At 37.8% G+C, this 44,264-nt stretch carries 32 protein-coding genes; 14 read left to right on the top strand and 18 right to left on the bottom strand.

Going from position 1 to position 44,264, the window contains the following annotated elements:
- The first annotated feature begins 308 nt into the window (after positions 1-308).
- The 10 genes from I215_RS12880 (at position 309) to I215_RS12835 (ending at position 17,332) form a co-directional block, all read left to right on the top strand.
- On the top strand, positions 309-1,277 hold the full coding sequence (locus I215_RS12880; RefSeq protein ID WP_008992417.1) for a helix-turn-helix transcriptional regulator: 969 nt from the start codon (positions 309-311) through the stop codon (positions 1,275-1,277).
- A gap of 284 nt (positions 1,278-1,561) precedes the next feature.
- Positions 1,562-2,053, top strand: a complete 492-nt coding sequence (locus tag I215_RS12875) for a VOC family protein (RefSeq protein WP_040460424.1) — start codon at positions 1,562-1,564, stop codon at positions 2,051-2,053.
- 465 nt (positions 2,054-2,518) lie between these two features.
- Positions 2,519-5,500 (top strand): SusC/RagA family TonB-linked outer membrane protein, encoded by a 2,982-nt coding sequence (locus tag I215_RS12870; RefSeq protein ID WP_156800278.1) that lies wholly within the window; start codon positions 2,519-2,521, stop codon positions 5,498-5,500.
- A 33-nt stretch (positions 5,501-5,533) separates the two neighbouring features.
- Positions 5,534-7,141 carry a RagB/SusD family nutrient uptake outer membrane protein gene (locus I215_RS12865; protein WP_008992414.1) on the top strand — a complete coding sequence of 536 codons (1,608 nt, stop codon included), beginning with the start codon at positions 5,534-5,536 and terminating at the stop codon, positions 7,139-7,141.
- A gap of 26 nt (positions 7,142-7,167) precedes the next feature.
- Positions 7,168-9,174 (top strand): DUF2264 domain-containing protein, encoded by a 2,007-nt coding sequence (locus I215_RS12860; RefSeq protein WP_008992413.1) that lies wholly within the window; start codon positions 7,168-7,170, stop codon positions 9,172-9,174.
- The gene (locus I215_RS12855) at positions 9,167-10,453 is read left to right on the top strand and encodes a BNR repeat-containing protein (RefSeq protein WP_008992412.1); all 1,287 of its coding nucleotides are present in this window, start codon (positions 9,167-9,169) and stop codon (positions 10,451-10,453) included. Before I215_RS12860 ends, I215_RS12855 begins: the two co-directional genes overlap by 8 nt.
- A 16-nt stretch (positions 10,454-10,469) precedes the next feature.
- Positions 10,470-11,669 carry a glycoside hydrolase family protein gene (locus I215_RS12850; RefSeq protein WP_008992411.1) on the top strand — a complete coding sequence of 400 codons (1,200 nt, stop codon included), beginning with the start codon at positions 10,470-10,472 and terminating at the stop codon, positions 11,667-11,669.
- A 12-nt stretch (positions 11,670-11,681) separates the two neighbouring features.
- A complete protein-coding gene (locus I215_RS12845; RefSeq protein WP_008992410.1) occupies positions 11,682-14,291 on the top strand; it encodes an alpha-L-arabinofuranosidase C-terminal domain-containing protein in 2,610 nt (869 codons plus the stop codon).
- A 5-nt stretch (positions 14,292-14,296) separates the two neighbouring features.
- On the top strand, positions 14,297-16,225 hold the full coding sequence (locus I215_RS12840; protein WP_008992409.1) for a family 43 glycosylhydrolase: 1,929 nt from the start codon (positions 14,297-14,299) through the stop codon (positions 16,223-16,225).
- Between the two features lie 75 nt (positions 16,226-16,300).
- Positions 16,301-17,332 carry a LacI family DNA-binding transcriptional regulator gene (locus tag I215_RS12835; RefSeq protein WP_008992408.1) on the top strand — a complete coding sequence of 344 codons (1,032 nt, stop codon included), beginning with the start codon at positions 16,301-16,303 and terminating at the stop codon, positions 17,330-17,332.
- Between the two features lie 76 nt (positions 17,333-17,408).
- Here the strand turns inward: I215_RS12835 and I215_RS16680 are convergent, their stop codons facing one another.
- The 3 genes from I215_RS16680 to I215_RS12825 form a co-directional block, all read right to left on the bottom strand.
- Positions 17,409-17,522, bottom strand: a complete 114-nt coding sequence (locus tag I215_RS16680; protein WP_394330799.1) for a topoisomerase DNA-binding C4 zinc finger domain-containing protein — start codon at positions 17,520-17,522, stop codon at positions 17,409-17,411.
- Between the two features lie 28 nt (positions 17,523-17,550).
- Entirely contained in the window at positions 17,551-17,964 is a 414-nt protein-coding gene (locus tag I215_RS12830) for a 3'-5' exonuclease (protein ID WP_262486297.1), read from the bottom strand.
- 331 nt (positions 17,965-18,295) lie between these two features.
- Positions 18,296-18,652: a HipA domain-containing protein gene (locus I215_RS12825; protein ID WP_262486296.1), complete on the bottom strand. Its 357-nt coding sequence runs from the start codon at positions 18,650-18,652 to the stop codon at positions 18,296-18,298.
- 57 nt (positions 18,653-18,709) lie between these two features.
- Here I215_RS12825 and I215_RS12820 point away from each other — a divergent pair, with 57 nt between their 5' ends.
- A complete protein-coding gene (locus tag I215_RS12820) occupies positions 18,710-20,083 on the top strand; it encodes an AAA family ATPase (protein WP_162131564.1) in 1,374 nt (457 codons plus the stop codon).
- Positions 20,067-20,732, top strand: coding sequence for an RloB family protein (locus I215_RS12815; protein ID WP_008992404.1), 666 nt, complete (start codon positions 20,067-20,069; stop codon positions 20,730-20,732). The genes I215_RS12820 and I215_RS12815 overlap by 17 nt, the downstream gene beginning before the upstream one ends.
- 124 nt (positions 20,733-20,856) lie before the next feature.
- Here the strand turns inward: I215_RS12815 and I215_RS12810 are convergent, their stop codons facing one another.
- Complete coding sequence (locus I215_RS12810; protein ID WP_008992403.1) at positions 20,857-22,911, bottom strand: tetratricopeptide repeat-containing sensor histidine kinase; 2,055 nt, start codon at positions 22,909-22,911, stop codon at positions 20,857-20,859.
- A 134-nt stretch (positions 22,912-23,045) separates the two neighbouring features.
- A complete protein-coding gene (locus I215_RS12805) occupies positions 23,046-25,001 on the bottom strand; it encodes a DUF349 domain-containing protein (RefSeq protein ID WP_008992402.1) in 1,956 nt (651 codons plus the stop codon).
- A 528-nt stretch (positions 25,002-25,529) separates the two neighbouring features.
- Here I215_RS12805 and katG point away from each other — a divergent pair.
- Complete coding sequence (gene katG / locus I215_RS12800) at positions 25,530-27,719, top strand: catalase/peroxidase HPI (protein ID WP_008992401.1); 2,190 nt, start codon at positions 25,530-25,532, stop codon at positions 27,717-27,719.
- A gap of 113 nt (positions 27,720-27,832) precedes the next feature.
- On the opposite strand, the gene I215_RS12795 is transcribed toward katG, so the two are convergent.
- The 7 genes from I215_RS12795 to I215_RS12765 all read right to left on the bottom strand — a co-directional run bounded on the left by I215_RS12795 (position 27,833) and on the right by I215_RS12765 (position 36,294).
- Complete coding sequence (locus I215_RS12795; protein ID WP_008992400.1) at positions 27,833-28,576, bottom strand: shikimate dehydrogenase family protein; 744 nt, start codon at positions 28,574-28,576, stop codon at positions 27,833-27,835.
- Positions 28,569-29,591: a DUF368 domain-containing protein gene (locus tag I215_RS12790; protein ID WP_040460419.1), complete on the bottom strand. Its 1,023-nt coding sequence runs from the start codon at positions 29,589-29,591 to the stop codon at positions 28,569-28,571. Before I215_RS12790 ends, I215_RS12795 begins: the two co-directional genes overlap by 8 nt.
- 69 nt (positions 29,592-29,660) lie before the next feature.
- Positions 29,661-30,578, bottom strand: coding sequence for a DUF368 domain-containing protein (locus I215_RS12785; RefSeq protein WP_040460412.1), 918 nt, complete (start codon positions 30,576-30,578; stop codon positions 29,661-29,663).
- Between the two features lie 34 nt (positions 30,579-30,612).
- Positions 30,613-32,013: a tetratricopeptide repeat protein gene (locus I215_RS12780; protein WP_040460417.1), complete on the bottom strand. Its 1,401-nt coding sequence runs from the start codon at positions 32,011-32,013 to the stop codon at positions 30,613-30,615.
- A gap of 86 nt (positions 32,014-32,099) precedes the next feature.
- The gene (locus I215_RS12775; RefSeq protein ID WP_008992396.1) at positions 32,100-33,293 is read right to left on the bottom strand and encodes an aspartate aminotransferase family protein; all 1,194 of its coding nucleotides are present in this window, start codon (positions 33,291-33,293) and stop codon (positions 32,100-32,102) included.
- A gap of 12 nt (positions 33,294-33,305) precedes the next feature.
- The gene (locus tag I215_RS12770) at positions 33,306-35,054 is read right to left on the bottom strand and encodes an OstA-like protein (protein ID WP_008992395.1); all 1,749 of its coding nucleotides are present in this window, start codon (positions 35,052-35,054) and stop codon (positions 33,306-33,308) included.
- 271 nt (positions 35,055-35,325) lie between these two features.
- Complete coding sequence (locus tag I215_RS12765; protein ID WP_008992394.1) at positions 35,326-36,294, bottom strand: MBL fold metallo-hydrolase; 969 nt, start codon at positions 36,292-36,294, stop codon at positions 35,326-35,328.
- A 363-nt stretch (positions 36,295-36,657) separates the two neighbouring features.
- Between I215_RS12765 and I215_RS12760 the strand changes: the two genes are divergently transcribed.
- Positions 36,658-37,374, top strand: a complete 717-nt coding sequence (locus tag I215_RS12760; RefSeq protein WP_008992393.1) for a sulfite exporter TauE/SafE family protein — start codon at positions 36,658-36,660, stop codon at positions 37,372-37,374.
- 9 nt (positions 37,375-37,383) lie between these two features.
- On the opposite strand, the gene I215_RS12755 is transcribed toward I215_RS12760, so the two are convergent.
- The 6 genes from I215_RS12755 to I215_RS15965 all read right to left on the bottom strand — a co-directional run.
- Complete coding sequence (locus I215_RS12755) at positions 37,384-37,965, bottom strand: uracil-DNA glycosylase family protein (RefSeq protein ID WP_008992392.1); 582 nt, start codon at positions 37,963-37,965, stop codon at positions 37,384-37,386.
- A gap of 421 nt (positions 37,966-38,386) precedes the next feature.
- Positions 38,387-39,658: an adenylosuccinate synthase gene (locus I215_RS12750; RefSeq protein ID WP_008992391.1), complete on the bottom strand. Its 1,272-nt coding sequence runs from the start codon at positions 39,656-39,658 to the stop codon at positions 38,387-38,389.
- Positions 39,659-39,676: 18 nt separating this feature from the next.
- Positions 39,677-40,120: a Fur family transcriptional regulator gene (locus I215_RS12745; RefSeq protein WP_008992390.1), complete on the bottom strand. Its 444-nt coding sequence runs from the start codon at positions 40,118-40,120 to the stop codon at positions 39,677-39,679.
- A 41-nt stretch (positions 40,121-40,161) separates the two neighbouring features.
- Positions 40,162-42,366, bottom strand: a complete 2,205-nt coding sequence (locus tag I215_RS12740; protein WP_008992389.1) for a RelA/SpoT family protein — start codon at positions 42,364-42,366, stop codon at positions 40,162-40,164.
- Positions 42,367-42,518: 152 nt separating this feature from the next.
- Positions 42,519-43,763, bottom strand: coding sequence for a M48 family metallopeptidase (locus I215_RS12735; protein WP_008992388.1), 1,245 nt, complete (start codon positions 43,761-43,763; stop codon positions 42,519-42,521).
- Positions 43,764-43,962: 199 nt separating this feature from the next.
- Positions 43,963-44,264 (bottom strand): transposase (locus tag I215_RS15965; RefSeq protein ID WP_193362587.1); only part of this gene is annotated, 302 nt, incomplete at its 5' end.

Here is a 44,264-nt window from a genome sequence, read left to right as displayed (position 1 = left end):
TCCGATAATTAATATGTCTGTTTTAATCATATTGACTTTGAGTGTCTTAGTATCTTTGTTATTAAGAATCGATATAAATAGCGCAAATATATCTTAATTGACCAAGGTGCTTTATACGCAAAATGGAAAAAGATCTACGCGAAACGGAATTAGTTTTTAAATAGACTGATTCAGACGAAGTAATGCGAAAGAAAAAAACAATTAACTCTTCTTAATTTATTTAGATTTAATAAAAATAACTAATTTTGAATTAGAATTAATGGTGTTGTCTTTTTCGAAAGTACTCAATTAGATATAAGTTTTAATAGATGTTGGAAGTTTTTAAAAGCAATTCCGAACTGACCAAATTTAATTTTGGAGATCATACAGAAAGTATGGATGACTGCACTAGGGAGTTGATTAGTTGCTTTAAAGAGTCAAATTTTTCTGGCCGTTTTACCGAATGGATGTATGAAGACTTTAAAGTAAGCCATAGTGTTATCACCTGTGATAAGGCGATGAAATTAATCAGTGGGTGTGTGGATGCAACAATCGAAATGATCTTTGTACTCCATGGAGATTTGAAAGCTATATTATCTTGCCCAGGGGAAAGGCAATGTTTTAAATATAATACCCATAATCTAATCAATTGTCCTTGTGGGCGTTCTATTATTGAATTTGGTTCGGGTAAAACTCAAATTGTCAGTATTCAATTAACACCAGCGCTTTTTAAGAATTTTATGCCATCCAGCGAGATATTTGAATCTTTTAATACCTTGTTTGAAAAGCAGCAATCTGGTTATTTGTTAGAAAGGAATCTTGCGATCAGTCTCCCTATTCAGATGATTTTAGACGATATTATAAATTGTCCATGGAAGGGTCATTTTAGAAAATTATTTTTATATTCAAAAGCCTTAGAGCTCTTTTTATTACAGTTAAAACAATGTCGTTTTAATGGTGATGGGTGTTCACTTTCTGATGATGATGCCTTGAAAATTCAACAAGCGAAACACTATGTCCTGAATAATTATAACCAACATATTACCATCCCAGGCTTAGCAAAACGAATTGGAACTAATGAATTCACTCTAAAGAAAGGATTTAAAGAGCTCGTCGGAACAACTGTTTTTGGATACATTAATGACATTAAGATGAACAAAGCCAAACAAATGTTAACCAATCAAAACTTAAGTATTTCTCAAGTCTCTGAATATATTGGTTATAAAAACCCTCAGCACTTTTCAACTGCATTTAAAAAGAAGTTCGGTGTAATCCCAAGTAAGTTTAAAGGTAGCTAGTGGTTGAACTATTATTTGTTTAATACAATGCTAATCAGATGTAGTATTGGATTCAATAATAGGTTCTTTAGCCCACAGATTATTGTTTGTCTACCCCCAGTTGGCATTTCAAATTATTATATTTATAAGGCAGAAAATGTATTTATGATCAATACCTTCACTAAATTATTATAGAAAGAACCAAAATACGTCTATAGAAAAACTGTTTTGAAATTCAAAAGCTAACTTTCTAATTGGATCTGGGAGAAACTTTAAGTTTAACTAAACGTTACAATTATAATACTATGGATAACTACAAACTACCTGCCCAAACACATATTGGTCATGTACATCTAAAAGTAGCTGACCTACAAAGGTCGTTGGCTTTTTACCGAGATTTACTGGGTTTTGAATTAACAACAATGTATGGTGATCAGGCGGCATTTATATCCGCTGGTGGTTATCACCATCATATTGGTTTAAATACATGGCATAGTAAAGATTTACCACCCGCAGCGGTAAACAGTGTTGGTTTGTTCCATACCGCTATCGTTTACCCAACACGAAAAGATCTTGCTGTGATTTTTGAACGCTTGCGAAAGGCATATTACCCACTCACGGGAGCTAGCGATCACGGTGTTTCTGAAGCATTATATCTCAATGACCCAGATGGTAACGGTGTAGAATTGTATTGGGATAGACCTAAGGAGCAATGGGAGTACAAGCAGGATGGTAGTGTTGTCATGTATACCAAACCACTTGATCTGGATGGTTTACTAAGAGAACTTGACTCATAGATTTGTTGATCACTATGGAGAAAACACAATCCATACAAGAACAACATACAGCTGCAGCATAAGCAATAGGATTTGATTATCAATTCTACTATTTTATGTTATTAGCTCCTGACTTGTCAGCCTATTCGGCTTACAGTTGAGAAGCTTCTTTATTAATTTTGAATTATCTTTGAGTTCCTTTCCTTGTTATTATAGAGTCTTAGTATCCTTTGAATTAAATGGTTAGCCACACCTTGTTTCTAGCATTATCAGAAAACCTAATATTCTTTGTTCAATTCTTTTTCTATGGTGATTTTTAAATTTACACAGGGTAGAATATAAATGTTAAATTAACTTTTATTCTTGTAATTAATAATTGTATAATATACATTTACAACGAAACTTTATAACAAACTAATAATTATACAATCGATTGTACGGTGTTTTGGCAATCGATTGTAATTACACTAATCAAACTGTAACACTATGAAAACAACAAATTTTATGAGCTCTCGTGCAGGCATTCTATTGGTTTGTCTGACCTTGTTCGGCTTTTCATGTATGTTTGCCAAAGAGGGCGAAGCCTCTTTTCAACAGACGATCACTGGAAGCGTGACTTCCAGTGACGGCGTGCCACTTCCAGGAGTGACGATCCTTGTCCAGGGGACTAGCAATGGAGCAGTCACGGATTTCGAAGGAACGTTCTCTTTAGAGGCTCCTTCTAACGCCATTTTAGAATTCTCTTATATTGGTTTTAAAACGACAACGATTGCGGTCGATGGTCGTTCTACCATTAATGTAACCTTGGAGGAAGACCTCGCTCAACTCGATGAGGTGGTCGTGGTAGGATATGGGACCCAGAAACGTTCTGATGTTACAGGATCCGTTTCCTCAGTTCCCGAAGGACGCTTGGAAAACCTACCTGTTACCAATGTAACTCAGGCCATTCAAGGAACCACTGCAGGACTTAATATTACAGAAGGATCTTCGGTTCCTGGAAGTACAGGAGGTATTCAGATTCGTGGGGTAAACTCCATTAATGCCAATACAAGTCCATTTATTGTTGTCGACGGTACACCATTTTATGGATCTATGAATGACATTAATACCAGGGACATTAAATCAATTGAGATATTAAAAGATGCCTCTGCAGTAGCAATTTACGGTACCCGTGGATCTAATGGGGTTATACTAATTACCACCAAGCGCGGGGTATCTGGAAAACCAAGCATCAATTATTCCGTATATACTGGTTTAGAGAGTATTTCCCATGTGCTAGAGCCTCGTAGCCCTGATGCCTATGTAAGAAAATACCAGGAGTATATGCGCGCAAGAGGCCTAGAACAAACGGGGGTTTTACTAAATCAAGCAGAAATTGATAATTACAATGCAGGGATCACCACAGACTGGATAGATGCCGCCACCCAGGCAGGTAGTATTCAAGAACACAACCTAAGTATTAGAGGAGGAAGTGAAGAAGCTAAGTATTTTGTTTCTGGTAGTTTTTTAGATCAAGATGGCGTTATTAAGGGATATTCTTTTAAAAAGGTGAACCTTCGTACGAATCTTGATGTGAAGGTGACAGATTATTTAAAAGTGGGATTAAATGCCTTCTTTGCCAATAACAATACCGATGGAGGTAGAGCTAATCTATTAAACGCATCGGCTATGAGTCCATACTCTGTTCCTTATGATGAAAACGGAAATTATCTCATCTTTCCTATGTCACCAGAGCAATTATGGGAAAATCCGCTCTTAGGACTTACCACCGATAGAACTCAGCGTGATAATAATCTGTCTGGAACTGTCTTTGCAGAGCTTACTCCTGGATTTGTGGAAGGATTAAAATATCGTATTAATGCTTCCTATACTACTAATCCATATCACTATGCCAACTACAAAGGAAGAGCGGCCAATGACCAAAATGGTACAGCAGATATCCACGATAGTAAAGAAAACAATTGGATTATTGAAAACATCCTGACCTATAGTAAAGATTTTGGAAAGCATCATTTTGACTTAACGGCCCTTTACAGTGCGCAGAAAAATGAGTTTTTTGAATCCACCACCAGAGGAGTTGGATTTATAAATGATGAGCTTTCGTATAACAATATAGAATCCGCTCAGAATATTACAGCCTCTTCTCAAAGTTGGCAATCTACTTTGCTTTCTCAGATGGGACGCCTAAACTATTCCTACGATAGCCGTTACTTACTTACTCTTACCGCACGCCGTGATGGGTATTCCGCCTTTGGAGCTAATACCAGTAAATATGGCGTGTTCCCAAGTGTGGCATTGGGCTGGAATATTCACAATGAGAACTTTTTAGATGGCAGTGATAAGGTTAATCAATTAAAACTCCGCCTATCCTATGGGGAGACAGGAAACCAAGCAGTGGGGGTTGGACAAACCGCTACTACTGCAGGTACCATATTGTATCCTTTTGGAGGTTCTGCTTTAATTGGAACTTATTTGAACGGACTTGGAAATGCCAATCTTAACTGGGAAACCACTACTTCCTTAAACCTTGGACTGGATTTTGGATTTTTAAGAAACAGAATCGCTGGTTCTATCGAGGTGTATAGAAGTAAAACCAGAGACATTCTTTTAGAAAGAAGTATTCCTGTAATTACAGGATCAGAAAGTATATGGGATAATTTAGGGGAGATGCAAAACACTGGTTTTGAACTTACCTTAAATACAAAAAATATCCAGAGTGAAAACTTTACTTGGGAAACTTCAATTAATTTCTCTACCTATACCAATGAGCTTTTAGAAATTTATGGAGATGGTGAGGATGACATCGCCAACCGTTGGTTTATCGGAAAACCACTTCATGCAATTTACGATTATAAAATGGTCGGTATTTGGCAACAGGGAGAGGATAATTCCCAGTGGGATCCTACGACCCAGCCTGGTGATATAAAGTTCGCAGATATTAACGGTGATGGGGTGATTGATCCTGAGAATGACAGAACCTATTTAGGCTCCAGTCTTCCAGATTGGACTGGTGGTATTACCAACACTTTTAGCTATAAGAATCTTAGCATGAGTGTTTTTATACAAACCGTTCAAGGCGTTTTAAAAGGCAATCCAGATATTAATTACGGAGATGAAGCTGGAAGACGAAATACCCCGAGAGAAGTAGGGTATTGGACGCCAGAGAATCAGAGTAACCAGTGGCCTTCTATCGGGTATCGTAACACAAGAGGGTATGGGTACGCCAGGGATGCAAGTTTTGTTAGAATTAAAGATGTACGTCTTAGCTATAGAGTTCCAAGTGACTTTACTCAAAAGTATGGAATCTCTGATTTAATGTTTTATGTAGCGGGAAGGAATCTTTATACCTTCACCGATTGGATTGGATGGGATCCAGAGAGCAATCAGTCCTATAGAGGTTCTGGCTCCTGGACAAATAACTATCCAGTGGTTCGTTCGATTTCACTAGGAATGAATCTATCGCTATAAGTAAAGCTAACCAAAGAATTAAAACATAAAAAGATGAAAAAATATATAAAATTAATGGCACTCGTTGTGGGACTTAGTGGAATGACTATGGTCTCCTGTGATGATAGTTTTCTGGAGGAAGAAATTGATTCTTCCTATACGCCTGAATCCTTAAATGATGAACTTGGTTTTGAATCAGCTCTTATTGGTCTATATCAACAAGTCAGTACATTTTACACCCAAAGTAGCGATCAAGGTTGGCTAGGGGTTTGGCAAGTGGGGACGGATATTGTTTGGCCAACACAGCCTCAGGGTATTGAAGTTCCGTATTATGAGTACGATCTGCTTACCCCGGATGACAATGCTGCTTTTCAAACTTGGCGAAGGGCGTACAATATTATTGAAAATGCTAACAGCATTATCTATAGTGCTGAGAACCCAACCGGAGGAGCACTGAATATGAGTGAAAACCAGTTACGAACCGTTAGTGCGGAGGCGCGATTTTTTAGAGCGCGGTCTTATAACTTACTAGCTACGCTTTACGGTGGGGTTCCACTGGTAACGGAACCTATCTCAGCGCCTAAATTAGACTACACCAGAGCGCCACTTTCCCAGGTGAATGCACTGATTGAAGAGGATCTTATGTATGCTACCCAAAATCTCCCTGCCATTGATAATGCCCCGGCAGAGGGCAGAGTAAATCGCTATGCTGCCAATCAATTGTTTGCTGAATTCTACCTTCGTATTGGAGAGCCACAAAAAGCGGAAGCCCAGGCTGACCTAATTATCGATAGCGGGAAGTTCCAGTTGGTTGAAGAGCGTTATGGCATCAAAGCAGACCAACCAGGAGATCCTTTTTCCGATATGTTCTATAAAGGGAACCAACGTAGATCTCAAGGGAATACCGAAGCTATCTGGGTATTGGAGAATGAAAACCCCAGCGATGTTCGTGGAGGAAGCTCTGGTGATCCACAACAAAGACGGGTGTGGGGTGCTGGTTATCACAATAGAAATGGAATGCTTCCCGCGGATTCGCTGGGAGGACGTGGAATTGCTAGAATTCGACTTAATAACTGGGTGCTTTATGATCTGTATCAGGAAGATGATATGAGAAACTCCAAATACAATATCAAAAGACGATTTACTTATAACAATCCAGACTTTGCACAGTACGGAGAACCAGTACCATATTCGGGTCCTGATACCTTGTTTATCATTAATCCGTATACGCTAAAATGGGGACATTTTGATCCAAGAGATACCTTTGGTTACGGAATGTGGAAGGATTTTATCTTAATGCGTTTAGGGGAGACCTATTTATTAAAAGCAGAAGCGCAGCTATTACAAGGAAATACCTCGGGGGCTGCCGTATCTATCAATGCACTTCGAAAAAGAGCAAATGCTCCCCAGGTTACAGGTGCTGATATCGATATGGAATTTATCTTAGATGAGCGAGTACGTGAGCTTTTAGCAGAAGAAAATAGACGAATGACCCTAATGCGGACTGGTACATTAGTGGAGAGAGCCAAAGAACATAACAGCGATGCTCCTGCGGGTATGCAAATCCAAGGATTAACCGATACCCATTTATTATTTCCTATACCTTTACGGGAGATACAATTAAATAAGGAGAATAAACTTGAGCAGAATCCTGGCTATTAGGCTCTGCGATAAGTAAAACAAAAAGTATGAAGAAATTAGTTGATCTAAAGGCAGTAAGAGTGTCTGCAGGGGCTTATTTACCCCTGCTGCTTATTGCTGTCCTTAACCTAAGTATTGGTTGGTCCCAAGAAAAAAGCCAGAGGTTTAGTGATAGGGATTATTACATTCAGATGTTAGTAAAAATAGCTGATCCGGTGCTTAGCAATTTAGCTCAAGATAAATTAAAGGCAACTATGCCTGTTGAGAAAGCCATAAATCCTTATGGGGGTAGAGAAGAGGTGACTCACTTAGAGGCCTTTGGTAGAACCCTTGCTGGAATAGCTCCTTGGCTGGAACTTGGTGCTGATGATTCCAAAGAAGGTAAGCTTAGAGAAAAATATATTGAGTTGGCTTTAAAGGGGATTGATAATGCAACCAATCCATCGGCCAAGGATTATATGAATTTTACCGATGGTGGTCAACCCTTAGTGGATGCTGCCTTTTTAGCAGAAGCACTTATACGGGCTCCTACGCAGCTTTGGGATCGGTTGTCAGAAGCCACCCAGCAAAATGTACTAAAGGCTTTTAAAAGCACTAGAAGCATATCACCTCCTTATATGAATTGGCTACTTTTTAGTGGGATGATCGAAGCAGCTTTATTAAAGTTTGAAGGCAAGGCTGATATGATGCGATTAGAGTATGCCCTGTTTAAACATGATGAGTGGTATTTAGGAGATGGTACTTATGGAGATGGTCCTGATTTTCATTGGGATTATTACAACAGTTTTGTAATTCAGCCAATGATCCTAGATATTTTGGCAGTGTTGGCTGATAAGAAAGACCAGCTTAAGTACTGGAGGTACAAGGGTAAATTTATCGATCGTGCGCATGTGTTCTTGGATAGGGCAAAACGTTATGCTGAGGTTCAGGAGCGCTTGATCGCTTCTGATGGTAGTTTCCCTCCTCTTGGACGATCACTTGCCTATAGAGCTGGTGCATTTCAGTTGTTATCTCAAGTGGCACTATTTCAACAATTACCCTCTGGGGTAGAACCTTCACAGGTGCGCGCTGCTTTAAAAGCGGTTATTAAAAAACAAATGGAGGCTCCAGGCACCTTTGATAAAGATGGCTGGCTAACTATTGGTTTTTATGGGGCTCAAAAAGAGATCGCCGAACCCTATATCTCAACTGGTAGCTTATACCTAGTTTCAACGGCCTTTTTAGTGCTAGGTTTGGAAAAACAAACACCATTTTGGGCTGCTCCAGCTAAGGATTGGACACAGAAAAAAATGTGGAGCGGGAAACAGGCTCCAATTGATAAGGCCTTTTACCCATCTAAACCAAAGCAAAAGTCGTGGGATACCCTTATAGCACCCTCCTCTTTTTACAGCAGTAAGAATTTTAAAAAGCATTGGGATAATTATTATCCTTGGGGTAGGGATCATAATGGATCTGCTCGCATGTACTCATCTAATATTATTTTAAAAGACAGCGTACTTGAATTAAAAGCGCAACTTTTGTCCAAAGATGTTGGCAAAAGTAGTTTGGTTCCGCACTTGCCTATTGCCTATAGCTCTGGAGCTGTTCATGCCAAAACACCCATTACCCTAACCGAAGAATTCCCGATCTATGAGATCTCAGGCGAATTCAAAGCACCCATAAAACCAGGTACTTGGCCAGCATTTTGGATGACAGGAGTGGAGGGCTGGCCGCCAGAGACAGATATTTTGGAATTTAAAGGAGATGCCTATAACTGGCAGAATACCTTTATTACTCCAGAAAATGTCACGACCATTAAAAAAGAAATCACGGACGCTCCTACAGCGTGGCATCAGTATAAGATTCGTATGCAGTGGTTAGACCAGACCCATACTTCAATCACTTATTATATAGATAATGTGCAACAGGGAGTACATTATACCAACTTTTCCAACAAACCCATGTGGCTTATTATAAACCTTCAAATGGAAGGATCTGCAGGAAAGGCTGATGGTCTTAAAGAGAGTTCGTATTTTGCTAAGAATATTTGTGTAAAAAGAATTACTAATGAATAAGGGTTTACTTGGGATTTTAAGTTGTTTGTTTTTTTGTATCTCCTGCACTGGTTTAAAGGTAGATCAAACTGCGGTGGGTCTTGGATGGAGTCAAAACTCAGTAAATACCGTAATTTTTAGAAACCAAGCCCTATGTAGTTTTAAAGATCATCAGTTTACAGCCTTTTACAATGCCCATGGTCAGATGGTACTCGGGAAGCGCAAATTAGGAGAATCTAAGTGGGAGCTTTCCCTTACGCCTTATAGTGGAAATGTCAAAGATGCTCATAATTCCATCAGTATGGCTGTGGATGCAAAGGGCTACCTTCATCTTAGCTGGGATATGCATGATACAGCTTTGCGATATGCTAAAAGTAAACATCCTTTAAGTCTTCAGCTCACTAAGGAGCTTTCTATGACAGGCATTCAAGAAAACAAGGTAACCTATCCTGAGTTTCAAAGCCTTGAAGATGGATCCTTATTGTTTTTATACCGCTCTGGTGCTTCGGGTAGGGGGAATCTGGTAGTAAATCGTTATGATCCAAATACTGAGCAGTGGAAGCAACTACACCATAATCTTATCGATGGTCAGGGCATTCGTTCGGCATATTGGCAAACCCATGTGGATAAGCACGGTATTCATTTATCTTGGACTTGGAGAGAATCCTGGGATGTGACTACCAATCACGATATCGCTTATATGGTCTCTAAGGATGGTGGATACCTATGGCAGGATATTAATGGAAAGGTATTAAGGCTACCTGTTAAAAAAGACACAGCCCCTTATGCTTGGCGGATCCCGGAAAACAGTAATTTAATGAATCAGACATCCATGACTACTGATTCTAATGGAAATCCATTTATTGCTAGTTATTGGAGAGAAAACGACCTAACGCAGTATAAGGTGGTATATCATAAAGATCATCGGTGGCAATTATTGGACACCGATTTTAGGGATGAAGATTTTGAACTTGGAGGAGGTGGTACCAAAAGTATTCCCATATCAAGACCAGAAATTCTAGTGGATAGTGATCAGTTATTTTTGCTTTTTCGTGATCGCCAACGAGGAAGTAAAATAACCTTGGCTAGCTATGGTTTAAATAAAAAGAAATGGCGTCTACAGGATCTTACCAAAACCTCCGTTGGGGAGTGGGAACCAAATTTTGATAAGGACCTATGGAGGCGCGCTAAAAAATTACATATTTTTTCTCAAAACGTATCACAAATTGATGGCGAGGGGTTAGATACCACTATGCCTGCGCAAGAAATTGTGGTACTTGAAGTAGATGTATCAAACTAAATAATTATAATCGACAATGAAAAACTTTTATCCAACGCTACTGTTAATTTTTTTAATGGTGTTTTTTATAGGATGCCAAAACCAGCAGTCCGCTTTAGATCAGAAAATTGATCAAGTATTAGATACCGCAGTGTACCAGTATAACTATATGGCAAATCGACTTCCAGATGATCGTTTTCCTAAAACATACCATAAGGCTAACGATGAGCTTGAGACCAGTGATTCGGGATGGTGGTGTAGTGGCTTTTACGCAGGTACCATGCTTTATTTAGACCAAGTATTTGAAAGTGAGATGTTTTGGCCAGAGATCGAAAACTCGTTAAAGCAGTTGGAAAAAGAACAGTTTAATACCTCTACCCATGATCTAGGATTTATGATGTTTTGTAGTTACGGTCACGCTAATCGCTTAAAGCCGAATCCAGCCTATGAGCGTATTTTACTCAACAGTGCTACATCACTGGCGTCACGATATAACCAAAATGCACAAGCAATACGCTCATGGGATAGTGCGCCCTGGAATAAAGGTGGAGAAGATGACCTAGTGGTTATCATTGATAATATGATGAATTTGGAGTTGTTGTTTTGGGCCTCAGAACACAGTGGTGATTCCCGTTTTTCTGAGATCGCTATAAATCATGCCAATACCACAATGGAGCATCACTACAGAGATGATTATAGTTCGTATCACCAAGTGACCTATGATGAGAACACAGGCCAGGTGAAGCTACAAATTACCAACCAAGGCTATGCCGATGAGTCATCTTGGGCACGCGGGCAAGCATGGGGTTTGTACGGTTATGTGGTTATGTACAGGCAAACCAAGGATCAGAAATACTTGGATTTTGCCAAGGGTATAGCAGACTTTATTTTAAACCACCCGAACCTTCCTAATGACAAAGTTCCTTACTGGGATTTTAATGCTCCTGATATTCCAGATGCCCTACGGGATTCTTCTGCTGGTGCTATAATTGCCTCAGCACTGTTGGAGCTCTCCACCTATACTGATGGGGATTATTTCAATCAAGCAGAGGCTATGCTTGAAACTCTTTTATCACCTGTTTATATCGCAGAGAAGGGAACAAACGGAGGGTTTATTTTAAAGCATGGAGTTGGAAATATGCCTAATAAAACAGAAATTGATACCCCACTGAGTTATGGGGATTATTACCTGGTGGAGGCCATGGTTCGCTATATAGATTTGAATTCAAATAAATAAATCTAATTACCAATGAGAATAACTGACGACTTACCTTATTGTAAGACGAATTACTTTTGTAAACTTTTAGTAGCCTTATTACTTTTTTGTCTTGCCTTACCTTTAAAATCCTTTGGCATATATGATCCTGGCAAAGCATATCTTTTTGCCTATACACTTGATGGAAGTAAGGATCGACATGGGTTGTATATAGCCTGGAGTACGGATAAACTAAACTGGCATGCCATAGGGCCACAGCACACTTTTGTATATAGTGATTATGGAACTTGGGGGGCAGAAAAGCGGATGAATAATCCTTTTTTATATCACCATACAGATGGCACTTGGCATGCGGTATGGGGGGTGAATGATCACGATGCAACCTTTGCGTATGCTTCTTCCAAAGATTTGATTCATTGGAAACCGCAATCCTATCCTCCAATTAATACCGATGGTCCAATTCTAATGCCACAAATTAATAGGCAAGGAGGAGAGTTTATAGTTAGTTGGAAAAATGCTAGAGGAGAAAAGGCTGAAAGTTTCGCTGTAAAGACCTCGGATTTTTCTTCTTATTCATCCGTGATACCTATAGCCACAACTGATACTAGGGTCACCGTTGAGATCGATGGTACCCCTGAAAATGGAACCATCCATGAGGTTTCCTGGGATGTAATCGAAAAGTTAATTAATAGCAGAGATTTAGCGGCTTATAGATCATCATTGTACCGCGAGACTACTGACCAAGATCCTCAGCGCTTTGCGAATCTTGAGACTCTTACGGCTAAAGTGAAGGTTTTAGCTGAGCGAAAAAAACAAATTAGCGATCAGCTTATCGGTGTTTTTTATGAGGATATCAATTATGCCGCAGACGGTGGGATCTATGGGGAACTTATACAAAACCGTGATTTTGAATACCATCCTTTAGAGAGGAAGAACAATGATCCTAATTGGAATGCTTTAACGGCTTGGGAGGTTCTAACTGATCACAAAATCGATAGTACTCAGCCTATTCATAAAAACAACAAGCATTATTTGGTCCTTCAGCCAAAGAACTCGGGCGCCCTAGTGCGTAATCTTGGTTATGATGGTATATCAGTGAAAGGTGGAGAGAAATATGACCTTTCATTATTTGTAAAGGAAATAGAAGGAGATAATGTATTGCAGATTAGCCTAAAGGATCGTCAGGGAACCTCCTATGGTACTACCCAAATTAGGGTTAAGGGAACGTTTTGGAAAAAGCATAAAGCGGTAATAAAAACTAAATCAGCTGGAGATGAGCTATTTTTAGAGATCCAACTTCAGAAACCTTCTTCTATTGCTTTGGATATGATTTCTTTATTTCCTAGAAATACGTTTAACAATAGAACCAATGGTTTAAGGCAAGATTTGGCTCAGGTTATAGCGGATATTAATCCAAAGTTTGTACGATTCCCTGGGGGCTGCGTCGCTCATGGGGATGGACTTGAGAATATATATAATTGGAAGCACACCGTTGGGCCACTAGAGGCTCGTATTCCACAGCGTAATATATGGGGTTATCACCAATCGGTAGGTCTGGGTTATTTTGAATACTTTCAGTTTTGTGAAGATATCGACGCCACGCCTATTCCAATTATCGCCGCTGGGGTTCCTTGCCAAAATTCTTCTACTGGCGGAGCTGGGCAACAGTGTGGACTACCTATGGAAGAAATGGATGCCTATATTCAAGATATTTTAGACTTGATCGAGTGGGCCAATGGTCCAGCAGATTCAAAGTGGGGGAGTGTTAGAGCAAAAGCAGGTCATCCAAAACCTTTTAATTTAAAGTATATCGGTATTGGGAATGAGGATTTGATTTCGGATGTTTTCATAGAACGCTTTACCATGATTTACAACGCGATTCAAAAAGCGCATCCAGAAATTACGGTAATCGGTACCGTAGGGCCTTTTTCCAGTGGGTCGGATTATGAGGAAGGATGGCGATTGGCGGATGAGTTAGATATTCCAATGGTAGATGAACATTATTATCAGCCTCCTGGATGGTTTATCCATAATCAGGACTTTTACGACACTTATGATCGTAGTAAATCCAAGGTTTATCTCGGAGAATATGCAGCCCACCTTCCTGGGCGTCCGAACAATATTGAAACCGCTCTAAGTGAGGCCCTATACCTTACCAGCATTGAGCGTAATGGAGATATCGTTGAGATGAGTTCTTATGCTCCTTTACTGGCTAAAGAAGGGAGTACTCAGTGGAATCCAGATTTGATTTATTTCGATAATAGTCAAGTGCATTTAACACCTGGGTATTATGTCCAAAAGCTTTTCGGAAATCATGGTGGAACACTTTATTTTGATCACCAATTAAAGTTGTCTAATAACAGTGGGGATGTGAAAAAAAGAGTTGCTGTCTCTAGTGTTCTGGATGAGTCTTCTAACGAGCTTATTATTAAGTTGGTTAATCTTCTTCCTGTAGCTGTAGAAACCCAGCTAGACTTAGATGAATTTAACCTAGCTCCCCGGAGCGCATCTATGCACACTCTTAGTGGTCATCCAGATGATGAGTCGGCTACACCCCAGAAGAGTGAAGTTGATTTAGATAATTCGAAATCTTTTAACCTTAAACCGTATTCACTACAGGTGATTCGTATTAAATTGTTATAATTATTATGAGAAAGTTATGTTTGTTATTGGTGGCAACTGCACTGAGCTTTAATAGCCTTGTATGGGCACAATCCTATAAGGTGGGGCCCGAGGAAAAGGATTTTAACGCCTACTTATTTGCTTATTTTAAGGGCAATGAGGTAGAGAATGAGGCCCTTTGTTACGCCATAAGTTTGGATGGTTATAATTTTAGAACCTTGAATAAAAACATGCCTGTTTTGGATTCAAAGAAAATTAGTTCCACAGGTGGTGTACGCGATCCTCATATTTTAAGAGCTCAGGATGGTAAGACTTTTTATATGGTAATGACCGATATGACCTCTTCCAAAGGATGGGATTCAAATCGTGCCATGGTGCTTTTAAAGTCTACGGATCTGGTGAACTGGAGCTCATCGGTAGTTAACATCCAAAAGAAGTATAGTGGACAGGAGGATTTAAAAAGAGTATGGGCACCACAATCCATTTATGATGCCCAGGTGGATAAGTATATGATATATTGGTCAATGAAACACGGTGATGGGGTGGATATTATTTATTACGCCTATGCCAATGAGGATTTTACCGATATTGTTGGAGAGCCTAAGCCACTGTTTCTACCTGAAAATGGAAAGTCTTGTATTGATGGGGATATTGTAGAGAAGAATGGTTTGTATCATTTGTTTTATAAAACCGAAGGTCATGGTAATGGTATTAAACGTGCAATAACTAGTTCGTTGACCTCAGGTAAATGGGTTGAACAACAAGGGTATAAGCAGCAGACTTCTGAAGCTGTTGAGGGTTCGTGTATTTTTAAATTAAATCACAGTGATACCTATGTGTTGTTATACGATGTTTATATGGATGGTAGCTATCAGTTTTGCCATAGTAAGGACCTCGATGTTTTTGAAAATATAGATGCTGAAATCTCTATGGATTTTCATCCTAGGCATGGAACCGTGATACCTATTACTAGATGGGAATTAAAGAATCTAACCGATAAATGGGGTGTTCCTGAAGGTTTTCAAATGCCTACGGCTTCCAACCCTATCATTCCTGGATTTTATGCAGACCCAGAAATTCTATATGCTGAGAAGGATCAAAAGTATTATTTGTACCCAACAAGTGATGGGTTTGATGGCTGGGGAGGTTATTATTTTAAAACGTTTTCTTCTACGGATCTTGTAGATTGGAAGGAGGAAGAGGTTATTCTTGATTTGAAAAAGGATGTTTCTTGGGCTAATGGTAATTCCTGGGCGCCTGCGATTATTGAAAAGAAGAAAGGTCGTAATTCTTATAAATACTACTATTACTATAGCGGTGGAATGGATGGGGGTACAAAGAAAATAGGAGTTGCCGTGGCGGATGATCCAAAAGGGCCTTTTGTGGACTCTGGAAAACCTTTGATAGACTTTAAACCTAAGGGCATTAACAGCGGTCAAGAAATCGATCCAGACGTATTTACAGATCCTAAATCGGGTAAGAGTTATCTGTATTGGGGGAATGGTTATTTAGCGGCTGCGGAGCTTCAAAAAGATATGGTGTCTTTAAAGAAAAACACTTTGAAGGTAATGACCCCTGATGCTACCTTTAGGGAAGGTATTTATGTATTTTATCGTGATGGATTGTATTATTTTCTTTGGGCAGAGGATGATACACGTAGCCCTAATTACAAGGTGCGATATGGTTATTCTAAATCACCTATGGGGGAGATGACCATCCCTGAGGATAACATTGTAATTATGAGGGAGGATTCTAAAGAGATTTACGGTGCTGGTCATAATTCGGTGCTTCAAAAACCAGGAAGCGATCAGTGGTATATTGTTTACCATCGTATGTTTAAGCCTGGTGGTGTTGATATGGCAAATGGAGCAGGAGGGTATCACAGGGAGGTGTGTATGGATGAAATGGAGTTTAATGCAGATGGAACAATTAAGCGGGTTATTCCTTCCAATTAATGGTAATTTGTAATGGCTATGATAAGATTTTCTTATTTTTAATTCTTGTAGCACCTATATACTAACTCAGTTGTAATGAAGTCAAAGAATCACATAACCATTTATGATATTTCAAGGAAGCTTAAAATAAGTCCTTCCACAGTATCAAGAGCCTTGAACGATAACCCTCGGGTGAACGCTGAAACCAAGAAGCTTATAGTGGAGACCGCGAAGCAGATGAACTATAAGCAGAATAAGCTGGCCTTGGCCTTGAAATCTGGTCATAGTATGGTGGTGGGTGTTGTTGTTCCTTTTATCAATAGAAGTTTTTTTTCTACCGTAATCCGAGGGATTGAGGAGGAATTAAAACCCCTGGGGTATCATGTAATTATTTGTCAAACAGGTCAGGATGCTGCAGCGGAGCAGGAAAATATTCATGCTTTGTTGGATTCTCAAGTCGATGGGGTTTTTCTCTCTACCAGCATTGGCAGGGAAGAAGGTAGAGCTCATTTAAATCATGTATTGGAGCATGATATGCCACTTGTTTTTGTGGATAGATGTGTGGATGTCATTGATGCTAGCTCGGTGGTTATCGATGATTTTAAAGGAGCGTATGATGCTACTTCTCACCTGATTGATCAAGGGTGTAAAAACATTGTTCATTTTGCTGGGGATAGAAAGTTTGATATTTATGAGAATAGGTTCTTGGGTTATAGTGCGGCCCTAAAAGATCATGGTATCAATCTTGATTTTGAAAAATATGTGATTCATACCGATAGTGTCATTGAAAATGGTCGGGGTGCTATTGAGAATTTGATAGAGGAAGGAATTGCTTTTGATGCTATTTTTTCTGCAAGTGATTTTGCGGCTATTGGTGCTTATTTGGAATTAGAAGAAAAGGGTATAAGGATTCCAGAGCAAGTTGCTCTGGTGGGTTTTGGTAATGAACCTTTTATTAAATACACTAGACCTTCGATTAGTTCTGTAGATCAATCTCCTTTAGAAATGGGACGTAGAGCAGCTCAGTTATTCCTAAATGGTATAAAACAAAGTGATCAGCAGCCATTTTCTGATAAGATCGTTCTGCCTCCAGTTTTACATATTCGGAATTCTTCTAAAAAGAAATAATCTTTTAAGGACTCAAATATCTCGTGCGGCTACGTTCTGATTTAAAATCTTTTACGGGTCAGTTCTGTAACAAGGCTTAATTATCCAGGTTAATAGTGTTTTTGCATCTTGGGTAGTTGGTGCAACCTAAGAAAATTCGAAATCTACCTTTTCTTTTAGTCATGTAACCACTTTTACAATCTGGGCAGATGTATTGATTATTTAAGATCTCAATATTATTATAAGTTTTGATTGCAAAAGGGATAATGGGAGCGGCCTAAGAATTGCTTACCACTTACGCTATTTTTTCTTATTATTACCTTTCCAGTTTTACAGTAAAGGCAGTTCGTTGTTTTTTGCTGGCCTTCTTTTGTGGTAAACAAGTAACCATAATCACGGAGTAACTCTTTAACAAATAAAGAGGCTTCAGATGGAATGAGCAATATAGCTTCATTTTTTGTTCGAATTAAAGCTACATAAAACAATCTCCTTTCTTCGGCAAATCTATACTCTTCATCTTCACTTAATAATAAAGATAAGATGGGGTCATCGGTCACTTTGTTTGGAAAGCCTAATAATTCATTACTTAGGTTCAAAATAATTACATTATCAGCCTCTGTGCCATTTGACTTGTGTACGGTAAGAAACTTAATTGAGATTTCCTCATAATTTGTGATAAGTATTTGGCCTGTACGCTCATTATATTTTATTCTACCGATAGTTTAATAAGCTCACTGATGTCAAAATTATGCCTACCAAGTACCAAAATGGATTTCTTCCCATATTTATCAACAAGATATTTAATTTGGTTTATAAAAGTATTTTCAAGCTCGTTTTTTTTATAATTCACGAATTTAATCGGGTTGAGTAAGTATAATAACTAAAATGAAAATAAAACACATATGAAAACTAAAAAAGCACTTCAAAAAAACTTAATTATTCTAATAAATTAAAATCAATTTGATAGGCTTAAATTAAAAAAAACTAAATTCCTATTTGCTTCAATTTACTCTCATAAATCTGAATATACCTTTCTTTATATACATCAGTTAAAAAACTGCTTTCAATCAAACTGTGAACTTTGTTCAGTTGTTTGGAAAAACCCTTATAGATGTTATCTCGAACAATCTCCGAAAGTTCTAAGCTACTGGCAAATTGGTCAAAATCGGAGCGTTTTATCTTTCGTTTTCCTCCACCTAAAGTCAAAGCTAAATCCTCTTTATCGTCTGGGTAAATGAGGTTTACATTCAACAAATCATAAGTTGGTGAAAACAAAACACCTTTATCGGTATGCATCAACGAAAAGTTTTTCAGGTGCATATCGTTATTGCCTGTTTGGATAAGTTGACTCGTGAAATTTTCACGAAATATATTGTTAATTAATAAAAGATCCTTAAATTGCGTGAAATTTTCACGAGTATGCTGGTAAGATTTGTTTTAGAGAATATGTTTTCATTCGGTAAACGTAAGGAATTTACTACTATTCCAAATAGTAGACTAAAAACATTGAACTTTCATATATATAGTAGAGAGGGATTTGAAGTGCTTAAGTTATCTTCTATTTATGGTGCAAATGGTTCTGGAAAGTCGAACTTAATTAAATCATTAGATTATTTAAAAAGACTTGTTACCCATGAGGATATTCCATTTGCATATAGAAACAATAGCTTCAAATTTACAGATGATAAAAAGCAAGTTTTAGTAATTGAGTTTATTCAAAATGGAAGTGGTTTTTTGTATGGGCTGGAAATAGAAGATGGTAAGATAGTTACCGAAGAACTGTATATTTCAGGTCTTGGAAAAAAAGATGATTTACTTCTATTTGAACGTAAGATGGAAAATAAGAAAACTCAAATAAAATTCTCTTCCGATTTTGAAAAAGATGAAAAAAGCAAGGTAATAAAGGAAGTCTTAATCGAAGAATTTGTTAGGGTAGACAAACCAATATTAAAATTATTGGCTAACCGAGAAAATGAGAACCTAAGAGAAATTAAAAATGCTTTTGCTTGGTTTGAAGAAACTTTACAAATAATTACACCAGATTCTAAACCAGTCGCATTAGCTCATAGGATTGATAAAGACAATTCGTTTAAGGAGTTTGCGGAAGATTTAATGCGTACCTTTAACATAGGTATAAAGTCTCTATATACTGAAAAAACTAATATTCATGATTTTTTCGGGCAGGATAATTCTAATGAAATTGAGGACTTAATAACAAGATTAGAGAAATCCAAGAATAAAATAATTGGTTTACGAACAAGGCGAGGAGAAGAGATTATTGTTGCAAAAGAAGGCGATGATTACATTGTGAAAACATTGGAGTTAGAACACGTGGCAAATAACCTTACTAAGACTTTTTCGTTAGAAGAAGAGTCGGACGGAACAGTTAGGTTATTAGATTTTGTTCCTGCGTTTAAAAATATTTTGTTCGATGACAAAGTTATTTTTGTAGATGAAATAGAAAGAAGTATCCATCCTTTATTAATAAAAGAACTGATTCGTAAGTTTTCCGAACAAGAAGAAACTAAAGGGCAGTTAATATTCACTACACATGAGTCAAATTTACTAGATCAAAGTATCTTTAGACAAGATGAGATATGGTTCTCTGAAAAGGATTTTGAAGGAGCTACAGATATTTATTCTTTAAGTGATTTTAAAGAACATAAAACAATAGATATCCGTAAAGGATATCTAAATGGAAGATATGGTTCAATTCCGTTTTTAAGTAACTTGAAAGATCTAAATTGGGTGGATTATGATATTAACCAATAGGCTTTTTGAACGTACTCCACCTAGCAGGGATGCAAAGTCAATTTATATTTTTTGTGAGGGTCGCCGTCGAGAATATGATTACTTCAAGTATTTTAAAGAGAAGGATTCAAGAATTAATATAGAAGTTCATCAAATCACTCCTGAAGACAATAATTCTCCAGAAGGTTTATTTGAAATAGCAATTAACTCTACATGTCCGACAGGAAAAAACGGAAATAAACCTAAGTATAATATAATTGAGGGAGATGAAGTATGGATTGTGATTGATACAGATCCAGATAAAGATAACAGTAGAGTTGAACAGATTGTTGAAATTAAATCTGAATGTAGTAAAAAGCAAAATTGGTTTGTAGCTGAAAGTAATCCTTGTTTTGAAGTTTGGCTTTATTTTCATCAAAATAGTGAATTGCCTGATGGCATCCCAGATACTTGTAATAATTGGAAAACTTTAGTAAATCAGATTATTAGTGGAGGATTTGACTCGAGAAGACATCCGATTTTCATTGAAGAGGCCACCCATAATGCTAAAACAGCTCACGAAAAGAATAAGAATATATTAGATTCGGGGTATACTGAAGTATATCATCTCGGAACTAGTATAATGACCATTTTAGCTGAAAAAATCAGGTTAATTAAGAGCAAAATATAGGAGTTCTTTCAGGGAGATTTATTGCCTTAAATCTTTTTTGGTAGTTATCTCAAAACTACATTGGTTTCTAAATTGACCAATAAAAGCTGGTCTAATCCTGTTGATGGATTAATTTTTCAAGACACTACACCTCTACATCCTTAGGAAGGGTGAAATAGAAGGTGCTGCCTTTGCCAAGTTCAGATTTAATCCAAAGTTTTCCTCTGTTTTTGACAATCATTTCTTTACAAAGATTTAGACCTAGTCCTGTGCCTTTTTCGTTTTGGGTACCGTAGGTGGTGTTGAATGTAGTTTTATCAGAAGTTAAATCGTTGATGAATTCTGGATCTATTCCCACACCATTATCGCTAATCGCAATTTGGTATTGATTGGCTGTTTCTTTGGCTTGAATGTAAATCTTACCGTTGTTCTCGGTAAACTTTATGGCGTTATTAATGATATTTCTAAAGACAAGGTTGATCTGCTCTTTATCGACATAGACAATGGATTTTGGGGCGATTCTTTGTTGAATATCAATCTGTTTCTTTAGAGCTTGCTCGCTGAGAAGCTGAACATTCTGCTGGGCTAATTTCCCAAGGTCACATGGTTCTGGTCTGGATTTTGCACCTTTCATTTGCGCTTGCCCCCAAATCAAAAGGTTGTTTAATGTAAATGAGATACTCTTGACTTGTTCACTTAGCTGCGGAGCAAATTGGATAAAATCCTTCGCTTTGATCTGATTGTCTTTTAATAGGTCTATCAGACCGTTTAAAGAGGCAATAGGAGCACGAAGATCATGGGCAATAATTGAGAAGAATTTGTTTTTGGTTTCATTGAGCTCTTGAAGTTCCCGCTCCCTCTTTTTTAAATCAAAGTTTTTATTGGCCAGCAGGCTATTGAGTTTTCGCTCTAGCTTTCTACTTCGTTGGGTAAAAAACAAGATGGTAAGTAGGACCATACCACCAAAAGAGTACACATACATCCACAGGCGTTGTCTGTTTAGCTTCTGTTCGTTTTGTAGGATGAGCTGATTTTCTTTAGCTATTAAATCCAATTGAGCCTCATTAGCGGCAATACTTTTGGAATTTTCTAAATTAAAGATACTGTCATTGTATCGTTTGAATTCTTCATGATATTTAAGAGCAGGTTCAAATTCCCCTAATTTCTTATGAAGCAAATACAGAGTTTTTGAAACCTCTTTAAGATCTTCAAACGAATTTAATTGTTGCGCATTTTTTAAGGCCTGATCAGCATAGTGTTGTGCTAGATCGTATTCGTTAATTCCCAGGTATGTTCTTGCAATTCCGTTTAATAAAGAGGTCTTTTCCCTTTTGTCCTCTATGTTTTCATAGAGATTCAAAGATCGCATAAAGATGTTTAATGCTCTTTCATAGTCCTTGATCTCCACATAAAGCTGCCCCTTCACTTTTAAAGCATAGGCAAGCCAGTCATGATAACCTTCCTTTTCAAAAATAGGTATGCTAGCATTTATATTTTTTAACCCCTTCTCAAATTCTTTGGTTTTTAACTGAAAACTAGCCATGTTACTCATGGTCTCTGCTTGGGCAACAATATTGTTGGTTTGTATATTTATTTCCTGGGCTTTGTCAAGAAACTCTAATGCTTTCTTGTATTCTCGTTGAAGTCCGTAGGTAATCCCCAGGTTTTCATATATCAAACTCAAATATGAAATCTCTGCATCGGTTTTGTCTTCTTTTTGCTTAGCTAAGTAAATTGCACTAAGACTGTATTCCACCGAATTTTGAATGTCTCCACTGTATTCATAAAAGGTGGAAATATTGCTATAACAAATTAGAAGATAATACAGACTTTGGATTTGCTCTGCCTTTTTAAGAGCCTGCTTAGCAATATTAATGGCATTGGCTTGACGGCCAAGCTCACTTTCATAAAAGGCGATATTGATAAGTGCCTCGATTTCTCCCTTTGTGTAACCAATGGATTTAGATAATGCTAAACTTTCATTTGCATAATAATATATACTATCCTTATTGACATAGTAATTCGATAGGCTGTATTGGTTGATTAGATCGATGTATGAGCTATCCTTCCTTTTTTCCAAAGGGAGATTGGAATAAGTTTGTATAAGGCTTTGTAGGCTATCTAATCGTTTGTGTTGGGCATTACTGTAACCTGTACAAATCAAACAGAATAACCAAATGGATAGGATTTTTTGTACCATTCAGGGACGTGTAAAGAGCTCAATTATACTGCATTTTAATGCTTTTACTGATCTTAGGATGTATAATGATTCTTTGTTTTTATTTTTAGTAATAAGTTCTTGTTTATGGTTCGTTTACTGGTAGTGTTCGAGAACTAATCCAGTGAGATATTTTTAATTTCTTTAAGTTTTGCTTTCCAAAGATCGAGATCCTCATGATGTTTCTGGATATTTTTACGCACATCCATCACAATAGGATTGTTGTCATCAGCATTAATAAATTGTAAATTGTTTTCCAATTGTCGAATCTCTGATTTCACTTCATCTATTTTTCTTCGAATAAAGATGCGTTCGTTTTGAATGAGGTTCTCATTATCAGAATTTGCTAGCTGGTCTACTTTATTGCCATATTTAATAAGCTCTGACTTTTGTTTTCCTAGATTTAGTTTTTTAAACAGTCCATCCAAAACCTTGTTAAACTTGCCTTCGATGTTTTTCTTGTTCTTTGGTACCCTTCCTATGGATTTCCAATCCGCGATAAAGCTTTTGATTTGCTCTAAGTCCTTTTCCTTATCCCCAGATAATTGGTAACCTTTTAGGCTATCCATAAAATTCTGTTTCTTTTCAAAGGCTTGGAGTTCGTCTTTAATATATTCATTCTTAGCCTCGTGAAGGCGATTAAAGTAATGGTTACATGCGGACTTAAACTCATTCCATATTTTATCAGAATACTTTCTTGGAACATGGCCAATCTTTTTCCAATCCGCTTGTATTCTTTTCATAAGTGGAGTGGTCTGATCGAAATCTTCACTATCCTTGTTTTGCTCGGCAATTTTTACCAATTCCATTTTCTTCTCTAAATTGACATGCTGAGACTTTTTAAGGCTTTTATAGTATTCGTTTTTACTGCGGTTGAATCGACGCACGGCTCCTTTAAATTCAGACCAAGTTCTTTCATTGTCTTTATATGGAACACGGCCTGCATTGAAAAACTCCTCCCGAAGTGCCTCAATTTCTTTGATCAATTTTTGCCATCCGCCATGATTATGTGGTGGGCGTTCCGTGATGGCTTTAATCTTCTTGATGATTTCTTGTTTGGCCGCCAAATTAACCTCGTGGATCTCATCTTGATTTTTAAAGTACTCCTGTCTCTTGTGATGAATGGTTTTGGTAGCTGCACTGAATCGCTCCCATATATTTTCTCGATGTTCCCTATCCACTGGACCTAAATCTTCCTTCCAGATTTTATGAAGGATTTGAAGTTCTCTAAAAGCCTTATTAGCATCAGGAATTTCAGCTAGGGCTTCTGCTTGTTCAATTATTTTAAGCTTCTCTTCTAGATTCTTTTTAAAGTCAAGGTCTCTGAGTTCTCGATTTAGATCTAAAAAGTCATAGAATCGCTCTACATGGTGGTGATAGGTGCGCCAAACATCATTGTATTGAACCCTTGGAATTGGGCCTGCATTCCTCCAGCGATCTTGGAGGTTTTTAAAATGCTTGTAAGTATCGTTGATATTTTCCTCGACATTAATAAGCCCTTTTAGCTCTTCTATAATTTGTTGGCGGTTCTCCAGATTATTATTTAAACGTTCCTCAAGACTTTTGTAGTATTGATTGCGCTTTTCTCTATAGGTGCCATAGATTTCATTGAACTCCTTTTTGGCAGGGGAGACGTAATAGAAATCAATTTCATTTCCACCATTTTCAATAAAATCATCTTTCTTTTGTTCGTATAAATCTTGATACTTTAGGTCGAACTCTGATTTGATCTGGTCAACATGGGTTTTTATAGCTTGAACACGTTGTTTGTTAACTAATTTATCGAGCTCCTCAACAAGCTTTTCCATACTCATTGCATGATAGTCCAAAAGTGGGATTTCATGACGATCTTTATTGCCCTCATCCTCGGCATCTTCTGCGTTGGATTGGTCAATTTCAGTATGGGCATCATCATCTTCTGTTTTCTGCTCTGGCAGATCGGCGGCATTCTCTGGTTCATTAGCCGGCTGATCTTGCTGGGTTTCTTGTGGCTGCGATGTTGATTCTACTGTGGTTTCTTGGTTTTTCTCTCCATCTGCATCTTGCAGGTTATCATTTTTTTCGTCTAACATTATCTAAATGTTTATGGTTCATCAATGCTTTGATGTTGAAAGATACTAACAAGTCTGAAATTAGCCAAGAATTTTGTTAGGAAGTGTGAAATATTTAATTGCTTAGGGTGGCCTTGTTTGATGGTTCTACCACAGTGATTTGCATATTTTTACCGAAGAATTTTTAAAGGTTAATTTCACCCTTTACAACTTTGAAGACGTAAAAGTTTCATGGCCGATTCTATATGGAATTTAACAGGTTATTTTTCCTTTTTTTAATTAAAATTCATGACAGCAATAGTTGTTTTCATATTTCTAAATGGTAAGGACTCAATATTATGAATATTGTAAAAAAGTATGTATTTTACAAAGGTATTTTTGTAACAACTATTTATAAAATATTGATTTGTTAAAATCGAAACTATTGAAATAGCCTATGGTTTAATAAATTATATAGATTAATGTTATAGTTTATCGATTGAAAGGAATCCGATCTTAGCGGTGTAAAAAAATTAATGTGTAACTTAAAATGAACGTAAAATGGAGAACATGAATGGCAAGGATAAGTCCAATGGATCCTGTCCTTTTTTAAGTGGTAATTTAAATCAAACTGGCAGTAGCCACTGGTGGCCAAACAAACTTCGCATGAATATACTTCGTCAAAATTCATCGCTTTCCAATCCAATGGGTGAGGATTTTGATTATAAAAAAGAATTTGAAAGCTTAGACTTCGAAGCCCTAAAACAAGATTTAAGAGAACTGATGACCGATTCTCAGGATTGGTGGCCAGCGGATTTTGGTCACTATGGTGGGCTATTTGTTCGTATGGCTTGGCACAGTGCTGGAACTTATAGAGTAGGTGATGGTAGAGGAGGGTCTGGTACAGCTCAACAACGCTTTGCTCCGCTGAACAGTTGGCCTGATAACGTACTCTTAGATAGGGCAAGACGACTTCTTTGGCCTGTGAAACAAAAGTATGGTAGAAAGATTTCTTGGGGAGATTTAATTGTACTTTGTGGGAACGTGGCTTTGGAGACTATGGGCTTTGAAACCTTTGGTTTTGCAGCTGGACGTGTCGATGTGTGGGAACCAGCTGAGGACGTTTACTGGGGATCTGAAAAAACATGGTTGACTGATGAGAGATACACTGGGGAGAGAGATTTAGAAGACCCATTGGCAGCAGTGGTGATGGGGCTTATTTATGTAGATCCAGAAGGTCCAGATGGAAACTGGGATCCACTCGCGGCTGCAGTTGATATACGAGAGACATTCGGAAGGATGGCAATGAATGATTATGAGACTGTAGCGCTTATTGCTGGAGGGCATACCTTTGGGAAAACTCACGGTGCTGCACCAGCTAAAGGTAACGTGGGACCAGAGCCTGAGGCTGCGCCTATAGAACAACAAGGACTTGGATGGAAGAATAGCTTTGGAACAGGAGTAGGGGCTCATGCCATTGGTGGAGGACCTGAAGTTACTTGGACGCAAACACCTACGGAGTGGGATAATAGCTTCTTTAGAAACTTATTTGAATATGAGTGGGATCCACATATTAGCCCAGCAGGAGCAAGACAGTGGATTGCAAGGGATGCAGAAGAAAACACCCCTGATGCACATGACCCTAATAAGAAACACAGACCGACAATGCTCACCACGGACCTTTCACTAAGAATGGATCCTGAGTACGGTAAAATCTCAAGGCATTTTTATGAAAATCCTGATGAGTTTGCAGATGCTTTTGCTCGTGCATGGTTTAAGCTTACTCACCGTGATATGGGGCCGACTAGCCGATATTTAGGTCCTGAAGTACCTAAAGAAGAATTGATTTGGCAAGATCCAATTCCAGCGGTTGATCACCCGCTAGTGGAACAAGCCGATGTAGATGCTTTAAAACAAAAAATTGCTGAATCTGGATTGACAATTCCTGAGCTAGTATCTACGGCTTGGGCTTCTGCTTCAAGTTTCCGTGGTTCGGATAAGCGTGGAGGTGCCAATGGTGCCAGAATTCGTTTAGCTCCTATGAAAGACTGGGAAGTGAATAATCCTGCTCAGCTTAGTAAAGTATTGAATGTGTTGGAAAATATTCAAAAAGAATTTAACGCTTCACAAACCTCTGGTAAGAAAGTTTCGCTAGCGGATCTTATTGTCTTAGGAGGTAGTGTTGGTATTGAAATTTCAGCCAAAAAAGCTGGTCATGATCTCACAGTTGAATTCACTCCAGGACGTATGGATGCTTCTCAGGAGCAAACAGAGATTCTTGGATTTGAATACCTAAGACCAGCTGCTGATGGGTTTAGAAACTATAGAAGAACGAAATTTAAAGTCTCTACAGAAGAATTGCTCGTCGATAAGGCACATCTTCTTAATTTAACGGCTCCTGAGTTAACAGTTCTAGTCGGAGGAATGCGTGCTTTGAACACCAATTACGATGGTTCTAAACACGGAATATTTACCGATCGCCCAGAGACATTAACTAATGATTTCTTTGTGAATCTTTTGAATATGAGAACAGTTTGGGAACCTGTTTCTGAAGATGAAGAACTCTTTGAAGGTCGTGATCGTAGTACAGGTGAACTTAAGTATACAGCCACAAGGGCAGATCTAATCTTCGGGTCGAACTCTGAACTTCGTGCTCTAGCTGAGGTTTATGGTAGTGCCGATGCAGAAGTTAAGTTTGTTAATGACTTTGCTCGTGCATGGACTAAAGTGATGAATCTTGATCGTTACGAACTGATCTAACAAGCAGATCATAACAATTAATTATATAAAATCCGGGGTGGTAAAAGACCTCGGATTTTTTATGCTTTAATTTTTGGGTATGACCCTATGACTTCTAGTGATTTTTTAAGTGCTTACTTGGTGGTGTCATTCCAAATTTCCCAAGCCGCTTCTGCTTGAAGTTTTAGCATTTGATGACCGTTAAGAGCCGTAGCTCCTTTGTCTTGGGCGTGCTTCATAAAGCTCGTCGTTTCTGGGTTGTAAATAAGATCATATACCAAATGAGCCTCCGTAATGTATTGGTAAGCAATGTCGGGTTTGTCTTCAATATTTGGAAAAGTTCCCAGTGGTGTGCAATTAACAATCACCGTATACTGCTCCATGATCTCTTTGTCCAATTGCTCGTAACTCCATTTGTCTTCCCCAGCGGTTCTAGAGACCAGTTGACAGCTTAGACCTAATGAACTTAGAGCATGTACTACGGCCTTAGATGCACCACCAGTGCCAAGAATAAGTGCCTTTTTATGTCCGCTCTTTAGGTGCGGAGCTATGGAGCGCTGAAAACCAATCACATCAGTGTTGAAACCTTTAAGACCACTTTCTTGGACTTTTACTACATTAATGGCTCCAATGGCTTTAGCTTTTGGATCCACATCGCTTAAATAAGGAAATATGGCTTCTTTATATGGTATGGTAATATTAAAGCCCACTAAGTCCTCTGTATTTTTTACAATAGCTACGATGTCTTCTATTTCTGGGACATCAAAGTTTACGTAGCTATGGTCATCAAGTCCTAAGGTTTTAAACTTTTCTGTGAAATAGCCTTTTGAAAAGGAATAGGAGATATTTCTTCCAAGGAGTCCAAATTTTCTACTCATTAGTTCTTGTTTTTTGTCCATACCATTCTAGCCATAATACGATGGCAATTCCAAAAATAATAAATCCAATGGCAATCCAAGTCTCAAAAGAATCAAAACTCGGCATATACCGCTGGTAATTTGCAATTATTTTTTCACCCGAGGAATCCAGTAAGACTTGACCATCAGGGCTATATTTGTATATGTTTTGTTTCCATGGCCATACCACTCCTAAGGAACCTATAATGAATCCTAGGATAATGGCAGTGGTTCTGTTTTTGAAGTTCTTTAATACATAACTAAGCAAGTGCGATAGACTCACCAGTCCTATAACTGAACCAAGAGTAAATATCGCCAAAATCTTTAAAAGGCGAATGCGTCCTGGGCTTTGGATGGGTTCTAAATTCCATTGAACTAAATTCACTAAAGTGTCATAAAGTGCGTTTACCGAATCCACTAAAAGAAGAACATAATTTCCGACAAGTATCAGTATAAAGGACCCAGAGAGACCTGGTAGAGTCATTCCCGATACACTGATAATACCACAGAAGAAAACAAATAATAAATTGTCATTTTCTTTGGCTGGGTTTAAGTAACTCAACGAGGCACCAACGGCAATTCCAATAATACAGAAGAGGATCGTTTTTCGGTGCCAATAATCAAAATCTTTAGCGATATAGTAAATTGAGCCGAGGATCATTCCAAAAAATGCGGCCCAAACGTAGAGTTCCTTTTGTTGGATAAAATAATCTAGTATTTTAGAAACACTAAAAAAGCTTACCACCATACCTGAAAGAAGTAGGGTTAGGAATCGCCCATTTATATAATTGTAAAAGCTTTTAAACCGTCCATTTAAAAGTAGTTTTAGTGCTTTTAAATTAACCTTTTGAAAAGAATAGATAAACTCCTCATAGAACCCAGCTACAAATGCGACAACACCACCTGATACGCCTGGCACTTTATTTGCGGCACCCATCGCTAATCCCTTTATAAATAGAAAGAATTTATCCGACAGTGTCCTAGTGGGTTGTATCATTTTAACGTGTTTTGGTTTTTCTAGATACCTTTAGTGGTTTTTTTAAGGTTAATGAATTGGTCTGAGCTTTTAGTTGTTCTTTACAGTGGCTACTTTTTCTAATAAAAAGATAGTTAAAAATCCAATAACTGCAAGGCCGACAGCCCACAGTATTTGTGGATCACCATCGTAATTAAATGGACTTGTGCTTTTATCGAGCACTATAGTTTTGTCACCGATTTTCTTGATTTCAGTCACCATTTTCCAAGGCCATATTTTGTTTAAGGATCCTAGAATAAAACCAGTTAAGATGGCTAAGGTGAGGTTTTCATAATGTGTAAATAGGTATTTAAGTAGTCTGGCAAAGCTCAAAATTCCAACAATAATTCCAAGTATAAATACTGCGATGGTTTTAATATCGAAGGTACTTATAGCTCCAAGAATGGTTCCATAGGATCCAAGTAGCACTAAAATAAAGGCTCCAGATATTCCAGGGAGTATCATAGCACAAATTGCTAGTGCTCCTGAAATAAACATATAAAAGTATCCACCATGCTGAGTCATAGCCGGTAGTGTTGTAATGTAATAGGCTAGGATGGCTGCTGCTGCGAAGCCTACTATAGCTTTTATATCCCAAACTTTGATTTGTTTTCCGACAAAAATGATACTGGCAACCACTAGCCCAAAGAAAAAGGACCAAACCATAATTGGGTTTTCATCCAATAGGTAATGTACTAATTTGGCTAATGAAAGTATACTGATCCCAATCCCTAAAAATAAAGCTGCCATAAAGTTCCCATTGACATGCTGCCAAGCTTTTTTTATCCCTTCTGTTTTTAGGATTTTAAGTGCTTGGAGGTTGATGTTGTTAATGGAGGTGATAAGCTCTTCGTAAATTCCTGAAATAAAAGCAATGGTTCCACCAGAAACGCCTGGTACAACATCTGCTGCTCCCATCGCAATTCCCTTAAGGCATATTATGAGGTAGTTAATAAATGATCTCTGCATTATTAATGTTCTTAGGCGAACAAAAATAGTAAAATTAAGTAGAGGGGTTTTTAAAACTGCTAATAATATTTTTTACAGCCTCTTGATTGTAAACCTCAGGAAATAATATTTCCATGGTTTCCTTTTCTTCGAAATTGTGCTCGAGTGCTTTTTTTAAGTAAAAATCCCCGTTAGACTGCTCTTTTAGCATATAATACATCCCGGCTAATCGGTACTCGAGATCAGCGTGGTCAGGGTAGAACTCCAAGGCCTGTAAGAGGTAATTTACAGCTACATCATAGTCATAATGCTCCAACATTAAATCTGTCCAGGATAGGTATGTCTGAAGCTCGTAATTTCCTAATTCTAAGGTTTTTTTATAGGCGTGACTTGCTTCGATATAAAGTGACATGTGCGCATTTATTTTAGCACATCGCTTCCAGTAAAGTACGTTTTCACTGTCGATGTTTATAGCCTTGTTGATGTAGTGTAAGGCTTTTTCGTAGTTCTTTTGTTTGTAATAAAAATCCGTGATTGCGATCCAACCTTTATCTAAAAGCGGATCTTCATACACTGTTTTGTAATAAAACTTTTTGGCAAGTTCCATATTACCTAACCTCTGATGACACTTACCAATTCTAAGGTAAGCAAAAGAGGTAGGGTCTTCTAATTCTAGGGTAATTTCGTAGTTCTCAATGGCCTCATTGTAACGTTTTAAACGTTCAAGGGAACGTCCTCTCTCTAAATAGGCTCCCACAAAGGTATCGTCCGAATAAACTGCAAAATCAAAACACGATAGGGCTTCCTTGTGTCTTCCTTTGTAACCAAATTGCATTCCTAATTGATGCCATGCTATCTCACAATAAGGGTTTTTATTTAAATAGTCATTTAAGAATTCAATTGCCCCATCATAATCTTCTAAGTAATCAAAACAATAGACAGCGTTATACAAGGCTCCATAATCCTCAAAATCTTCTGAAAGACACTGTATAAAAGCGTTTTTCGCGGACAAGAAATCATCCACAAACAGGTATTCCATTCCAAGTAGAGAATAGATGCTGGAGTTGTCATTGGTCATAGAAATTGCTTGGCTTAAAAGCTCGATGGCCTTTGAGTGTTTGTCTTGTTTGGAATATATATTCGCTTTCTGAATAAAAATCTCCTCATTGGTGGACTCTAAGAACTGTAACTCTTCTAAAAGGTTCTCTGCTTGGTCAAAATGATTTTCAAAAACGAGAATTTCGACCTTGAGAAGCTTTAATTCTGTAGAGGCTGGATGTTGTTTTAAACTTATTTGAAGTGCCTTTTTAGCTAGAGATACCTTTCCGATATTTAAATAATGGTGTATAATCTCCTGAAAATCTTCAGAGTCGAAAAAGTACACGTCATTAGTCTTCAACATGGATTCGAATTTCTGTAATGGAAGGTTATGATCTTCGTGAGCACTAAATGGCATAGGCATGCATTTTTAGATTCTACATTAATAAAGTTAGGATTTATAAAGATACTTTCTGTTCTTTTAGCTCCTTTGTTATTAACAATTTAGTTAACATTATTATTTTTCCACTTCTCTAAAAGAGCGATAATTATAGCACATCCCTGCTTAATTTCCTGATCTGAGATGGTCAGGGGAGGGGTGATGCGTATCGCTTTTCCTTCAAATAAAAGCCAGAATAGGATTAATCCTCTTTTGGCTGCTTCCAGGATTACATAATTGGCAATTTGTTCATTTTCAACAATAGGAGCCAACATTAATCCTCTACCTCTGATTTCCTTAATCAAAGGGTGTACCAAAAGTGTTCTAAAGAGTTTTTCTTTCCTTAGGGTGTCGGTTGGCAAAGTAGATTCGGTCAACTCTTTAAGTGTAGCAAGTGCTGCGGCTGCTATGACAGCATTTCCACCAAAGGTAGTGATGTGCCCCATCTTTGGATTTTTCATAAGCAGTGCCATCATGTCAGAGGAAGCTGTGAATGCGCCAATGGGCATTCCTGATGCCATTCCTTTTCCGAGTACTAGAATATCTGGAACAATATCATAGTGCATAAAAGCAAATAGTTTACCCGTACGTCCGAATCCTGGTTGTATTTCATCTAGGATTAAAAGTGCGCCTACTTGCTCGCATCGTTGTTTTACCTTTTTAAGGTAGTTATCCACTGGTTGAATAAACCCTGCACCTCCTTGAATGGTCTCTAGGACCACAGCTGCGGTATCCTCAGTGATCTTTTGGAGGTCTTCTTGGTTGTTGAAACCAATGTGTTTAATCCCTGGAAGCAGAGGTCTGTACGCTTGTGTGCGCTCTGGGAAATCCATAAGACTTAATGAGCCTTGGGTATTTCCGTGGTAAGCTCCAAAAGCCGAGATGATTCCACTTCTTCCTGTGGCACGTTTAGCTAATTTCATAGCCCCTTCCATGGCCTCTGTTCCTGAATTTACCAAATAAGTAGTTTCTAAAGGCTTCGGAAGCTGCTCACTAAGTAACTTGGTGAGCTGCACTGCGGGTGATTGGATGTATTCTCCATATACCATCACATGCATATAGGATGCCGCTTGTTTTTGAACAGCCTCAACGATCTTTGGGTGGCTATGGCCAAGGGTATTTGCTGAAACCCCTGCCACAAAATCCAAATGTGCTTTTTGATTGCGGTCGTAAATATAGGATCCCTTTGCGTGGGATACTTCCAATGCCAGAGGGCTTGGTCCTGTCTGAGCTTGGTGTTTAAAAAAATCCTCCTTCATGATATCTTTTCTTTATGACCCTTGCTGTGCTGTGGCAGCCCCAGCGTCATCTACTGTCTCTTGTTCTATATTTAATTGTTGCTCCTGGGGAGCTAAGTTTGGATTATCCAGATCAATTCCGTGATTGACTCCTCGAATAACTGGTAATTCAATTTGATTGTCCTCAGGTGAGAAGAGATCCTCCACGCTGCTAATCATCTCATCGCCACGCCAATAGAACCCCCTAAATCTTCGGGCGTTCACGGGCATTTCTGAATCAGGATATATCTTTCCTTCTACATTGATAAAGGAGGTCGTGTTGTCGATCTCATTGTTTTCCATCATCATCTGAATGAGTCCACAAACTCTTTTGTCGATACCGACAAATTCATCGTCGTCATTCCACAGATAATAAATGAGTTCGGCATTTTTTATAATATTAACCACCCTTAGCTCATTTTCTTCAAATAGCCCATAAAGGGTTTTTCCTTTGATTTGGTTATAGCCTTGTTTTACGCTGTCCTTAAATTTGACTCCACTTAAGGAATCCTTTTGAATGATAAAGGCGTTATTCCAAACCTTTAAGGAATCTAGTTTTTCGGTTACGGTATTGGATAAAATGTGGATGCTATCTCCGGTCATCTGTGTTTTACCACTCCAGAGTATTGGCATAAAAGCAGCTAATTTGTTTTCTGGAGCTCCAGGGGGGATGGAGGAAATCAGCTGAATTAAACCTGTTTTCTCATCGGTGTGAATGGAATCACATTTACCACTTAGATCGGTTTTAAAAAAACGTGCATCTCTAAAGGCTCGTATTACGCGTTCGTTTTCCTTACCCGTTACCATGAGAGTATCGGCGTGAATATACATGGAATCCTTTTCATAAAGTGTAATCGCTAAGGCTTTTTTGGTTACCAGTACAGAATCTCTTGCCTTATAAACCTCAGCATAGTGTCCTCTTAATACTCCATCATTAACCGTGTCAATGACTTTAATGTTGTTGGTAGCGGAGGCAAATTCAGTGGCTTTGTCAAAATACAAACTATCGCCAAAGATAATGCGCTCGCTATAATCAATCCTGGTATTTTTTAGTCCGTACCCCTGTTCGGCCACTGTATTGTAAAACCCGCGTTCAAAGTACATTTTATAGTCTTCACCTACAATTGTACTTGGACCATACATATAGGCATTTTTGGAAACGGTGTAATAATCCATTCGTGCAGAATTCACGGTGTAATCAGGGTGGGTAATTTTGACATCAGTTTTAAACTCGTATTTGTCAATATCCATATAATAACGCCCTTTGATACTAGTAAGTGTGTTGGCGCTGTCTTTTACTGTTCCAAAGTTTTCGTAATAAGCCTGTTGTGTTTCTCTGTTAAATTCGAGTTCATCTGTGGTAAGGGTCATGCTGTTATTCCTAAGAATAACACTGTCCTTGGCAATGGCTATTTTTGTTTCCCCATTGTACTCTACATATGCACTATTCATTCGAATAGAATCTCCTTGTTGGAAATAGACATTACCATAAGCTTCGATTCTGTTATCGGCCTTATAGAGAACGGCAAGGTCACACCACATATCAGCTCCTTCGTGACGAAACTGTACTTGTTGCTTTTCGTCCTTGTTGAAAATGGTAGCCCCTGGATATCGCTGTTCATCTAGGTTGATATCACCTCCGTATACAATCTCAATTTTCTTTTTTCCTTGTGTATTAGGAGTCTGTGCAATTAATGGGATGCAAAATACGAATAGGAAAATATGTAAAATGGTCTTAATCAAACTGATTCTAATTTTGCATCAAAAATAATGCTTTTTAGGGTAGTTAAAGTTATGTTTTGACGAATTTAAGGAAAAAGCATTGGACTTTACAAAAATCAGTATTTACACGCTGTACTTTTTTTAAATGACTGAATAAACTATTTATAGGTTCCGCCTTTGGTTAAACCCTCTAATAACCCAAACTTTTACTAACCCCTTGCTGTTTTAAAGTGTAAAAAGAGACTGCTTTTGAGCTGTGATAAATATGTTGTACCCTAAAGACTATGTTATCTTATACTGTAATTCTAGTGGGGTCCACATAGGGAATTATAGTCCATTGAGATTCTCCATTAATCTTATCGATGTATCCTAAACTAGGCCAGGGTAAATGGCAAGACAAAAATAAGGTGCCGTTATCCGTTCCTTCTTTAATAATCCGTAATCTGGTCTTTACCGCCTGGTCGAAATCAGTATCCCATGCCGTTCCCCATTCTGGTTTTGAAACTAAAAATGGAGAATGGAAGGTGTCCACAATATGCTTTACGGATTTCTCCCCCGAAAAGATGTTAAAAATGGTATGTCCTTTGGTGTGACCTTCCGCTAGTTCTGTTTTTAGGCAAGAAAAAAGAACTGTACCATATTGGAACAAATGTAACTTGTCTTCTATTTTACTAAAAACTTTTTGAGCCAGTAGTACCCCTTGGTCGTTTGTTGAACTGTCTTGTTCTGACATCCAAAATTCATACTCCTTCTCGGCTAGATGGTACTGAGCAGATGGAAAAACGAAATTGTCCTGTTGGTCTAAAATCCCTCCTATATGATCAATATGCCCATGGGTTATAATGATATCTGTGATATCTGATGCTTCTATGTCTATGCTTTTTAAGCCCCCAATTAAATTCCCAGCATTTTCTCCGAATTTACCTCCTGCACCAGTGTCAAGGAGAATTAATTTCCCTTCATTTTTTATGAGCAAAACATTGAGGCTTCCTTCAAATTTATTCTCGGAAATGTGGAGCCTTTTGAGTTCTGTGGTTAATTTTTCCTTGTCAACATCAGGGGCAAAGATCGGTTGAATGCTCGGAAGTCTTACAACACCATCATTGATAATATAGGTTTCCAAATCCCCAATATCAAGTCTCAGTGGCGCGTAACACTGCTGCTGATTAGATTCTTTAAATGGGGTAAAACTTACCAAGCTACTTGATAAGACGCCTCCAGTGACTAACATGGTTGATTTAATAACTTCTCTTCTATTCATTTGGTTGGTTTTTAGGTGGTTAATTCTTATTTTATTATATACGTATTTTTTTCATTTTTATTTTATTATCGAGATAAGAGAACGGGTAAAGTTGATAATAATTCAAAATTTGAGGTATGGTATAGATTAAAAATTAAGGAGGGGTCTTGGCCCAGGGCTTTTAGGAAAGCTTTAATTTGAACCTTAAATGTTCCTGTAATTTTAAGCTCTTTTGAATTCATTACCTTTTGGTGTGTTGTATCTATAAAATTACATTTTTTCTAATGTAAATTACAGTTGTTAGCCTTAATTTGATTTATGGTGTTGTGGGTTTTAAGATAGTTTTGATCTTCACGAGGAATGATTACTTTTACACCACGATTTATGGATTATACGCTTCTTTTTTGTTTGGCTACAGGGATTTTTGCTGGATTTTACGTCCAAACAGTTGTTGGGTTTGCAGGTACACTGGTGTCCTTCCCTATTTTATTACTTGCCATGCCGCTTACAGATGCGATCGCTTATGTTTCCATCTTTTACTTTTTCTCAAGTGTTAGTTTAATACCAAGGGAATGGCATAGTATCGATAGAAGGCTAATTGGTCAGTTGGTTATTGCAACGGTTATTGGAATTGTCATAGGGGTGCTGGTTCTTCGTTTTTCAAAACCTCTAATTTTAAAACGCGCCTTAGGTGTTTTTATATTGCTTTATGTATTGTATGTAGCTACTGGAAGACAAAAATTAACACTAAAGAGAAAAGGAATTGCTGGTTTTGGTTTTATGGCTGGATTTTTCTCTGGATTGTTCTCTACCGGAGGACCACTGTATGTGATTTGTGTTGAAAATTCAACCTCTTCCATCAAAATATTTCGGGCGACTATGATTGGTATTTTTGGAATGGTAACCTTAGTGAGGGTACCTGCACTTGCAATAAGTGGAATTTTAAATTTCTCACATGTGAAAATAAGTCTTTTGATATTGCCAGTTTTTCTTCTAGCCCAGAGTATGGGTAAATTAACCTTCAATATCATCAACGAGGACTTGTTTAAAAAGTCATTACTATGTTTGTTGTGTATTTCTGCTTTAGGAATGCTTTTTTAAATTTCTCTGTTAGAGAGAATCCTCTAGGATTAGTCCGACTTCCGCCTTTAGGATCGGTAGTAAGTCTGATTTAAACCACGGATTCTTTTTTTGCCATAAATTATTTCTGGGGGAGGGGTGTGGTAATGGAAAATAACTTGGCATATACTGGTGAAAGTCTTTTACTCGCTGGGTTAAATTTTTTTTATCTGTTTTTTGTAAATAGTATTTTTGAGCATACTGGCCAATTAAAAGAATCAACTTTGCCTCAGGCATCGCATGAAGCAATCGACTATGCCACAGGGGTGCACATTCTTTTCGAGGTGGTAAGTCACCTGATTTACCAGTGCCTGGATAGCAAAACCCCATAGGCATAAGTGCAAACAAATCTTCGTTGTAAAAGGTGTCATTGTCCACACCCAACCAATCTCTTAAGTTGGCTCCACTGGCATCATCCCAGGGAATACCACTTTGTTGGACTTTTCGTCCAGGAGCTTGTCCTATCACTACAATTTTGGATATATTATTCGCTCTAATTACGGGCCTTGGGGCATTGGGTAAAAGTCCACTGCAGGTGGTGCAGTTTCGTATTTCAAAAAGTAGGTCTTTCATGTATCAAAATTCTTCCTTGTTGCTCTAATTTGAAATAAAGCAACTCATGTTCATTCTAATGGTCTCGGTTTCTATAGATTACTTACAAATTCTTATGGATGTGATTGGTTGGCTTTTGGAGATTTACTTGATTAAGACCATTTTTTAGATTAGGGTTGCCTGAATTATTGAATTTTAGTTTTAAAAGTGAGCCAACGTTAAAAATTGCACGAGAGATAAGCATCAGAATGGGCATTGATCCTTCCATAGTTCTCGGCGTATATCCAAATCCAGAGAATGATCGTTTATAATGGCAAAGAATTAGTGGTACTTTTTAGGAGTTAATTTTTCAACTACGGTTAAAAAACAAAACCGATCCAAAAAGAACCGGTTTGTGCTTAAATTTGTAAAAATATATAACCTAGATGTTTCGTTTTTAAATCTACCTATGAATGGTTTGTGTTCTATCTGGACCGACAGATACTATTTTAATAGGCACCTCTAGTTCTTTTTCTAAAAACTCGATATAGTCGTTTAATTCTTTTGGAAAGTCCTTCTCAGAGTCAAGCTTAGTAAGATCTTTAGCCCAACCTTTCATCTCTGTATAAACAGGACTTAGGTTTTCTGGCTCGATAGTGTAAGGCAGGTGCTCAATAGTTTCTCCGTTGTATTTGTAGGCCGTACAAACTTTTAGTTTTTCAAAACCACTTAATACATCAGCTTTCATCATCATTAGTTGCGTTACTCCGTTAACTTGAACAGCGTATTTTAAAGCCACTAAATCTAGCCAGCCACATCGTCTTGGTCTTCCAGTGACAGCTCCAAATTCGTTTCCGATCTTTGCCATTTTTTGACCCACTTCATCAAATAACTCTGTCGGGAAAGGACCGCTACCGACTCTTGTGGTATAGGCTTTAAATATACCAAACACTTCACCAATTCTATTGGGAGCTACACCAAGTCCAGTACAAGCTCCCGCAGCAGTAGTGTTTGAAGAGGTTACAAATGGATAAGTTCCAAAATCGATATCCAATAAGGATCCTTGTGCTCCCTCAGCAAGGATCGTTTTATTATTTTTTAATGCTTGGTTTAAGTATTCTTCACTGTCGATAAATTGAAGGGTTTTTAACTCTTCTACGGCAAGGAAAAATTCTTCTTCTAATTCATCTAGGTCATATTGAATATCTACATTGTAGAAATCAATCATGGCCTGATGTTTATCTGCTAATGCTCTATAGCGTTCTTTGAAATCTTCCAGTTCTAGATCACCAATTCTAAGGCCATTTCTACCTGTTTTATCCATGTAAGTTGGACCAATTCCTTTAAGAGTAGATCCAATCTTAGCCTTTCCTTTTGATGCTTCAGAAGCGGCATCCAATAGGCGGTGGGTAGGTAGGATTAGGTGGGCCTTTCTGGAAATTATAAGTTTTGATTTGTAATCAATATTGAATTGTTGAAGACCTTCAAGTTCCTTCACAAATACAACGGGATCAATTACCACTCCGTTGCCAATGACATTTATGGAGTCCTTGTGAAAAATTCCAGAAGGTATGGTTCTTAAAACGTGTTTGATGCCGTCGAATTCTAAAGTGTGACCAGCGTTAGGCCCTCCTTGAAAACGGGCAATAATATTGTAGTTTTTGGTGAGAACGTCTACGATTTTACCTTTTCCTTCGTCTCCCCATTGTAGTCCTAGTAGTAAATCTACTGCCATTGTCCGTAAATAAAATGATTAATTTTTTTGATTTTTTGTTCCGTAGAAATAAAGAGAATGGTTGTCAATTTTAATGTCAAAAACCTCTTCTATTGTTTTTTTTATGTTTTGTATGCGAGGATCACAAAATTCCATCACTTCTCCAGTGTCGGTGAGGATAACATGATCGTGTTGCTTGTCAAAATAGGATTTCTCATAATGAGCCTGATTTTGACCAAATTGATGCTTTCTAACCAAGCGGCATTCCAATAATAATTCAATGGTGTTGTACAAAGTTGCACGCGAAACCCTGTAATTTTTGTTCTTCATCTTGATATAGAGCGATTCGATATCAAAATGTTCGTCACTTTGGTAGATTTCTTGTAGGATGGCATAACGCTCAGGAGTTTTCCTGTGCTTGTTATCCTCTAAGAAGCTAGTGAACACATTTTTAACGATTTCTTGATTCTTATCTGTCGTCATGATCAGGTCTGCAAATTAAACTACAAATGTAGTGTTTAAAATTAAATTCGTCTTACTTTATCGATACCATTAATCTTTTTAAGGTTTTCTAACAATTTTTTCAATATGGTTTTATTTTTTACTTCCACAGTGATCTTGCCTGAAAACACTCCACCTTCGGTTTCAAAGTTAATACTTTTCATATTTACATGCATGTTGCTCGATATGACCTTAGTAACGTTGTTGACAAGTCCTAAATTATCAAGCCCCTCCAATTTAATGATTACTGTAAATTCCTGTTGCGTGGAGTCAATCCACTTGGCTGCAATAATGCGATAGGCATAATTGGATTGTAAACTAATGGCATTTGGACAATTCTTTGTGTGTACTTTAATACCTTCATTTACGGTTATAAAACCAAAGACATCATCCCCTGGAATTGGCGTGCAACATTTTGAAAAAGTATAGTCCAGCTTTTCTTCTTCTTTACCAAAAACTAAGGAGTCATAATTATTGGTAACCTCTTCTTTATGGATTTCCTCTGCCGTGGCAGGTTTGCGGATCCTGTTTTTAAAGAAATTGATAAAGGTATTGTTTCTTGAGGCTGCAAACTCCTTTAACTTCTGGTTATCAATTGTGTTGATTCCAACTCGGTAAAATAAATCTAGGCTCGTTTTGAGCTTAAAGTAAACCACCAAATCATTCACCGTTTTTTCGTTAAGGGTGATCTTGAGTTGTTTTAGTTTACGTCTGAGTAACTCTTTTCCTTCTTCTCCAATTTTTTTCTTCTCTTCTTTTAAGGAAGATTTAATTTTTGATCGCGCTCTTGCTGTGGTAGTATAGTCTAGCCAGTTGGCAGTTGGTTTGGAGCTTTCCGAGGTGATAATCTCAACTTGATCTCCACTTTTTAATTCTCTACTCAGTGGTACTAGTTTACCATTGACTTTAGCTCCTCTGGTTTTGACTCCAATTTCAGTATGGATGTTAAAGGCAAAGTCTAGTGGTGTTGCCCCCTTAGGTAGGGATTTTAATTCTCCCTTGGGAGTAAAGACAAAAATTTCTTTGGAATAGAGGTTTAATTTAAATTCTTCCACAAAATCTACCGCATTGCCTTCAGCATTTTCTAGTGCCTCTTGTAGTTTATTCAACCAGCTTTCTATTCCTTGTTCTTTTTGGTCTCCATGTTTGTATTTAAAGTGAGCTGCATACCCTTTTTCTGCAATCTCATGCATACGCTCACTTCTTATTTGCACCTCAACCCAGCGACCTTTTGGGCCTATTACTGTGATGTGAAGCGCCTCGTAACCTGTTCCTTTTGGAGATGAAATCCAATCCCGTAATCGGGTAGGGTTAGGACGAAAGTGATCTGTTACAATGGAATAAATCTTCCATGCTAAAAACTTCTCATTATCCCGATCACTTTTATAGATGATCCTAAGCGCAAATTTGTCATAAACCTCGTCAAAACTGACGTTCTGCGCTTTCATTTTGCGATGAATTGAAAATATTGATTTAGAACGTCCTCGTATCACGTAATTCAATCCTTCGGCATCTAAGCTCTCTTTTATGATTTCACTAAAGGACTCGATGTATTCTTGTTGGGATTCTTGGCTCTCTTCCATTTTGCTCACCAGTTCATTATAAACTGCTGGCTCTGTGTATTTGAGTCCTAAGTCTTCAAGCTCTGTTTTGATATTATATAGCCCGATACGATGGGCTAAAGGAGCGTAAATGTATAATGTCTCTGAAGCTATCTTAACCTGCTTATGCGGAGCCATGGAATCCATGGTCTGCATATTGTGCAGTCTGTCCGCTATTTTAATTAGTATTACCCGAACATCATCATTTAGGGTAAGTAGCATTTTACGGAAGTTCTCTGCTTGTAGAGAAATGTCTTGTTCGGAGGATATCTTGGAGATTTTGGTAAGGCCGTCGACAATACGTGCTACGGTTTCTCCAAACATCTCGTTCATGTCCTCAAGAGTATAAGCAGTGTCTTCTACCACATCGTGCAATAAGGCAGCAGCAATGGCTGTCGCATCCAATCCGATTTGTTGGGCAACAATCTTAGCTACGGCAATGGGATGGAATATATAGGCCTCACCACTCTTACGTCGTACATCCTTATGTGCATCTACTGCTGTATCAAACGCGTGACGTATGAGTTTTTTATCCTCATCGCTTAGCGTCTGGTAACTGATGCGCAATAACTCCTTATATTGTCGTGCTATCTGTTTGTTTTCTTTTTCTTCATCTAATACCCTCATAGACTAAATGTAAAATAATCTTTATTATTAAACAACAAATTTTGTGCCTGTTTCTATTGGTCTAGGCTATTGTCGAAACCTTACCAATTCAGTGGTCACCATATTGTTTGTATGTCCTTAGTATATAGTAATTTACATAAGTAACTCAAGTGTTACTTATGAGTGCCCTGTTTTAAATTTTTAAATCGCTGAAGTAGAGTAGGGTGTGAATAGTTAACAAAAACATATGTTGGATGAGGGGTTAAATTACTCAAGCTGTTTTTTGAGAGTTTTTTCAGGGAGGTTATAAGTGGTTGTGCAGCATAAGTCTCTTTAGCGTAATTGTCTGCTTGGTATTCGAACTTTCTTGAAAAATAATTCATAACAAGTGATGTTAACGCTGAGATTGGACTATATAAGATTCCAAAGGCTATTAGCCCAGCATGGAAGCTAGATTTGGAAACTCCAATTGCTAAAGAAAGTACAGGTACACTAATAAAGAGTGAAAGGATGTAGAGGGTCACCCCTGTTAATGCTATAGAGGCTACAATGTTGAAGATAATGTGTTTTCGTTTATAATGACCTACCTCATGGGCTAGTACTGCTACGATTTCTTCCTCTTCTAAATCTTTGATCAGGGTATCATAAAGAGTGATTCTTTTTTGTTTTCCGAAGCCTGAAAAATAAGCGTTTGCTTTGGTGGAGCGCTTGGAGCCATCTATTACAAAAATATTATCCAACTCAAAGCCTACTTTAGCGGCATACTGCTGTATTTTTGTTTTTAAACTTCCATCCTCCAAAGGACTTTGTTTATTGAAAAGAGGGACGATGATTCTGCTGTAAAACATGTTGATAAATAGGGTAAATGCAGCCACCACACCCCAAGCATAAAGCCAAAAGCTATCTCCTGCTACTTGATAGAACCAAACAATTAGAGCGAGTATTCCTCCTCCTATGATTGCCATCATAATCCAGCCCTTGAGTTTGTCCAGTATGAAGGTTTTTAGACTGGATTTATTGAAGCCATATTTCTCTTCGATCACAAAGGTGTGGTAGTAGGAAAATGGAGTAGTAATGATGTCACTACCCAAAATAATTACACCAAAGAAGATTAGGGTGATAAGAATGGGGTTAGATGTTGTTTCTCGAGCGAATTGATCTACCATATCAAAACCATCTAACATCAAAAAACCTAACGTTAAAATTAAGGAGAACATTCCAGTGGTATTGGAGAAGCGGTAATTCTCCATTTTATATGCTTGTGATTTTTCGTATTCCTCTTTTTGATAGACGTCTTTTAAATCTTCAGGAATGGGATCATCAAATTTTTGAGCGTTTAGATTGCCTATAATACTATCGATAAAATAATCGATGATCAAAATCGCAATGATGATATAAAATAAGATTTGTGCAGTCATATGTTGTAAATCCTCTGTGTTTATAGTTCGCTGATGTAAAAATAGGTTTTTATAAATCGGCGCGTAAAACCCACTGATGCCTATAGGGTCAGTGGGATGTAAGCGACAAAGGTAGTAATTAACCTTGGCTTAAAATGTATTGACGTATTGTTTCTGGTGATGCTTCACCTATTGAACAAAGTAAACGCTGATACCAATACTATTGACCTAATGTGGTATGATGTAACAACCATAACTGGCGTGTAGATTCTTGTTTTAACCTATGAACAATTTGAGAAACGGATAACCTTGGAATGTAACGAATGAGAAAATGGATGTGGTTAATATCTCTCTCGAAAACTTCTACGGTAAAATCTGAATTATCGGCTATGGATTGAAAAGTGAATTTTAAATAGGTACGGAATGTTTCACAAAATAGTTGCGGTTCTGTAAAATAATTTGTACTTCTACAAAAATTTAGACTATTTAATAATAGAATGAAGTTAAAACACAAATCATATC

The organism is Galbibacter marinus (assembly GCF_000300875.1).
In the GTDB taxonomy this organism is placed as follows: domain Bacteria; phylum Bacteroidota; class Bacteroidia; order Flavobacteriales; family Flavobacteriaceae; genus Galbibacter; species Galbibacter marinus.
This window is presented reverse-complemented; position numbering and strand designations above follow the sequence as displayed.

Bases quoted from the DNA above. Each gene is read 5' to 3' on its own strand.
- I215_RS12795 (WP_008992400.1), bottom strand. From the start codon at position 28,576: ATGAGTAGAAAATTTGGACTCCTTGGAAGAAATATCTCCTATTCCTTT.
- I215_RS12760 (WP_008992393.1), top strand. From the start codon at position 36,658: ATGGATTATACGCTTCTTTTTTGTTTGGCTACAGGGATTTTTGCTGGA.
- I215_RS12750 (WP_008992391.1), bottom strand. From the start codon at position 39,658: ATGGCAGTAGATTTACTACTAGGACTACAATGGGGAGACGAAGGAAAA.
- I215_RS12780 (WP_040460417.1), bottom strand. From the start codon at position 32,013: ATGCCATTTAGTGCTCACGAAGATCATAACCTTCCATTACAGAAATTC.
- I215_RS12805 (WP_008992402.1), bottom strand. From the start codon at position 25,001: ATGTTAGACGAAAAAAATGATAACCTGCAAGATGCAGATGGAGAGAAA.
- I215_RS12850 (WP_008992411.1), top strand. From the start codon at position 10,470: ATGAAAAACTTTTATCCAACGCTACTGTTAATTTTTTTAATGGTGTTT.
- I215_RS12845 (WP_008992410.1), top strand. From the start codon at position 11,682: ATGAGAATAACTGACGACTTACCTTATTGTAAGACGAATTACTTTTGT.
- I215_RS12870 (WP_156800278.1), top strand. From the start codon at position 2,519: ATGAAAACAACAAATTTTATGAGCTCTCGTGCAGGCATTCTATTGGTT.
- I215_RS12810 (WP_008992403.1), bottom strand. From the start codon at position 22,911: ATGGTACAAAAAATCCTATCCATTTGGTTATTCTGTTTGATTTGTACA.
- katG (WP_008992401.1), top strand. From the start codon at position 25,530: ATGAATGGCAAGGATAAGTCCAATGGATCCTGTCCTTTTTTAAGTGGT.
- I215_RS12790 (WP_040460419.1), bottom strand. From the start codon at position 29,591: ATGATACAACCCACTAGGACACTGTCGGATAAATTCTTTCTATTTATA.
- I215_RS12835 (WP_008992408.1), top strand. From the start codon at position 16,301: ATGAAGTCAAAGAATCACATAACCATTTATGATATTTCAAGGAAGCTT.
- I215_RS12785 (WP_040460412.1), bottom strand. From the start codon at position 30,578: ATGCAGAGATCATTTATTAACTACCTCATAATATGCCTTAAGGGAATT.
- I215_RS12815 (WP_008992404.1), top strand. From the start codon at position 20,067: ATGATATTAACCAATAGGCTTTTTGAACGTACTCCACCTAGCAGGGAT.
- I215_RS12745 (WP_008992390.1), bottom strand. From the start codon at position 40,120: ATGACGACAGATAAGAATCAAGAAATCGTTAAAAATGTGTTCACTAGC.
- I215_RS12875 (WP_040460424.1), top strand. From the start codon at position 1,562: ATGGATAACTACAAACTACCTGCCCAAACACATATTGGTCATGTACAT.
- I215_RS12735 (WP_008992388.1), bottom strand. From the start codon at position 43,763: ATGACTGCACAAATCTTATTTTATATCATCATTGCGATTTTGATCATC.
- I215_RS12880 (WP_008992417.1), top strand. From the start codon at position 309: ATGTTGGAAGTTTTTAAAAGCAATTCCGAACTGACCAAATTTAATTTT.
- I215_RS12840 (WP_008992409.1), top strand. From the start codon at position 14,297: ATGAGAAAGTTATGTTTGTTATTGGTGGCAACTGCACTGAGCTTTAAT.
- I215_RS12755 (WP_008992392.1), bottom strand. From the start codon at position 37,965: ATGAAAGACCTACTTTTTGAAATACGAAACTGCACCACCTGCAGTGGA.
- I215_RS12765 (WP_008992394.1), bottom strand. From the start codon at position 36,294: ATGAATAGAAGAGAAGTTATTAAATCAACCATGTTAGTCACTGGAGGC.
- I215_RS12855 (WP_008992412.1), top strand. From the start codon at position 9,167: ATGAATAAGGGTTTACTTGGGATTTTAAGTTGTTTGTTTTTTTGTATC.
- I215_RS12740 (WP_008992389.1), bottom strand. From the start codon at position 42,366: ATGAGGGTATTAGATGAAGAAAAAGAAAACAAACAGATAGCACGACAA.
- I215_RS12775 (WP_008992396.1), bottom strand. From the start codon at position 33,293: ATGAAGGAGGATTTTTTTAAACACCAAGCTCAGACAGGACCAAGCCCT.
- I215_RS12865 (WP_008992414.1), top strand. From the start codon at position 5,534: ATGAAAAAATATATAAAATTAATGGCACTCGTTGTGGGACTTAGTGGA.
- I215_RS12860 (WP_008992413.1), top strand. From the start codon at position 7,168: ATGAAGAAATTAGTTGATCTAAAGGCAGTAAGAGTGTCTGCAGGGGCT.